This window comes from Microbacterium sp. LMI13-1-1.1, from assembly GCF_040815625.1.
In the GTDB taxonomy this organism is placed as follows: domain Bacteria; phylum Actinomycetota; class Actinomycetes; order Actinomycetales; family Microbacteriaceae; genus Microbacterium; species Microbacterium forte.
In genome coordinates, this window is sequence record NZ_JBFPNL010000008.1 from 57672 (window position 1) to 112046 (window position 54375).

The window sequence follows — 54375 nt, forward strand, 5'->3', positions numbered from 1 at the left end:
TGCCGGTCGCGACGGCGCCGGCGATCGAGATGTGGGGCAGCGAGGCGAGGTTGGCGAGCGCGAGTCCCTCGGCGTCGAGCAGCGGAGCGAGGTCGCCGTATCGCAGCCCGCCGGAGACGCGCACCGCGTCACGCGCCTCGTTCACCTCGAACACGACGGGCAGCCGATCGAGGGCGATGAGCAGGCCGTCGGTGTCGGCGATGTCGTTGAAGCAGTGCCTCGATCCGAGGATGCGCGCGGCTCCGCCCCGGGCGAGCAGATGCCGCAGCTCGTCGATCGAGCCCGGGTGCTCGACGGCGGAAGCACGGTAGGTGAGGTTGCCTGCCCAGTTGCGTTCGATGGTCATCGGGCCATAGTAGCCAGCGAGTCCGGACATTCCGCGGCGCGGCGGGCTCGCGGGCGAGCCGGTGGATAGGCTGACCGGATGACAGCGATGCCGCCGCCGCGCGCGACGATGAAGGACGTCGCCGCACTCGCGGGCGTCTCACCCAAGACGGTCTCGAACGTCGTCACCGGCACCGTCGCCGTGCGCGAGGAGACCAAGCTCAGGGTCGAGGCCGCGATGACGCAGCTCGACTTCGTGCCGAACCTCAACGCCCGAGGACTCCGCAAGGGCCGCTCGGGCATCATCGCCGTCGCCCTACCCGACCTCGCGACCGCGTTCTCGGCCGAGCTCATGCACCGCATCGTCGACGCCGCGCATGATCGCGGCCTCGCCGTGCAGATCGAGGAGACCGCGACCGACCCCGAACGTGAGAGGGAGCTCGTCTCCCGGGCTCGCGCGCACCTGGTCGACGGACTGATCCTGAACCCCATCCGTCTCGAGGACAGCGTGCTGAAGTACGCCGACCGGCTGCCCCCTCTCGTCGTGCTCGGCGAGGTGGAGCAGAACAGGGCCGACCATGTGCGCATCGACAGCCGCCGAGCCGCGGCCGATGTGACCAGGCACGTGCTGTCTCGCGGAGCGACGCGCATCGCCGTGATCGGCGCCGACGACGATCCGTCGGTCGCGACCGCGACGGGCCGTCTGCGACTCGAGGGCGTGCACGACGCGCTTCGCGAGGCCGGCATCCCCCGTGACACCGCCTTGGAGATCAATCCGATGCCGTGGTCGATGACGGGCGGGGCGGATGGCGTGCAGACGCTGTTCCGACGGGGAGTGGCGTTCGACGCGATCATCGCCTTCACCGACTCGCTCGCGCTCGGCGCGCTCCACGCACTGCACGACCACGGCGTGAACGTGCCGGACGACGTGATCGTGACGGGCTTCGACGACGTCGAGTTCTCGCGCTATACGTCTCCGTCTCTCACGACGCTCGCCTTCGACCGCCGCGCCTTCGCCGATGCGGCGCTCACCCTGCTCGAATCGCGCATGGACGACCGCTCCGCCCCGCCGCGGGCGCTCACCCTGTCGCATCACCTGCTCGAGCGTGACAGCACACGGGGCCGCCCGCGCGGCCACCGCCCCTGACACGCACCCGCGGAGCGTTCTCCGCCCGTCGGCCCCGCGGCTCACGCGGGTTGCGGACTTCACTCTTGCGCGGCCGATTACATCGATGTAATGATGAGACCCGACCCCGCCCGCTGTCACGAAGGAGTGACGATGACGCCCCCGCTCGATCTGTCTCGGCGGCAGTTCCTGACTGCCGCCTCCGTCACGGCCGCCGCGGCGCTGCTCGCCGGCTGCGCCCCTGGCACCGTCCCCGGTTCGAACACCACGACCCTGCAGTTCTGGCATCTGCTCTCCGGAGGCGACGGCGTGACCATGTCGCAGCTGCTCGACGCCGCCAACGCGGCGCAGAGCGACTACCGCATCCGCCCCACCGTGCTCGCGTGGGGCACCCCGTACTACACGAAGCTCGCCATGGCGGGTGCCGGCGGCCGGGCCCCCGACGTCGCGATCATGCACGCGACGCGCACGGTCGGCTGGGCACCGGGTGGCCTGCTCGACACCTGGGACCTCGACCGGCTCGCAGACCTCGGAGTCGACGCCTCGACGTTCCCGAAGCCGATCTGGGAGAAAGGCTTCGTCGGCGAGAACATGTACAGCGTCGCGCTCGACGCGCATCCGTTCGTCGCGATGTTCAACACCGACATCTGCGACGCGGCCGGCGTGCTCGACAGCGACGGCCGACTGCAGGAGACCTCCTCTCCTGAGGAGTTCCTCGATCAGCTGCGCGCCATCGGGGGCCAGGCCGAGGGTCACGCGCTCTCGTACGGCTACCTCGGCGACGGCGCCCAGATGTGGCGTCTCTTCTACACGTTCTATTCGCAGCACGGCAGTGCGATGGAACTGCCGGCCGGCGGCAAGGCCGTGATCGACAAGGACGCCGCTGTCGCGTCTCTGACCCTCATGCGCACCCTGCTCGACGGCGAGATCGCCCTCGCGCAGGCCGACTACGGCAGCGCGGTGGCCGAGTTCGCCACCGGCAAGAGCGGGATGCTGTTCACCGGCGTGTGGGAGCTGCGCACGATGCAGGCGGCCGAACTGCCCCTGGATGCCACCATGATCCCCACGCTGTTCGGCACGCCGGCGGTCTACGCCGACTCGCACTCGTTCGTGCTGCCGCATCAGACCAACGCCGATCCCGCGAAGCGCGACCTGACCTACCGGTTCGTCGCCGACATGCTGAAGGGGTCGTTCGGGTGGGCCGAGGCAGGGCACATCCCTGCTTTCCTCCCGGTCACCGAATCGCCCGAGTACGCCGACCTCATTCCCCAGGCCAACTACGCCGAGGCCGCGCAGCACGTCGTCTACGACCCCACCGCGTGGTTCACCGGCTCGGGGTCGAGCTTCCAGGGCGAGTTCGGCGCCGCCGTGCAGGGGGTGCTGCTCTCGGGCGACGACCCCGCGGCGGCCATCGACCGGTTCGAGGCCCGGGTGAACACACTCCTCCGACAGCCCAACCCGGCCGACCCCGAGGGGACGTTCGCATCATGACCACCGCGACGGACTCCACGCGCACGATCGTCACCGGCTCGAAGTCGGCCCTGCCCGCTCGACGCGCCGGCTCCTCCCGCAACCGCGAGCAGCTCATCAGCTGGGCGTTCCTCGCTCCCTTCCTCCTCGCGTTCGTGCTGTTCCTCGCGTGGCCGATCGTGCACGGCATCATCCTCAGCTTCACCGACCAGTCGCTCACCGGGGCAGGCGGATCCTTCATCGGCTTCGCGAACTATGCCGAGGCGCTCGCCGACCCCAAGATGTGGCAGTCGATGGGCAACACGGTGTGGTTCACGCTGCTGTCGACCGTGCCGCTCGTCGTGATCGCGCTGCTCATGGCCGCTCTCGTCGACCGCGGCCTTCCCGGTCAGTGGCTGTGGCGGCTGTCGTTCTTCATGCCGTATCTGCTCGCCTCGACCGTGATCTCGCAGATCTGGGTCTGGATCTTCAACCCGCAGATCGGCGCGGCGAACAACATCCTCGAGTTCTTCGGCCTCGAGCCGCTCGCCTGGCTGCAGAACCCCGACACCAACATGCTGTCGATCGTCATCGCCACCATCTGGTGGACGGTCGGATTCAACTTCCTTCTCTATCTCGCCGCGATGCAGAACATCCCGCCACAGCAGTACGAGGCCGCATCGCTCGACGGCGCGGGCCCGTGGCGGCAGTTCTGGTCGATCACGCTCCCCCAGCTGGGACCGGCGACCGTGCTGATCCTTATCCTGCAGATCCTGGCATCGCTGAAGCTGTTCGATCAGGCGTACCAGATGCTCGGCGGCGTCGCGAGCGACACCACCCGCTCGATCGTGCAGTACATCTACGAAGCCGGCTTCGTCAGCTACCGATTCGGCTACTCGGCCGCGATCTCCTACGTGTTCTTCGCTCTCATCGTCATCATCGGCGTCGCGCAGGCTCTGATCATGCGCCGCCGGAAGGAGTCGCAGCTGTGATGTCCACCGCCACACTCACCGAGACCATCACCACCGCCAAGCCGGCGCGAGCCCGCCGCTCGCACCTGCCAGGTCAGAAGCCGTTCGGTGCGCTGCGCATCAGCGCCCTCGTCGTCCTGATCATCCTCGCGATCGGCTGGCTGCTGCCGTTCCTCTGGGCGGTCGCGACCGCCTTCAAGACCGAGACGGATGCCGCCAGCGGCGACCCGTCGTGGATCGGCGCCTCGGGCCCGACCGTCGAGGCCTTCGCGGCGATCCTGTCGCAGGGCAACGTCTACACCTGGGCGTTCAACAGCCTGTGGACGTCGGTCGCAGTGACCCTGATCACCCTGACGATCTCGGCACTCGCCGCCTACGCGTTCTCCCGGCTCGACTTCACGGGCCGCAAGTGGCTGTTCGTGGTCATCATCGCCTCCATCGTCGTGCCGCCGCAGGTGCTGATCATCCCGCTGTTCTACGAGATGCTCGCGTTCAACATGATCGACACCTACTGGGGTCTGATCCTGCCGCAGGTCGTCGCCCCGGCGATGGTGTTCATCCTCAAGCGCTTCTTCGACGCGATCCCGATCGAGCTCGAAGACGCGGCCCGCGTCGACGGCGCCAGCCGTCTGCGCATCTTCTGGTCGATCGTGCTGCCGCTCTCGCGGCCGATCCTGGCCTCCGTCGCGATCTTCGTCTTCATCGGCGCGTGGAACAACTTCCTCTGGCCGTTCCTCGTCATCAACGACACCACTTTGATGACGCTGCCGGTCGGCCTGCAGACGGTCATCAGCGCCTACGGCGTGCAGTACGCGCAGGTCATGGCGCAGGCCGTGCTCGCCGCACTGCCGCTGATCATCGTGTTCATCATCTTCCAGAAGCAGATCGTCAAGGGAGTCGCGACCAGCGGCTTCGGCGGTCAGTAGTCCCCACCGATCCTCATCGTCGGTCGTTCAGCGAGGAGCTCAGCGACCAGACGAAACGCCCCACCCCGGCCCACTCACAAGGAGAGCAATGTCTCAAGCCCGCATCACCATCGATCGCGACTTCACCATCGCCGACGTCCCCCGAAGGCTCTTCGGGTCGTTCGTCGAGCACATGGGGCGCTGCGTGTACACCGGCATCTACGAGCCGGGGCACCCGCAGGCAGACGAGCGCGGCTTCCGTCAGGACGTGCTCGCCCTGGTGAAGGAGATGGGTCCGACCGTCGTCCGCTACCCCGGGGGCAACTTCGTCTCCGGCTACCGCTGGGAAGACGGAGTGGGCCCGGTCGAAGACCGCCCCGTGCGCATCGACGGCGCATGGCACACCATCGAGACCAATGCGTTCGGGCTGCACGAGTTCATGGACTGGGCGAAGGAGGCCGACGTCGAGGTCATGGAGGCCATCAACCTCGGCACCCGCGGCGTCGAAGAGGCACGGTCGCTCGTCGAGTACGCGAACCACCCGAGCGGCACCTACTGGTCGGACCTGCGTCGCAAGAACGGCGCTGAGAAGCCGTTCGACATCAAGCTGTGGTGCCTGGGCAACGAGCTCGACGGACCGTGGCAGATCGGCGGCAAGACCGCGACCGAGTACGGCCGCCTCGCGCAGGAGTCGGCCAAGGCCATGAAGCTGGTCGACCCGACGATCGAGCTCGTCGCGGTCGGCTCGTCTGCGCGGTCGATGCCGACGTTCGGCACGTGGGAGCACACGGTGCTCACGCACGCCTACGACGAGGTCGACTTCGTCTCGATGCATGCCTATTACCAGGAGCACGACGGCGACGCCGAGTCGTTCCTCGCCGAGTCGGTCGACATGGATGCGTTCATCGACGGCGTCATCGCGACGATCGACGCCGTGAAGGCCGCGGGCAAGCACACCAAGCAGGTCGACATCTCGTTCGACGAGTGGAACGTGTGGGACCAGGTGAAGTACAACGACGTCGAGGCCGGCGAGGTCGCGAAGTCGGGCTGGCGGGAGCACCCGCGTCTGATCGAGGACACGTACAACGTGACGGATGCCGTCGTCGTGGGCACGCTGCTCAACAGCCTGCTGCGCCACGGCGACCGCGTGAAGATCGCCAACCAGGCGCAGCTCGTCAACGTGATCGCGCCGATCCGCTCGGAGGAGAACGGTCCGGCCTGGCGTCAGACGAGCTTCTGGCCGTTCGAGCGCATGGCTCGCCTCGCGAAGGGTCGCATCCTGCGCCTCGCGGTGTCGGCACCGCAGATCGAGACGAAGCGCTACGGCGGCGTCGACGCGGTCGATGCCGCGGCGACGTGGGATGAGGAGACCGGACGCGTCGTCGTCTTCGTCGCGAACCGCTCGCTCGACGAGGAGAGCGACCTGACGGTCGAGCTGCGCGGTCTCACGGGGCTCCGCGTCGTGAACGCCGAGACGCTGACGATCCCCGAGGGCGGCGACCGCCGCACCGCGAACCTCGAGACCACGCAGGATGCCGTGCACATGGTGCCGCTCGCAGCCGCAGAGGTCGTCGACGGCGCGGTGCGCGCGACGCTCCCGCCGCTGTCGTGGTCGGTGATCGAACTCGCCTGAGGCTCGCCTCGACAGCAGAAGGCCCGGCATCGCATTCCGATGCCGGGCCTTCCGCTGTGCTCACGGCATCCGCTCGTCGGCGCACGCGGCACCCCGCGGACTGCGGCGCTGTGGAGACGGCGGCGTCCCGGAGATGCGAAGAAGCCCGGCATCTTTCGATACCGGGCTTCTCAGCGAGGGGTTCACGGCCGAAGCCGGTCACACCCTCAGGAGGTGATCAGCGTGTCAGCTCTCGATGAGCTGGCGACGACGGAAGACCAGCAGCAGTCCACCCGACAGCAGCGCGAGCGCGATGGCTGCGGCGGAGAGCGGGACGAGCAGGTCGGCACCGGTCACGGCGAGTCCGCCGTCACCGGGTGCCGCAGCGCCACCACCACCGGCGACCGGGGCGGCGAGAACAGCGAACGACAGGTCGGTCGGATCCGACGAGACGCCGTCGATGGCCTGCGTGGCCGAGACCGTGTACGACCCCGACTCGAGAGCCGCGCCGAAGTCGACGCTCCATGCGCCGTCCTCGACCGTGGCCGTGAACGTGCCGCTCGCGGCGGCGAAGGCGCCCGCGAGGGCCGCCGTGTTCGCCGACGCCGGCTCAGCGCCGTTGAGCTTCACCGTGACGGTCGCGCCGTCGATGCCCGTGCCGGCGAGCCCGGAAGGACCGTCGTTGTGGGCGAACTCCGCGCCGTTCGTGACCGAGGTCACGGCCGGCGAGACGGGGACGACCGAGAACGTCGAGGTGGCTTCAGGCGAGACCTCTTCGTCGCGGGTCTGCGTCACGACGATGCTGTAGTCAAGGCCGTACTCGAAGGAGAGCCCGTCGACGGTCCAGGAACCGTCTCCGGCGACCTCGGTCGTGCCGAGCACGTCATCGGTCTTCGCGTCGGTCACCGTGATGGTGGTCGTCGGCAGGCCGGTGCCGCTGACCTCGGTGACGGTCTCGTTGACCCTCGAGTCGTTAGCCGGCGAGGTGATGACCGGTGCGACGAGCGGAGCCGGCACGACGGTCACGTCGATCGTCGTGCTCTCCGAGGTGCTGAGGCCGTTGCGCGCGGTGACCGTGATGGTCTGTGCACCGAGTTCGACGGGTCCGACGAACGAGAAGGCGCCGTCCGTGACGGCGACCGTCTGGTCTGCACCGAAGCCGGTGACCGTGACCTCGGTCGCTCCGGGAGCGGTTCCGGTGACGGTCGTTCCGGGCTGCACATCTGCGCCATCGGTCGGGCTGGTGATGACCGGCGCGTCGATGTCGAGTGCGACCTCGTAGCCGCCGGTCTTGGGAAGTGCCGCGGTGAGCGATGCCGCCCAGGTCCACTGCTCGACGCCAGGCTCAGCCTCGATACCACCGGAGATCAGTCCGACCGCGGTGTTGCCCTGGATGACGGCGCCACCGGAGTCGCCGGGGCCGGCGATGGTGTTGCTCGAGAAGCCCTGCACCCAGCGGTCCTCGATCTGCAACCAACCGTCCACGATGTCGTTGCCGTCGATCGCGCCGGTCGTGAAACCGGTCGTGCGGCCGCTCTTCGAGACGGCGCCAGGAACTACGGCACCGACTGCCTTGATGGAGACTCCGCTGTCTGCGAGCGAGTCGTAGGCTGTGGTGGCCGTGGTCCAATCCGTGACGAACGGGAGCGGGTTCGTGCCGGCCACGACGTCGATCACCGAGATGTCGGTCGCGTTCGTGTCGCCGTCGGATCCCGGAGTGTTGTCCGTGCCGCCGAACTGAGCGAACGCGAAGACACCGAGGGGCTCGAGGGGCGTAGGCAGTTCGTCGTCTCCGCCGGCCGCGGGCTGCTCGCTCGGAACGCTCCAGAAGGTTCCGACCATCGGGTTGTTGTCGCCGTCGAGCGCGCAGTGCCCTGCACTCAGCAGCGCCGGGTCACCCTGCGGGCTCCAGGCGGCGAAGCCGACGGAGCAGTTGTAGAGGAAGTCGTCCTGATCCAGGCTCAGGTAGCCCTGTCCACCGACGATGTCGCCGTCGGCGAATGCCTTCGGGGTTCCAGCGACCGTCACGACAGTCTCTGTCGGAATGTCGGCCTCAGCCGCGAACGCCTTGACAGCTGCGTCATCGGTCGCGCCATCCTCAGAGATGACGGTGATCTCGTCACCGTCCGCGCCTGTACCGCGGGCCACGAACTCGACACCATGGTCGGCTGCGGCCTCTGCGGTCTTCACGACGTCTGCCGGAGGAGCATCCGGAGTCTCGACGGCGGGTGCCTCGGTCTCGACTGTCTCCTCGGCCTCGACCGGCGCATTCGTCTCCGACGTCGCGGTCGAAGAGGGAGTCGGGGTCGGCTCTGCGCCATCCTCGGCGTAAGCCGGTCCCGCAACGAGCAGGCCCGAGAGGGCGATCGTCGTCGCGGCGGTCAACGCGAGTGCGCGCCGCCCTGTCACTCTGTGCTTCATGTGATGTATGTCCTTGCTGGTCACGGATCGTCAGTCAGTTTCATATCCGGCAGTGTGCGATGCACACAGAACCGTTCGCCTCCCGGTGGAGGCGTGAACTGCGACGCTGGCCCCCCGACAAGCAGGATCCTGTCCGTCGGAACGAACAGGGATCTCTAGAACAGTACCCAGTAAATCCACAGAATGGGGAAATTGTTTACCGGAATTTCACCCCTTGACCTGGACGTCCTTTGTGCGATATGCGCGCACGCGCTCCGTCCTCCGACCCGGCGAACCCCTCCGCCCCCGGCCGGATCGAGAATGCGATCGCATTCGCAGGCGGCACCGTTAGCATGGCCAGCATGAGCACCCACCGCAGAGCACGAAACCTCGTCGGCCTCGCGATTCTGGGAGCCTTCGCGCTGATGGGCGCGGCCTGCGCGACGGGGGCACCGGGTGGCGCACCCACCTCGAACAGCGACGACGACGCCGTCATCGAGAAGCTCGTCGGGCTCTGGGGCGAGGATGCGAAGGGCCAGCCGCACCTCGAGTTCGCCGCCGACGGCACGGTGCACGGCAGCGATGGATGCAACGGCATCACGACGACCTACTCGGTGAACGGCGACCGCGTCGATCTCGCCCGGTTCGCATCGACTCTCAAGGCCTGCCCCGGGGTGGACGACTGGATGCGCGGAATCCGCGCGGTCGAGATCGACGGAGACGTCCTGGTGATCAAGGATGCGTCCGGCACCGAGCTCGGAAACCTCGCCCGCGCGAGCTGATCACCACCGCCGCGGCGAGCACGGCATCCGACGAGCACCCGACCCGGGTGTGCTGACCCGGGCCGGTGCCCTGCTCAGTCCTCGATGTGACGCTCGTCGACGCCGTCATAGAGCGACAGCGGGCGGATCAGCGCGTTCGCTCCGGCCTGCTCGATCACGTGCGCCGTCCACCCGGTCACGCGCGCCGCGACGAACAGCGGCGTGAACGTGAGGGTGTCGAAGCCGATGAGGTTGTAGGCAGGGCCGGACGGATAGTCGAGGTTCGGGTAGATGCCCTTGCGCGCGACGAACTCCGACTCGAGCGCGTCGTACAGCTCGGCCACCTCGGGGCGGTCGTAGTGCTCGACGAGAGTGTCGAGAGCGGCCTTCATGGTGGGCACACGCGAGTCGCCGCTCTTGTAGACGCGATGACCGAAGCCCATGATCTTGCGCTTCTCGGCCAGGGCGTCGTCGAGCCAGGGCACGACGTTCGATGCCTCGCCGATCTCGTCGAAGATGTGCAGCACGGCTTCGTTGGCACCGCCGTGCAGCGGGCCCTTGAGCGCGCCGATCGCTCCGACCACGGCTGAGTAGAGGTCACTGAGGGTCGAGGTGATCACGCGGGCTGTGAACGTCGAGGCGTTGAACGAGTGCTCGGCATACAGGATCATCGAGCGGTTGAACGCATCGACGACCACCGGATCGGGCTCCTCACCGAACGTCATCCAGAGGAAGTTCGCCGAATAGTCGAGGTCGTCGCGGGGCTCGATGAGCTGCTCCCCTCGGCGGCGACGCTGACCGTAGGCGACGATCGCCGGCAGCGCCGCGAACAGACGGATGCTGCGCTCGAGGTTCTGCTCGGGGCTGCCGCCGGCATCCAGCACCGATCCGCCCGCGTTCGGGTCAGAGGCGCCGATCAGGCTGACCGCCGTGCGCACCTCGTCCATCGGGTGGGCCTCGACGGGCACCAGGTCGATCGCCGTCTTCACGTTGTCTGCCAGCGCGCGGTGCTCACGCTCCGTCGCGCGGAAAGCCGCCAGCTGTGCGGCATCCGGCAGCTCTCCGTGCCAGAGCAGGTACGCGACCGCCTCGAAGGGCTTTGTCGCCGCCAGTTCCTGCACGGGGTAGCCGCGGTAGAGCAGACTGTTGGTCTCGGGGTTGACCTTCGAGATCGCGGTCGTGTCGACGACGACCCCGGCGAGGCCCTTCTTGATGTCCGGCTCGGTCATGCTCACTCCTTCGTGACGGTGAAACCTGCGACGCCCGAGTCGAACTGCTTGTAGGACTCGTAGTCGATCAGGTCGTAGAGATCGGCACGGTGCTGCATCTCACCGAGCTTCGAGGTGAGGTGCCCCTCCTCGTTCAGCGTATCGAGCGCACGGCCCGCCGCGCCCATCGCGATGCGCAGCAGCGACACGGGCCAGATGACCATGTTGACGCCGACGTCGCGCAGCTGGTCGACCGAGAACAGGTCGCTCTTGCCGAACTCGGTCATGTTGGCCAGGATCGGCACGTCCAGTGCGTTCGCCATCGCCTCGAACTCGGCGAGCGTGCGCATCGCCTCGGGGAACACGGCATCGGCCCCCGCGTCGACCAGCGCCTTGGCGCGATCGATCGCGGATTCGAGCCCCTCGACCGCGCGGATGTCGGTCCGCGCCATGATCAGGAAGTTCGGGTCGCGACGGGCGTCGGCCGCCGCTCGGATGCGACGGATCGCCGTGCTCTCGTCGACCACGCTCTTGCCGTCGAGATGTCCGCAGCGCTTCGGGTTGATCTGGTCTTCGATGTGGGTGCCGGCAAGGCCCGCATCCTCGAGCTCCTGGATCGTGCGGGCGACGTTCATCGGCTCGCCGAAACCGGTGTCGGCGTCGACGATCGCCGGGATGTCGGTCATGCGCGCGATCTGCTTCGCCCGGCCGGCGACCTCGGTCAGCGTGGTGAGGCCGATGTCGGGAACCCCGAGGTCGGCCGAGAGCACCGCGCCCGAGATGTAGACCCCGTCGAATCCCTTCTGCTCGATCAGGCGGGCGCTCAGCGGGTTGAAGGCACCGGGGAACCGCAGCAGCTCACCGCTCGCGAGACGTTCGCGGAACAGGCGGCGCTTCTCGGCCGGGGTCACGTGCGAGTACAGCATCAGTTCTCCTCAAGCGTGTCGCGCATCGATACCGCGTTTCGTCTCGCTCGGCTTCGCCGTGCTCGCTCAACGACCGGGGGTCCCGCTCCCTCGGTCGTTGAGCGAGGCCCGCGAAGCGGACCGAGACGAAACGCGGTGAGATTCATCAGAACAGGCCCTTCGGAGCATCCGCCGCGTCGAGCAGGCCGGGCTTGGCGATGATCGACAGTTCGCCGACCTCGGCGGCCGTGAGTTCGGGCAGGCGCTGCACGAGCTCGAGGAACCGCTCGATCTCGGCCGGCTCGAGCACGGGCTCGGCCAGCAGTCGGAACTTCGCGATGTAGTTGGCGCGGGCGAACGGACGGGCGCCGAGCGGATGCGCGTCGGCGACGGCGATCTCGTCGACCACGGTCGTGCCGTCGGTCAGGCGGAACTCCACGCGACCGCCGAACGCCTTCACGTCGGGGTCCTCAGAGTGGTAGCGGCGCGTCCACTCGGCATCCTCCGCCGTGGTGATCTTGTGCCACAGAGCGACGGTGTCTTCGCGACCGGCCCGCTCGGGCGTGTACGAGTCGACGTGGTGCCAACCGCCGTCCTGCAGGGCGACAGCGAAGATGTACGGGATCGAGTGGTCGAGGGTCTCGCGCGATGCCGTCGGGTCGTACTTCTGCGGGTCGTTCGCGCCAGAGCCGATCACGTAGTGCGTGTGGTGGCTGGTGTGCAGCACGATCGCCTCGATGTTCGCGGGGTCGCGCAGGGCCGGGTTCTCGGTGCCGAGCTTGCGGGCGAGGTCGATCCACGCCTGCGCCTGGTACTCGGCCGAGTGCTCCTTCGTGTACGAGTCGAGGATCGCGCGCTTCGCCTCGCCCGCGGCGGGCAGCGGCACCTCGTAGGCGGCATCCTTGCCGTCGAGCATCCAGGCGATCACGCCGTCTTCGCCCTCATAGATCGGGGCGGGGCTGGTCTGCCCCCGCATCGCCCGGTCGACCGCCTCGACGGCGAGCTTGCCTGCGAAGGCCGGGGCGTGCGCCTTCCACGTCGAGATCTCGCCCTTGCGGCTCTGTCGCGTGGCGGTCGTGGTGTGCAGGCCCTGGCCGACGGCCTGATAGATCGTCTCGACGTCGAGCCCGAGCAGAGTGCCGATGCCGGCCGCGGCCGACGGGCCGAGGTGGGCGACGTGGTCGATCTTGTGCTTGTGCAGGCAGATCGCGCGCACGAGGTCCATCTGGATCTCGTAGCCGGTCGCGATGCCGCGCAGCAGCGCGCGGCCGTCAGCCTGCACGTGCTGGGCGACGGCGAGGATCGGCGGGATGTTGTCGCCCGGGTGCGAGTACTCGGCCGCGAGGAACGTGTCGTGGTAGTCGAGCTCGCGCACGGCGACGCCGTTGGCCCAGGCCGCCCACTCGGGGCTGGTGCGGTGGTCGAGAGCGGCGCCGAAGACCGTGGCGCCGATGCCACCGGTCGAGACGGGGTGGCTGAACGCCTGGGCGCGGGCCGCGTTGATGGGGCCGCGGGTGAGCGACGCCGCGGCGACCGACGCGTTGTCGATGATGCGGTTGATGATCATGTCGGCGACGTCCTGCTCGACCTCGACCGGGTCGGCGGCGACCTCGGCGATCTTCCAGGCGAGCTGGTCTTCTCGAGCGAGGTTCTCGTCGCTGCGGTGCACACGGACGTGGTGGGTGACGGTCATTTCACACCTTCTGGGTTGGCTGTCAGGGAGTCGAGGATGCCGGTGAGCGCGTTGTGGAGATGCACGTGAGTGGCGTGCGCGGCGAGGTCGCCGTCTCGCGCACCGAGCGCTGCGGCGATCGTGCGATGCTCGGCCGCGGAGGCCGCGAGGCGGTCGGGCTTGTCGCGGGCCATGCGCCGCACCCGCACGAGGTGGGTGCGCACGGTGCGCAGCGCCGAGGCGATGTAGTCGTTGTCGACGGCCTGGTCGAGAGCGGCATCGAAGCGAGCGATGAGGGCGTAGTACGCGTCGCGGCCTTCGACGGCGGCGAGATCGACGTGCGCGAATTCGTCGGCGAGCGCGGCGAACAGCGAAGCGTCCCCTCGCTGGGCGGCGAGTCTGGCGGAGGTCTCCTCGAGCGCGCGGCGGATCTCGAAGAGGGCGCGGATGTCGTCGGCATCCAGGTCTGCGACCACGGTGACACGCGGCGACTGCTGCACGACCAGGCCGTCGGCCGCGAGGCGGCGCAGGGCCTCGCGCATCGGCGTGCGGCTGATGCCGAGGCGAGCGGCCTGCTCGACCTCGCCCAGCACGAACCCGGCGGGGAGGGCGCCCGACTGGATCTCCTCCAGCAGTGCCGCGTGGGCTCGGTCGCTCGCGGTAGTGCGATCGGCGACAGAGCTCATGCCCTCAGTGTATACATAGATGCGGTATCTGCGAACCGAGTTACCGAATCAGGGGTTAGACGTATACATTGAGTGTCGCGGTGGCCGGAGCCGCGCGGCCCCGCCGTGCGCGCAGCCCGATCGGCGGATGGTCGAAAGAGCATCCCACGCCCGGTGGGTGGTCAAAGAAGCATCCGAAGAGCCGCCCAGAGGTGCGAATTCGACCGCGCACCGGCACCCCCGCGTGTGACTACCGCTGCGGCAGCGCGACGGCATCCGGAACCGGTTCGACGAACTCCGCAGGGCGCGGCTCGCCGAGCTTCACGACCACCACTCCGACGAGCACGAGCGCTCCGCCGAGAGCCTGCAGCAGGTCGGGCAGCTGTCCGAGCAGCAGCCAGCCGAACAGCAGTGCGGCGACGACTTCGGAGAGTGCGACGAAGGATGCGAGGCGCGAGCCCAGCATCCGGGTCGAAGCGATGCCGAGCACGTAGGCGAGGGCAGTGGCGATGAGGCCGATCGCCAGCACCGGCACGAACCACGGCACGGTGCCGAAGCGGTAGGTGATGTCATCGGTCGTCCAGGCGGTGGGCAGGATGCCGACGAGGCCGGCGATCGTGAGAGCGACGGCGCCGAGCAGCAGCCCTCCTCCGGCGAGCGCTATCGGCGGCAGGCCGGTGTCGGCCTTGGCCGAGAGCAGGAAGTACGTCGCGGCGCCGACCATCGCGGCGAGCGCCCAGAGGATGCCGGCGACGTTGACCTCGGCACCGGTGATGATGTCGAGCATCAGCACGAGACCGACGAAGGCGATGGCCGCGCCGATCACACTGCGGCGACTCGGCCGTTCACCCCGCCGGACCCACAGCCAGAGGATGACGGCGATCGGGGCCGTGTACTCGATGAGCAGCGCGAGGCCGACGTCCATCACGGCCACCGCCTGGAAATAGCAGAGCTGCGTGGCGGTGACGGCGAGGAGTCCGTAGGCGGCGACCATGCCCGCGTTCTTCCTGAGCACTCCCCACCGACCCCGGAGCGAGATGATCGTCGGCACGAGCAGCACGAGAGCAGCGACCCAGACCCGCGCGGTCACTGCCGCACCGGGGGTCCATCCCGCGTCGATGAGTCCTCGAGCCCAGGCGCCGGACATCCCGAACGCGAAGGCCGCGCCGATCGCCAGGGGCAGACCGAATCGCACACCCGGCGCAACGATGTCATTTGCAACCTTGCTCATGACAGGTGACGCTACTCTCGCAGGATGTAAGGTGTCAACATGAACTTCACCGATGACACGGAGGAGGCTCTGCGCTCGGCCGTCTGGCTGGTGAACTCGGCAGAGGACCCGGAGACCCTCGAGACGCTCGCCGACTACGACGCCTTCCTCGCCGACTTCCCCTACTCCGGCCGGCTCGACCGGGACGAGGCCGAGCTGGCCTCGCTGCGAGACCTGCGCCCGCGCCTGCGCGCCATGCTGCTCGCGCCCCGCGACGAGATGGCCGAGCACGTCAATGCCGCTCTCGCCGAGGCGCATCTGGCGCCGAGACTGGTGCGCCACGACGGGGTCGACTGGCATCTGCACGCCGTCGCCGACGAACGCCCGCTCGCCGAGCGCGTGCTGATCGAGACCGCCATGGCGCTGATCGACGTCATCCGCGCCGATGAGGGCTCACGCATCTCCATCTGCGCCGACGACACCTGCGAGGCACTCGCCCTCGACCTCTCGCGCAACCGCTCCAAGCGCTTCTGCTCGACGACCTGCACGAACCGCAACGCCGTGGCCGCCTATCGCGCGCGGCGCTCACGCGCCTGAGCCCTGCACCGTGGCCCGACCGGGCCTGAGCCGACGCGCCCTCGGCGTCGTCCGCAGCCCCGCCTGAGATCAGGAGAACCGCGCCGGATCAGGAGGATCTCCGCGGTATGCTCCTGATCTCGGCACACTCTCCTGATCTCGGCACACTCTCCTGATCTCGGCCGGGTAGCCTCGGTGACCGATGAGCATCTCCCCCTCCCCCTACGACATCTGGTTCGCCGACGCCGAGTTCGACGCGAGCTACGGCCACACGCTGAGCGCGCTCCGCGCGATCGCTCCGGTCGCCGCACCCGACGGGTTCGCCGAGCGGTGGCAGGGCTGGCGACACCAGGCGAAGACGGTGGATGCCGCACCCACCGTGCTGTCCGCCGAGACCGTTCACGGCCGACGTGTGTCGGTCATCGAGCATGCGGGAGTCGACGGCACCCGCCTGCGCGCCTGGCTCGTCGAACCCCTCGCCGCCCCGGCGCGGGTCGGGGTCGTGCACAGCCATGGTTACGGCGGACGGGATGCGGTCGACCTCGCTCGCATACCCGACGATGCGGCCGCGATCTTCCCCGTCGCCCGAGGGCTGCCCACGCTGAACACGGGCGTCGGCGCCCCCGCACCCCAGGCCGAGCATGTGCTGGCCGGGATCGAGAGCCCGGACTCGTACGTGCTCGGCCTCTGCGCCCGAGACCTCTGGCTCGCTGCGGATGCGCTCACCACCCTCGTCGGCGCCGTGCCCCTCTATTACGTCGGCGAGAGCTTCGGCGGCGGCATCGGCGCCCTCGCCCTGCCGTGGGACGACCGCTACGTTGGGGCGACCCTCATCGTGCCGAGCTTCGGACAGTACGACGAGCGCCTCGCCGTACATTGCGTCGGCAGCGGGGAGACCGTGCGCGACCACGTCGCCGCGCATCCGGAGGCCCGCGAAGTGCTGCGCCTGTTCGACGCCTCGACGGCCCTCGGCTTCGCCCGCATCCCGGTGCGCGTCGAGGCGGCGCTGTGGGACCCGTACGTGCCGCCGCCCGGACAGTTCGGCGTCGCGAACGCGGCTCGGATGCTCGAACTCGCCGTCCTCCCCGCGGGCCACGCCGAATATCCGGGGGGCGAGGAGGTGGCGGCCGCGGCGATCCGCGACGGCAGGTCCCACCTCGCACGCGCGCTGCGCGCAGCATCCTGAGATCAGGAGAATGCGTCGAGATCAGGATGATTGTCGCCCTTCTCTCCTGATTCGGGTCGATCCTCCTGATCTCGCGTCCCGCCGGCAACGGCCCCGCCACCCGCGCCCACACCCGCGCCCACGCCCGCGCGCTTACCCCGCTCATCCGAGCACTGGACGCCACTTGTCATAACAGGTACACTCGACTTGTCATTACAGGTTGCGCAGCGCCGCAGCACCCGTACGAGGAGCATCGATGCCCCAGTTCCACACCCCTCCGATCTCGCCGATGGCGATCGCGTTCGACGCCGAGAAGCTCACGCTCTCGCCCGAGGGGCCCACGCTCACGCGCCGGATGTCCGACCTCGAGGGCCTGTTCCTCGACGCGGATGCCTGGGCCGCCGCATCCGCCGGCGACGATCCCGTCGTCTACACGGTGACCAGCTCGCCCGTGCCGGAGGCCGACCGGGAGCTGCCGCAGTCGATCACGACGATCATGCCGGGAGACACCTCGGGTGAGCTCTGGATGACCAAGGGGCACCAGCATCCGAACCACCAGGGCGAGATCTACCTCGCGCTGAAGGGCCGCGGCGGTCTGCTCATGTTCGACGGCGAGCGCACCGAGTGGCTCGACATGCTCCCGGGCACCATCGGCTACATCCCGCCCGGATGGGCGCACCGGTCGGTGAACACGGGCGACGAGCCCTATGCGTTCCTCGCGGTGTATCCGGGCGGCGCCGGCCACGACTACGGCTGGGTGCTCGAGCACGGCATGGGCTCCCGGGCGTATCGCTCGGGCGAGGGAGTCGACCTGCGCCCCTATTCCGCGTCCCCCTCCGCGGAATAGGCTCGGCCATGCTGATCGCGCACGACCTCGGCACCACCGGCAACAAGGCGTCCCTCCACCACGACGACGGGCGCCTCGTGACCTCGGTCACGGTTCCCTACCCCGCACACTTCGCCGCCGGCGGCATCGCCGAGCAGGATCCGGCGGACTGGTGGGATGCCGTCGCCTCGGCGACCCGGCAGCTGCTCGCCCGCGCGGGAGTCGCCCCCGAGACCGTCGTCGGCCTCGTCGTCAGCGGCCAGATGATGGGCACCGTGCTGCTCGACGCCCACGGCGAGCCGGTGCGCCCCGCGATCATCTGGGCCGATACGCGCTCGGGTGCGCAGACCCGCGCGCTCGAAGAACGGCTCGGCGCCGCAGACGCGTATCGCGCGCTCGGCCACCGTCTGAACCCGACGTACTCGATCGAGAAGATCATGTGGGTGCGGGACAACGAGCCGGATGTCTGGGCTCGGGTGCGCCACTTCTGCGTGGCCAAGGACTACATCGTCTACCGGCTCACCGGACGCCTCGCGACCGAGCGCTCCGACGCCTCGGGCACGAACGCCTACGACCAGCTGCGCGGCACGTGGTCGGTCGAGGTTCTCGCCGCGGCCGGACTGGACGCCGCGCTCTTCCCCGAGATCCTCGAGTCGACGACCGTCGCCGGAACGCTCACGACCGCATCTGCGGATGCCCTCGGGCTGTCGCCATCGGTCCGCGTGGTCATGGGAGGCGGCGACGGGCCGCTCGCCGCTGTGGGCTCGGGCATCGTCGCCCCCGAAGACGGCGCCTACGTGTGCCTGGGCACGTCGTCGTGGATCTCGTTCGCCAGCCTCACCCCGCTGCACGACCCGCAGATGCGCACCATGACCTTCGACAACGTCGTGCCCGGTTCGTTCGTGCCCACCGCCACCATGCAGGCCGGCGGGGCATCGGTGCAGTGGATCGCCGAGGCGCTCTCGCCCGACCCCGCCCACCCCGACACCGCGCGCCTCACCGCAGAGGCCGGCGGCGACCTCGACACGGAAGACCTGTACTTCCTGCCCTATCTCCTCGGCGAGCGCTCTCCCCTGTGGGATCCGCACGCCCGGGGCGCCTTCGTCGGCATCGGTCGGCACCACACCCGCGCGCACCTCACGCGAGCCGTGCTCGAAGGCGTGGCCTACAACCTGCTCACCTGCATCCAGGCCTTCCGCGAATCCGGAGCCGCGATCGACCGCATCGACGCGGTCGGCGGCGGGGCGCAGAGCGACGCCTGGCTCGGCATCCTCGCCGACGTCTGGGGCGTGCCGATCCGCCGCCGCACGATCGTCGAAGAGGCCAACAGCCTCGGCGCCGCGGTCACCGGTGCGGTCGGGCTCGGGCTCGCGGACTTCTCGGCGGCCAGGGCGCTCAGCGAGGTCACGGCGGAGTTCGCACCGGATGCCGGTCGGCACGCCGCGCACGCGCAGCGGCATGCCCGCTTCGTCGACGCCTACGCGGCCCTCGAGCCGTGGTTCGCCGCCGCGCCGCCGGCCGAGGAGCGCTGATGGGCGTCATCCTCGCCACGAGTCGGTCGTTCTCGGACGGCGATCTCGACCTCGTGGGGCGGGCCACAGCCGCGGGTCACGAGGTCGTCCGCGGACCCGCGCACCACGGTCTCGCCGAGCTCGCGCCCCTGCTCGCGGCAGCCGAGGGGTGGATCGCCGGCACGGGGCCGGTGACCGACGAGCACCTCGCGGCCGCTCCGAACCTCAGGGTCGTCGCCCGCTACGGCGTCGGCACCGAGGCCGTCGATCTCGATGCGGCGCTGCGGCGCGGCATCCCCGTGACCAACACCCCGGGCGCGAACGCGGATGCTGTCGCCGACCACGCCGTCGGCCTCATGCTCGCGGCACTGCGGTTCATCCCCGACGGCGATCGCCGGGTGCGCGCGGGCGACTGGAGCGTGCGACGAGGGCGGGAGCTCGGTGCCGCGACAGTCGGCATCGTCGGCTTCGGACGCATCGGTCAGGGCGTCGCCCGTCGCCTGGGCGGCTTCGGCTCGAGGGTTCTTGCGACCGACCCCTTCCTGCCGGCCGACGTCATCGTCGAGCGCGGCGCCGAGCCGATCGATCTGGACGAGCTGTTCCGCTCGGCCGACCTGATCACCCTGCACGCCCCCGGTGGACAGACGCTGGTCGACGCGGCGCGGCTCGACAGCATCCGACCGGGCCTGATCCTGGTGAACACCGCGCGCCCCGACCTCGTCGACGAGGCGGCCATCGCGGACGCCCTGCGCGACGGCCGTCTCGGTGCATACGCCGCCGACACCCTGAACGGCGACACCGCGGCGAGTGCGAGCCCGCTGCTCGCCGACGACCTCGCAGATCGGGTGACCGTCACCCCGCACCTCGGCGCGCAGACGACCCAGGCCGTCGACAACATGGGCTCGATGTCGCTCGACGACGTGCTCGCCGTGCTCGCAGGGCGCTCCCCCGCCCACCCCGTCTCTCCCCGACTCTGAAGGACCAGGCCATGACCATCACCGAGACTCCCGCCACCACGACCGGCGGCTACATGGGCTTCGTCGGCGTGAGCACCGGCTCGTCGTCGATCATGAAGGTGTTCCCGAAGTGGGCCGAGGTGCTGGGACTCCCCACCGAGAACCTCATCGGGCACGACCTGCCGATGGATGCCACCCCTGAGCAGTACGTCGCGATGGTCGAGCAGATCCGCGACGACCCCCACCACCGCGGCGCCCTCGTCACCACCCACAAGATGAACGTCTTCGCGGCCGCATCCGACCTCTTCGACGAGCTCGACCCGTTCGCCGTCTCGTGCTCCGAGATCTCGAGCATCTCGAAGCGGGGCGATCGTCTGATCGGCCGCGCCAAGGACCCTCTCACGGTCGACCTCGCGCTGAACGACTTCCTCCCGACCGACCACTTCGCCCGCACGGGTGCCGAGGTCGTGATCCTCGGCGCCGGCGGCTCCGGCACGGCCCTGAGCTGGGCGCTGGCCGAGCGCGCGGACGCTCCGGCGAAGATCACCGTCACCGCCCGCGACGACGACAAGCTCGACCACCTGCGCGAGGTGCACCGCCAGCACGGCACCCCCGAGGGCCTGATCACCTACGTGCGCACCGACACGGTGCAGGATGCCGCGGCGATCGTCGCGGCCGCCCCGGCTGGGTCGCTGATCGTGAACGCCACGGGCCTCGGCAAGGACCGCCCCGGGTCGCCGCTGCCCGACGATGTCGTGTTTCCGACCGACGCGTGGGTGTGGGAGTTCAACTACCGCGGGTCGCTGGAGTTCCTGCATCAGGCGCGCGCGCAGCAGACCGAGCGCGCACTGCACGTGATCGACGGCTGGCGCTACTTCATCCACGGCTGGTCGCAGGTCGTCGCCGACGTGTTCGAGATCGACCTCACCCCCGAGATCGTCGAGCGGCTCGCCGAGGCTGCCGAGTCGGTGCGCTGATGCCGGGCATCCGGACAGTGCTCGGCGACGTCGACCCGGCGCAGCTCGGGGCGACGAACTATCACGAGCATCTGTTCCAGATCTCGCCGCTGCTCGTCGGCGACGAGCTCGACGACGAAGACCTGTCGGGTCGCGAGGCCGCGCTGCTGAAGGCCAGCGGATTCACGGCGATGGTCGATGCCACTCCGTTCGGCCTCGGGCGCGACCCCGAGGCCGTAGCGCGCATCAGTGCAGGCACCGGGATGCATGTCGTCGCGACGACGGGGCGCCACCGCGAGGCGCATTACGGTGCGGATCATCCGCTGCAGGTATGGGGCGTCGAGCGCCTCGCCGAGCTCTTCGTCTCCGAGGTGACTCGCGGCATGGTCGTCGACGATGCACTGGTGTTCGAGACGCCCGACGTCCCCCGTGCGGCAGCACCCGATGGCGCCGTGGTGCGCGCCGGGATGCTCAAAGCGGGCGTCGACTACTGGAGCATCAGCCCCTTCGAGCGCACGACGCTGCTCGCGGTCGCCGACGCGCATCGAACGACCGGGGCACCGGTCATGGTGCACCTGGAGTTCTGCACCGCCGCCCACGAGGTGCTCGATCTTCTCGAGGCCGAGGGCGTGGCATCCGATCGTGTCGTGCTCGCGCATGCCGACCGAGACCCGGATGCCGGCCTGCACGCCTCGCTCGCCGAGCGCGGCGCCTATCTGGGATACGACGGCTTCGCCCGCCCGCGCACGAGGTCGGATGCCGAGCTGCTCGCCCTGACCGAGCGGGTCGTCGAGTTCGGCGCCGTCGACCGGGTGCTTCTCGGCGGCGACGTCGCCCGTCGAACCCGGTACATCTCGTACGGCGGAATGCCGGGACTCGCCTACCTCGGCGAGCGCTGCCTCCCGCGGTTGCGGTCGGCGGTGGGCGAGGATGCAGTCGAGAGGATGCTGGTCGCCAACCCCGCGCGTCTGCTCACCCTGTCTGCCTGATCCCCCATCTCCGAGGAGCACTTCCATGGCCGAGCCCACGATCCTGCACGCGATCTTCACCGCGCGCCCCGAGCAGGGCGACAACGTCGCCGCACTGCTGCGCGACTTCGCCGAGATCGTGCGCGCGGAAGAGGGCAACGTCGTGTTCGATGCGACCCGACTGGTCGACGACCCCGACCGCTTCTTCGTCTACGAGGTCTACCGCGACGAGGCCGCCTTCCAGGCGCACCTCGCCGCTCCCGCCGGAGTGCCGTTCAACGAGGCCCTGCAGCAGCTCATCGTCGAGCCCTCGTCGATCCTCACCTTCCTGCGCCGCATCTGACCCCCGCACACGCAGAGAAGCCCCCCGCCCGAAGGCGAGGGGCTTCTCTGTGATCTCAGCGGGTCACTCGTAGAGGACCGCTGCGATGTCCTCGTCCTCGAGGTTGGTGCTGTCGTACCAGTACGAACCCGTGTCGTAGAACTCGTCGACCGAGTCGCCGTTGGCCGCGTCGTAGGCCGCCTGCACGACCTGCTCGCCGATGCCGATCGGGTCCTGCGTGATGGCGCCGGCCATCGTGCCGTCCTTGATCGCGTTGATCTGGGCTGCTCCCGAGTCGAAGCCGACGATCGTGATCTTGCCCTTCTCGAGACCCAGCTCGTTCACGGCGTTGACGACGCCGATGGCCGAGCCCTCGTTGGTGCCGTAGATGCCCTTGAGGTCGGGGTGCGCCGCGATCAGCGTCTTCGCGATGTCGGCCGACTTCAGGTGGTCGCCGTCGCCGTACTGGATGTCGACGATCTCGATGTCGGGGTAGTCCGCCTCGATCTTCTCGACGAAGCCGTCACGACGCTCGACACCGGTCGAGTTGATCTGCGAGTGGCCGACGATCGCGACCTCGCCCGATCCGCCGATCAGGTCGGCCATGTGCTCGGCGGCCAGCGCGCCGGCGACCTTGCTGTCGGTGGCCGAGAGGCTGAGGCCCACGTCGCCGTCGCACGGGGCGTCGAAGTAGACCACGGGGATGTCCTTCGACTTCGCCTGCTCGAGCGGGGCGACGCACGCCTCGGGGTCGAGGGCTGCGTAGGCGATGGCATCCGGGTTCTTGTCGATCGCGGCGGTCAGCATCTCGAGCTGCTGTGCGATCTCGGTCTCGGCCGCGGGGCCTTCGAACGTGATGCGGACACCGAGCTCTTCGGCCTTCTGCTCCGCGCCCTTCTTGACGGCCTGCCAGAACTGGTGCTGGAAGCCCTTCGAGACCATGGCGATGTACATCTCGCCGTCGCCACTGCCTCCGTCGCCGCCGCTGCCTTCTTCGATGACGTCACCGCCGCCGGCACAGCCCGCGAAGACGAGGGCGGATGCGGCCACGAGTGCCGCGAATGCGGTCTTCTTGCCGAATTTCATGGAAACTCCATTGTTCTCTGTGTGGTGGTGGGGGGGATAGGTCTTGGTCAGGTGTGCTGGCGGTTGCGCAGCGAGTCGAGGAACACGGCCAGCAGCACGACGACGCCGACGACGATGTTCTGCCACTCCGTCTGGATCGACATGATGCGCAGACCGTTGACGAGCACGCTCATGATCAGCGCGCCGATCACGGTGCCCAGGATCGACCCGCGCCCGCCGAGCAGCGAGGTGCCGCCGATGATGACGGCCGCGATGGCCTGCAGCTCGTACCCGGTGCCGATCTGCGGCTGTGCCGAGTCGAGACGGGCGGCGATCACGATGCCCGCGATGCCCGTGAAGGCTCCCGCGAACATGTAGATGAAGATCGTCCAGCGTCGCGTGTTGACGCCCGAGAGGCGCGTGGCCTCCTCGTTCGAGCCGATCGCGAAGGTGTACCGGCCCAGGAGCGTCTTCGACAGCACCAGCCAGGCGACGATCGCGAGCGCAGCGGTGATCAGCACGGCGTTCGGGATGCCGGGGATGATCACGCCGAGCGCGATCTTCTTGAAGTCCGGTGCCGAGGTCGAGAAGTAGATCGGCGCAACGTTGGAGATGACGAGGGCGAGGCCTCCGGCGATCATCATCATCGCGAGGGTCGCGATGAACGGGGGCAGCCGCAGGAACGTGATGTTGATGCCGTTCACGAGGCCCATCAGCACACCGGTCGCGATGCCGCCGATCACGCCGAGCCAGACCGGCAGGCCGAGATTGGTGACGATGACACCGGTCATCACGGCGCACAGGGCCATGCCGGTTCCGATCGACAGGTCGATGCCGCCGGTGATGATGACGAACGTCGTGCCGAGGGCGAGGATGCCGATGACCGCGGTCGACAGCAGCACGGTCGCGATGTTGCTGAAGGTGAAGAAGTTCGGGCTGGCGATCGAGAAGAAGATCACGAGCACGATCAGGGTGCCGAATGCGAGGGACTGCTGCACCTGACGCTTCAGGAAGCCGACCACGTCGCGCTTGTCGGTGTTCTCATCGAGAGCCGTCTGGATGATCGTCGTCGTCGACGACCCGTTCTGCGGAGCGCTCATCAGTCTTCCTCTCCGTGGGCTGCGAGTTGCATGATCTTCTCCTGGCTGGCGTCCTCGTTGCGGAGCGTGCCGGTGATGCGCCCGTTCGCGAAGACCGCGATGCGGTTCGCGACGCGGAGGATCTCCGGCAGCTCCGACGAGATGACGATGATGGACTTTCCCTGATCAGCGAGCTGCTGCATCAGGCGGTAGATCTCTTCCTTGGCGCCGACGTCGATTCCTCGCGTCGGCTCGTCGAAGATGAGGATGTCGCAGTCGCGCATCAGCCACCGGGCGATGACGACCTTCTGCTGGTTGCCTCCCGACAGCAGCTTGACGACCTGGTTGACCGAGGGCGTCTTGACGCGCAGCTGCTGGACGTAGTCCTTGGTGCGGTTCTTCGCCTTGCCGTCGCCCATCCAGCCGATCGCGTTGGCATACGACCCGAGTGAGGCGAGCACGGTGTTGAAGGTGACGTCCTGCTCGAGCATCAGCCCGAGCAGCTTGCGGTCCTCCGAGAGGTAGCCGACGCCGTGCTTGACGGCATCCGCCGGCTGAGCGATGCGCACCGGTCGTCCGCCGATCGACACGGTGCCCCCGTCGCGGTGGTCGGCTCCGATGATGGCCCGGGCCGTCTCGGTGCGACCGGCCCCCATGAGACCGGCGAAGCCGAGGATCTCGCCCCGGTGCAGTTGGAACGACACGTCTGTGAGCAGGCTCTTGGTCGAGAGCCCCTGCACATCGAGCACGATCGGATCGTTGGCGTGCTCGCGGGCCTGCGGTCTGGTTCCCTCGTCGATCACGCGGCCGACCATCATCTCGATGATCTTGGGGACGCTCACCTCGGATTTATCCAGTGATCCGATGTATGTGCCGTCACGCAGCACGGTGACCCGGTCGGCGAGGCGCCGCAGCTCGTCCATGCGGTGCGAGATGTAGACGATGCCGGTGCCTGACGCCCGCAGCTGCTCGATCAGCACGAACAGGGTCTCGGTCTCGGAGTCGGTGAGTGCCGACGTGGGCTCGTCCATGATGAGCACCTTGGCGTTGAACGAGAGCGCTTTGGCGATCTCGACCATCTGCTGCTCGGCCACCGTGAGCTCGCCCACGAGCTGCCGCGGGTTCAGTCTGATGTCGAGACGCTGCAGCAGTGCAGCGGTCTGCGCGTTGAGCTTGCGCTCCGACAGGAAGGGACCGGTCGTGGGCTCGCGCCCCACGTAGATGTTCTGCGCCACGGTGAGGTCGGGCATCAGGTTGAGTTCCTGATGGATGATCGTGATGCCGAGCTGCTGCGCCTGCAGGGGGCTGGTGAGCTCGACCTCCCGGCCCTCGAAGGTGATCGTGCCCTCGTCCTTGGTGTAGATCCCCGAGAGGATCTTCATCAGAGTCGACTTGCCCGCGCCGTTCTCGCCCACGAGCACCAGCACTTCGCCGGCCCGCACCTCGAGGTGCACGTCCTTGAGAGCCTGCACACCGGGGAATCCCTTGCTGATCCCCTCGACTCTGAGAATGGGGTCACTCATGTGCTCACCTGCTTCCTTGAAGGTCGTTATGCGATATTCCAGTCGGGCCTGGAAACATCGGATCAATTCTGCGTCCTGCGCCCCACCCTGCGCAAGTTGTATCTAAATGTAACTAAGACGTGTTCAGATGGGAAGACCTGTAATAACAAGTTGACAACGGGTCTGGATCTCGAACGGACTGCGCTGGGTCAGTGCAGCCTGATCGAGTCGACCGCGACGAGCTTGTCGCGGATGTAGGCGTTGGCGTGCGCACCGAGCTCGACGTTGTCGGTCCACAGGTTGCGCCAGATGCCGAGCATCCGGCTGAGGTCGGGGGCGACCACCGCCGAGGAGAACGACTCGAACACGATCGGGCCGTCATAGCCGATGCGCCCCAGCGCCTTGAAGAAGTTGTCGAAGTCGACCGTTCCGGTGCCGAGATAGCCGCGGTGGCTCTCGCCGATGTGCACGTAGCGGAGGGCGGGTGCGGCATCGAGGACCGGCGCGAACATATCCGACTCCTCGATGTTCATGTGGTACGTGTCGAGGTGGATGCCGAGGTTCGGCCGATCGACCTCCGCGAGGTAGGCGAGTGCCTGCCGCGCGGTGTTCAGCACGTTGGTCTCATAGCGGTTCACGACCTCGAGCGAGACCGAGATCCCTCGCTCGGCCGCGTGATCCGCGACGCGGGCGATGGTGCGACGGCTGCTCTCGAGCCCTTCGGTCGTCACCGGGTCCATGTACTTCTGCATCGCGCTGTAGATCACTCCGCAGAAGTGCCGGCCGCCCAGCTCGGCCAGCACATCGACGGCCTTCATCAGCAGCGCCTCCCCCGCGGCGACGACTGCCGGATCAGAACTGGTCACATCCGTCGCCCCCGAGAGACCGAGCGAGGCGCTGACGGCGAGGTCGTGCTCTTCGAGCGCCTCCTTCGCGGCGGCGACATCGAACGTGAACGGATCCATGAGCGGGAACTCGATCAGGTCGAAGCCTGCCGCCTTCGTCTGCTCCACCGAGAGTCGGATGCCGTCGGTATCGAAGTGTCCGGTCCAGACGAGCCCGTGGCATCCGATGTTCATGAGACCTCTCGGAGACGGGTGTGGGGCACCATCGCCTCTGGGATTTGGCACGTGCCAAGTCCGCGTTCAGGTCACGGTACGCGGGGTCGTACGAGGCTGTCAAGAACTTTCTTGGCACGTGCCAACTGCTCGGCTACTGTGGACTCGTCGGTGCCGCGCCGGTGCGCAGTGGCCCCCGCGCACGAGCGCACCGGCGCAGCCGACAAGGAGCTCCATGCCCGCCAGCGTCAAAGATGTCGCCGCCCTCGCCGGGGTCTCCTCCTCGACCGTCTCGAACTACCTCAACCACCCTCACGTGCTGGGCGAATCGAGCGCCGCGAAGGTCCGGGCCGCGATCGAACAGCTCGGCTACGTGCCGAACGAATCCGCACGACAGCTGCGCGCGGGGTCGAGCAAAGCGCTCGCGCTGATCCTCCTCGATGCCTGGCTGCCGTACTTCCACGAGCTCTCGCGCGGTGTCGAGGACGTCGCCCGCGAGGGCGGCTGGTCGCTGTTCTTCAGCAACAGCAACCGCGACGCCGACACCGAGCGTCGCAACATCGACATGTTCGAAGCGCATCGGGTGCAGGGCATCGTGATCTATCCGCTCGAAGACGTGGTGCCCCGGCTCGAGCAGCTCGCCGACCGCGGCATCCGCTCGGTGGTGGTCGGGCCCATCCCCGACTCCCCGACCGTCGGCTCCGTCCTCTTCGACGACCGCGGCGGCGGCCGCCTCGCGGGTGAGCACCTGCTGGCGATCGGACGCCGCCGCATCCTGTTCCTCGGGGCGCCGAGCGTCAGTCAGTCGAACGACCGGCTGCAGGGGCTGCGCGACGCCGTCACCGGCTCGGACGCCACGGTCGAGGTGTTCGACGTGCCGCATCTCACGACGGAAGACGGCCTCGAGGTCGCCGAACGCATCCTCGCGCTCCCTGCAGACGACAGGCCCGACGCGATCTTCGCGGCGAACGACATGGTGGCGATCGGCGTGATGACTCAACTGCTGCGTCACGGCATCCGCGTGCCCGACGAGATCGCGCTCGTCGGCTTCGACGACGTCGCGCAGGCGCATCAGAGCGTCGTGCCGCTGACGAGCGTGCGGCAGCCCGGGTACGAGATCGGACGGGCGGCGGGTGCGGCGCTGATCCGACAGCTCGCCGATCCGGCGGCTGCACTCCCCGCCCCGACGCCGTTCGCCGCCGAGCTCGTCGTCCGCGAGTCGACCGTCGGTCGCTGAGTCCGGTCGCCGTACTCAGGCGGGGATCAGCCCTTCCGCCGCGAGCTCATCCCACAGCGCCGCCGGGATCTCGAGCGCCGCATACTCGGCATTCTGACGAAGCTGCGCCGGCCGACTGCCCCCGACGACCACCGACCGCACGACGTCGGACTGCAGCGGAAACTGGATCGCCGCGGCGGGCAGCGGCACGGCGTGGTCGGCGCACACGCGGGCGATGCGCAGCAGCCGCTCCCACAGCTCGTCGGGCAGCTGACCGTACTCGTAGCGACCGTCACGGCGCGGCTCGCTCGACGCCAGCAGGCCGGAGTTGAACACCGATGCCGCCACGATGCCGGTGCCGGTCTCACGACAGGCGGGCAGCACCTCGGCAGCGGCGGGCTGCTCGAGCAGCGTGTAGCGACCGGCGACCATGATCAGGTCGAGGTCGGCCGAGCGCACCGATGCGGCGAGCGCGTCCGACACCATCGAGCCGATCCCGATCGCCGACACCTGCCCGTCAGAGCGCAGCTGCTCGAGCGCCGGAAGCGCCTCGGCGAGTGCGAGGTCGAGGTCATGCCGCTCGGGGTCGTGCAGGTAGACCAGATCGATCTGCTCGATGCCCAGTCGCTCGCGCGACTCGTCGAGACCGGCGCGGATCCCGTCGTCCGAGAAGTCCCACACGCGCTGCAGGTCGGCGGGCACGTGGAAGTCGTTCGCGGTGTCGAGCCCGCCGTCGTGGTCGGGATTCGGTCGCAGCAGCCGGCCGACCTTCGTCGACAGCACGTACTCCTCACGCGGCTTGGTCTGCAGGAATGCGCCCAGGCGTCGCTCCGAGAGTCCGAGCCCGTAGTGCGGAGCCGTGTCGAAGTAGCGGATGCCGCTGTCCCACGCCGCCTCCAGGATCGCCCACGACTCGTCGTCGCTCAGCGGGCGGAACAGGTTGCCGACGTTCGCCGCCCCGTACCCGAGAGCGGGGACCGCCAGAGCCTCAGACGCCGACATGCTGTCCCTTCCACGTGTAGGCGGCGATGCTCTCGGCCTTCATCTCCATGCCGGAGCCCGGCACAGTCGGCGCCATATACGAGCCGCCCTGGATGTCGGTCGGGATCACGAAGTGCTCGTGCAGGTGATCGACGAACTCGATCATGCGGCCTTCGCGCGTGCCCGTGACGGCGACGAAGTCGAACATCGACAGGTGCTGCACGGCCTCGCACAGGCCGACCCCGCCGGCATGCGGACAGACGGGCACCCCGAACTTCGCCGCGAGCAGCAGGTTGGCGATGTTCTCGTTCACGCCCGCGACGCGCACGGCGTCGATCTGCATGACCGCGATCGCCTCGGCCTGCAGCAGCTGCTTGAAGATGACGCGGTTCTGCGCGTGCTCACCGGTCGCGACGCGGATGGGCGCGACTCCCCTGGCGATCTCGGCGTGACCGAGCACATCGTCGGGGCTGGTCGGCTCCTCGATCCAGGCGGGGTGGAACTCGGCGAGCGCGTTGACCCATTCGATCGCTTCCGACACCTCCCAGCGCTGGTTCGCATCGATCGCGATCGGGAAGTCGGGTCCGCAGACCTCGCGCGCCTTGCGGAAGCGGCGGATGTCGTCGTCGAGGTCGGCGCCGACCTTGAGCTTGATCTGGGTGAAGCCGTCGGCCATCGCCTCGCGGGCGAGCCGCTCGAGCTTCTCGTCGGAGTAGCCGAGCCAGCCGGGGCTCGTCGTGTATCCCGGATACCCGGTGGCCAGCAGCTCTCGTTCGCGCTCGATGCGGCCCGGCTCTGCGGCACGCAGGATCTCGAGCGCGTCCTCGCGCGTGAGCGCATTGGTGAGGTAGCGGAAGTCGACGAGGTCGACCAGCTCCTCCGGCGTCATCCGTGCGAGGAGCTGCCAGAGCGGCAGACCCGCGCGCTTCGCCTTGATGTCCCAGAGCGCGTTGATGACCGCGCCGATCGCCATGTGCATGACGCCCTTCTCGGGCCCCAGCCACCGCAGCTGCGAGTCGCCGATGATGTCGCGGAACGTCGTGCCCATGTCGTCGAGCAGCGGCTCGATCTCGCGCCCGACGAGGTGCCCGGCGAGCGCGTCGATCGCGGCGACCTGCACGTCGTTGCCTCGCCCGATGGTGAAGACGAAGGCGTGGCCGTCGATGCCGTCCTCGGCGTCGGTGCGCACGATCACGTACGCGGCCGAGTAGTCGGGATCGGGATTCATGGCATCCGATCCGTCCAGACTCAGCGACGTGGGGAAGCGGATGTCGGTCGTGTCGAGGGCGACGATGCGGCTCACGGGGTCCTCTCGTGCACGGGGTGGGGATTCGTGCAGATCTCTTGGAGTGTAAACATCCGATGTCTATACTGTCAACGAGACGGGCCTCCATGGCGCGCCCCGCAACACAGAATCCTCAGTGATCAGGAGAGACATGAAGTTCGCACGGCTAGGCACTCCCGGCGCCGAGATCCCCGTCCTCGTCGACGGTGAGCGCTACCTCGATCTGAGGTCGGTGACATCCGATGTCAATGGCGACTTCCTCGCCGGTGACTTCCGCGCGCGGATCGACGCCGCCCTCGCCGCCGACGAGCTCCCCGTGCTCGAGGATGCCGCAGCGATGCGCATCGGAGCGCCGATCGCGCGCCCGAGCGCCGTCATCTGCATCGGCCAGAACTACGCGGCCCACGCCCGCGAGTCGGGCTCCGAGCCGCCGACCGTGCCGATCATGTTCCTGAAGACGCCGAACACGGTCGTAGGTCCGAACGATGCGGTCACGATCCCCCGCGGCAGCGAGAAGACCGACTGGGAGGTCGAGCTCGGCATCGTCATCGGTGCTCGCGCCGCCTACCTGGATTCACCCGACGATGCCGACGCGCACATCGCGGGCTACGTCACGGCGAACGACGTGTCCGAGCGGGCCTTCCAGATGGAGGTCTCCGGAGGGCAGTGGTCGAAGGGCAAGATCGCCCCGGGCTTCAACCCGACCGGCCCGTGGCTGGTCACCCCCGACGAGGTCGACGTCGACAACCTGCGGCTGCGCAGCTGGGTCAACGGCGACGCGCGGCAGGACTCGAACACCGACGACATGATCTTCGACGTGCGCGTGATCGTGCACCACCTGTCGCAGTACGTCACGCTCGAGCCCGGCGACCTGATCCTCACGGGCACCCCGCAGGGCGTCGCGTTCGGCGGCAAGTTCCCGTACCTGAGGGCGGGCGACGTCGTCGAGATCGAGATCGAAGGGCTCGGGCACCAGCGCCAGGAGTTCGTGGCATGGGAGGCACAGAAGTGAGCAACAGACTCGACGGACTGGTCGCGATCGTCACCGGCGGCGCATCAGGAATCGGCGCGGCGGTCGCTGCCCGACTGCACGCCGACGGCGCCCAGATCGCGGTGCTCGATCGCGACACCTCAGGAGCGGATGCCGCGTTCGCCGCGTTCACGGCCGATGTGTCAGACCGCGCATCGGTGGATGCGGCCGTGGCCGCCGTCGCCGAGAGGTTCGGGCGCATCGACATCGTCGTCAACAACGCCGGGGTCGGCGCACAGGGCGACATCAGCGCGAACGACGACGACGAGTGGGCGCGAGTGCTCTCGATCAACGTCACCGGCATCGCCCGCGTCACCTCGGCAGCGCTGCCCTGGCTCAAGAGGTCGCCGAGCGCGGCCGTGTGCAACACGGCATCCATCGCCTCGACCACCGGCCTGCCGCAGCGCGCTCTGTACAGCGCGTCGAAGGGCGCCGTCTCGGCCCTGACGCGCGCCATGGCAGCCGACCACCTGCGCGACGGCATCCGCGTCAACGCCGTGAACCCCGGCACCGCCGACACCCCCTGGGTCGGGCGCCTCCTCGACTCGGCCTCCGACCCGGCCGCCGAGCGTGCCGCGCTCGAGGCCCGCCAGCCGCACGGTCGTCTGGTCTCGCCCGACGAGGTCGCGGCGGCTGTGGCCTACCTCGTGAGCCCCGCCGCGGGTTCGACCACCGGCACGTTCATCGAGGTCGACGGCGGCATGGCGCAGCTGCGCCTCCGCCCCGTCGGCAGCTGAGTCGGCCGCTACGCGCGGTCGCCCCGCAGCCATCCCAGGAAACCGCGACGAGGCCGCTCCTCCCGAGCGTCCTCGCGCGGGGGCCTGGCGCCGACGCGATAGAACTCCTCGGCGTTGCGCCACATGATCGCGTCGACGTCGTGTCCGCGGCGCTCGGCCCAGCCGCTCACGGCATCCGCCCACCGACTGCGCGCCGTGGGCTGGTACATCGGGGTTCCGTCTTCGTTGGCGTACGGGTCGTCTGCTTCAGCGGGGCCGATGACCGAGACCGGCCAGTCACTGCCCCACATCAGTCGCTCGGCGCCGAACGCGTCGGCTGCGGCGTCGAGGAACGGATGCATCTGCTCAGCCGACCAGTCGCCCCCGGCCTCGGCCGGAAGCCCCGACAGCTTGCACCACACGTTCGGATGCCGTGCGAGGTCGTCGAGATCCCGCACCCATTCCATCGTCGGCGCGACCGGAGCATCCGCGGTGCCGACCTGCGGCTTGCCCAGGTGATCGAGCACGATCCGCAGCTCGGGCACCGCCCCCGCGAGACGGGCGACCTCGGGAAGCTGGGATGCACGGATGCAGGCGTCGAAGGCCCACCCCTGCGCTGCGACCTCGCGGGCGCCGGTCACGAAGGCGGCCGACACCGCCAGCCCGTCTGGCTCGCCCTGCAGGTTGTGACGCACGCCGACCACGAGCGGCTCGGCCGCAAGGCCTTCAAGGTGGGCGGTCGTGTCGGTGCCGCGATCGAGACGAGCGCCGGCGACGATTCCGACCACTCCGATGCGGGCGGCCAGACTCGCCACCCAGCGCACCTCGTCGAGGAAGTCGTCTTCGATCGTCTCGGCCTGCACGAAAACCGCTCTTTCGGAGGTCGCGTTCCCTATTCGCGCGTGCTCGATCTCGGTCTCACCGAACAGCCAGGCGAGCGGGCCTTCGAGCCAGGTGTAGTGCAGAAGCTCGGGATCCCAGAGGTGCAGGTGCGAATCGAGTACGCGCATGCCTCCATCCTGCCGCAGACATCCGATGAATGGTTAGGATGACGCCATGGCAGTGACTGACGACGCGATCGAGAAGATCAAGGCGATGATCGTCTCGGGCGAGCTCGCCCCCGGCGATCGGCTTCCTCCCGAGAAAGAGCTGTCCGAACGCCTCGGCCTGTCGCGCAACTCGATGCGCGAGGCGGTGAAGGCGCTCGAGGTGATCCGGGTGCTCGACGTGCGACGGGGCGACGGCACCTATGTCACCAGTCTCGAACCCCACCTGCTGCTCGAGGCGATCTCGTTCGTGGTCGACATGCACGACGACGACTCGATGCTCGAGATCTTCGCCGTGCGACGGATGCTGGAGTCGCAGGCAACCGGCCTCGCGGCCACCCTCGGCACCGACGAGGCGATCGCCGATCTCGAGCGCGAGGTCGAATCCATCGATTCGACGGTGAGCATCGAAGAGCTCGTCGAGCACGACATCCGCTTCCATCGCGAGATCGTCGGCATGGCGGGCAATGCCTATCTCGCCAGCCTCATCGAGCACCTGAGCAGCCAGACCGTGCGCGCCCGCGTGTGGCGGGGGCTCACCGAGGGCGGAGCCGTCGAGCGCACGCTGTCGGAGCATCGGGCGATCGCCGACGCCATCGCCCGCCGCGATTCGGGCCTCGCGACCTCGCTCGCCACCGCGCACATCGCCGGCGTCGAGCGGTGGCTGCGTCAGGCGGCAACCGCCTGAGAGCGATCGGCGCGCCTCAGGCCCCGAGCCGCACCATCGCCGCGTCGAACTCCGCCGCCGAGCTGTCGCTGACCCCGTGGAACAGCATCTGCTCGATCACGTCCGGTGCCGCGGTGAAGTACGGCACCCCCGCGAGACGCAGGCCGGTGATGTCATCGGGCGACCGCAGGCTCGCGGCGAGCACGTTCGAATCGCTGCCCGCGCACATCTCCTGCATGCGGGCGATCACGGCGTCGCCGTCGATGCCGGCATCCCGCATCCGTCCGAGGTAGGGAGCGATGTACTGCGCGCCGATCGAGGCGCACACCAGCGCCTGGGCGACCGAGTACACAGCGGTGACGAGCACGGTCGCGCCGTCGCGCACCAGAGCGGATGCCGCGGCGAAACCGTCGCGCGTCGCGGGCACCTTCACGACCACCCGGTCGCCGAGCGCCCTGATGCCCTCGGCGTTGCGGAGCAAGGATGAAGTGTCGCCGCCCCACGTCTGGAAGAAGATCTCGCGTGCACCCTCGCCTGCCCAGCGGGCGTAGAGCTCGGGGATCTCGGCTGCGGTGCGACCGCCGCGCTCGAGGATCGTCGGGTTGGTGGTGACGCCGTGCACGACGCCCGCGGCGAGGAGCGACGAGACGCGGTCGACGTCCGCGCTGTCGACATAGAGACGGGGGGCCAGCGCGGTCATCGGGTCTCCTTGTGCACAACCTGTCGTTACAGGTTCGGATTCGGCTAATGTAATGACAGCCGCGGAGGATGTCAAAGCACCCCGCATCGACGACGATCAGGAGTGCCATGACAGCCGCCACCTCGCCCGATCGCACCGGCGTCGTCATCGTCGGCAGTGTGACCGCAGACGTGACGACCTTCTCGACCCGGCTCCCGGCCCGCGGCGAGACCATCCTGGGTGACGAGTTCACCCTGATGCTCGGCGGCAAGGGCGCCAACCAGGCCGTCGCGGCCGGTCGATCCGGAGCACGCACGAGCTTCGTCGGATGCGTCGGCGACGACCTCTTCCACGACCTCGTCGTCACTGGCCTGAGCGACGCCGGCGTCGATCTCGCCCACCTGCGCACCGTGCCCGGACCGACCGGCATCGCCCACATCCGCGTCGACGCCTCGGCGCAGAACGACATCGTCATGGTGCCGCTCGCGAACGCCGCCCTGAGCACCGAGCAGATCGATGCGGCGCTCACCGCCCTCGCGCCCACCACCTCGGTGCTGCTCACTCAGCTCGAGACCCCGTCGGCCCTCACCGCGCACATCACGTCGCGCGGACGCGAGCACGGCATGACCGTCATCCTCGACCCGGCACCCGCCGCTCCGCTCGACGACGCGGTGTGGGCGAACATCGACATCGTGACCCCGAACGAGACCGAGGCCTCGGTGCTCAGCGGCATCGAGGTGACGGATGCCGCGTCCGCCGCTCTCGCGGGCCGCTGGTTCCTCGACCGCGGGGTCGGCGCGGCCGTGATCACGCTCGCAGGGCAGGGCTCGTGCGTCGTGACGGCAGCCGGAGCATCCGTCATCCCCCCGTTCCCGGTCGAGGCCGTCGACACCACAGCCGCGGGCGACGCCTACGCCGGATATCTCGGTGCGGCGCTCGCGAACGGCCTGGAGCTGACGGATGCCGTGCGCATCGCCACGGCCGCCGGCGCGCTCGCCGTCACGAAGCAGGGCGCCTCGCCGAGCCTGCCGCTGCGCGCCGAGGTCGAGGCATTCCTGGCCGCACGAGACGCCCACTGACATCCCCCGAGGAGACATCATGCGCAAGACAGCGACGACCATCAACCCCGCCCTCTCGCGCGTGATCAGCGAGACCGGGCACACCGACCTGCTGGTGGTGACCGATGCGGGGCTGCCGATTCCGCCGGGGTCCGAGCGCATCGACCTCGCCTACCGCCCCGGGGCCCCGGCGTTCTTCGACGTGCTCGACACCGTTCTCGCCGAGCTCGTCGTCGAGGGCGCGACCGTCTCTGCGGAGGTGGCCGAGAAGAGCCCCGAGGTGCTCGCCGCGCTGCGCGAGCGCTTCGCCGATCAGGATTTCGAGATCGAGCTGATCCCGCACGTCGAGTTCAAGAAGCTCACGCACTCGGCGCGCGCGTTCGTGCGCTCGGGAGAGTTCACCCCGTACGCGAATGTGATCCTGCACGCAGGGGTGGCGTACTGACATGAACGACACGATCGACCGCCACTCCGCGGCGCCCATGTACGACCAGCTGCGCCAGCTGATCATCGAGGGCATCTCGAGAGACGGCCTGCAGCCGGGCGACCCCCTGCCCGGCGAGCACCGCCTGTGCGAGCGCTATGGCATCTCCCGCACGGTCGTGCGTCAGGCGCTCGCCCAGCTCGAACACGAGGGGCTCGTCGAGCGGGTCAAGGGAAAGGGCACTTTCGTGTCCCGCCCGCGCACCAGCGAGAGCCTCGTGCACACGCTGGTCGGTCTGTACGACGACGTCGAGCGCCGCGGCGGCCACGTGCACAGCGATGTGCTGCGGCACGAGCAGACCCTGGCCGACGACGAGATCGCGGCGGCCCTCGAGGTCGAGGTCGGCGCTCCCGTCGTGGTGCTCGACCGCCTCCGTCACGTCGACGGCGAACCGTGGTCGCTCTCCACGACCTGGATGCCGGATGCCGTCGGCGGCGTCACCCTCGGCGTCGACCTGTCGGAGCGATCCCTGTATCGGCTGCTCGCCGATCACGACATCGTGGCCACCAGCGGCGTCCGCTCGGCCGAGGCCACCGTCGCCACCCACGAGCAGGCGCAGTATCTCGGCGTGAGCGCCGGCTCGGCCCTGCTGCGGCTGCGCAGCGTGAGTCGTTCCGCCGACGGCATCCCGATCGAGTACTTCGTGGCCCACCACCGCGGTGACCGCTCGCGCTTCGAATTCCAGCTGCAGCAGGAGCAGTCGCACGCGTCGCTGCTGCACGTCGACGACGACGGCGGCACCTCGCGCGCCGGCACTGTTCGCTGACCGGCACTGTTCGCTGACCGGCACTGATCGGTAGCAGAGTGCGCTGAGGCGGCTAGCCTGGCAGCGGAGCATGCGTCGCACCGGGCGACGCGAGCAGGGGGGCAGACACGATGGTCGACGACGCGCATCCACCGACTTCGGAACCCGAACCGGTCATCCCGCCGCCTCCGGCTGCGGCTCCCGGTGATCTCTCTTCGTCGGTCCCCCTGGCGCCGCCGCTGAGTGGGCCACCCGCACCTCCCGGGTCGCCGCCGCCTGCACCCGGCGGGCCCGTCGCGCCGCCGCTGCCCCCGTATGCGTCGGGCCGGCAGCCGGGGCAGCACCCGCAGCAGCCGCCAGGGCAGTATCACCAACAGGGCGGGCACTACCCGCCTCAGCAGCCCGCCTCGTATCCGGCCCCGTACCCGGCAGGCCAGCAGGTTCCCGCTCCCTCTGGCGCGTATCCGTACCCCTCCGCACCGCCGAGTACTCCCTCGCGCTCGGGCAGGACCCTCGGCATCGTGATCGCGGCGGTCGCGGCATTCGTGCTGATCATCGCCGTCGGAGTCGGCGTGGCCGTGAGCCTGCTGATGAGTTCGCGCGAGCCGGTCGCCGCACCGATGCCCTCCGCGACGGCCGCGGCTCCCAGCGAGCCCTCCGACGACCCCTCCACCGAGGAGTCGCCGTCCGACGACCCGGGTGACGCCGACGCATCCGCGATCGCCGACGTCCTCCAGGCGAAGATCGACGAATACAAGCGGCTGCGCGACAGCGGTGCGCTGTGGCAGAGCATCCCCGACACCGAGTTCAACCGCACCGCCGTCTCGGCCTTCCTGTACTTCCTCACCGACATGAAGGTCGCGACGATCTGGGGCGTCGATGAGGCGCAGGCGCAGGAGTACGAGGAGCGGATGACGATGCTCGAAGAGCGCCTGCTCGCTGAACAGCCGCTCGGCGACGACATCCAGATCACGCTCGAAGACGAGGTCTTCACGTACGACGGCGAGACGGGCGAGGGCGGCTACACGGCCAGGTAGCGGGGCGTTACGCTCGAAGGATGAGCGACTGGACCAGCACCGCGATCGCCCTGCTGGAAGCCGACGCGAACCGCAGTGCCGACACGCACCTGCACCTGTTCCCGCTGCCGCCCGAGTGGGGCATCGATCTGTACCTGAAGGACGAGTCGGTGCACCCCACAGGGTCGCTCAAGCACCGTCTCGCGCGCTCGCTGCTCCTGTACGGACTCGTCAACGGCCGCATCACGGAGCACTCGACCCTCGTGGAGTCGTCGAGCGGATCCACCGCCGTCTCGGAGGCGTACTTCGCGAGGATGCTGGGGCTGCCGTTCGTCACGGTCGTGCCGCGGTCGACGAGCCAGGAGAAGATCGACCTCATCGAGTTCTACGGCGGACGCTGCCACTTCGTCGACCGCGCAGAGGACATGTCTCCCGAGGCCCAGCGTCTCGCGTCCGAATGCCACGGGCACTATCTCGACCAGTTCACTTTCGCCGAGCGCGCGACCGACTGGCGCGGCAACAACAACATCGCCGAGAGCGTGTTCAGCCAGCTGTCGCAGGAACGGCATCCGATCCCCCGCTGGATCGTCGTGGGTGCGGGCACCGGCGGCACCAGCGCGACCTTCGGGCGATACGTCAAGTACCGCCGCCACGAGACGCAGATCGCCGTCGTCGACCCCGAGGGCTCGGCCTTCTACGACGGGTGGGCGGGAACCGTCGATCCGCCTCCCGGGCGCCCCAGCCGCATCGAGGGCATCGGTCGGCCGCGCGTCGAGGCCTCGTTCGTGCCGACGGTGATCGACGAGATGATCCGCGTGCCCGATGCGGGGTCGATCGCCGCGATCCGGATGCTGCGCGAGCGCACCCTGCACCTCGCCGGAGGCTCGACCGGCACCAACCTGTACGGGGCGTTCCAGCTGATCGCGCGCATGCGCGCGGCGGGCGAGACCGGCAGCATCGTCACGCTGATCTGCGACAGCGGCATCCGCTACGCCGGCACGTACTTCAACGACGAGTGGGTCGCGCAGCAGGGCTGGGACCTCGCCCCGCACCGCGAGCGCCTCGATCGCTTCCTCGACACCGGCGACTGGGTCGACTGACCGGGGTTCGGCTCACCGGGGTTCGACTGACCTGCCGTTCACAACTCAGCATGGACACGCCGGATCGGCCACCTGGCCACGGTCTTCGGGTGCTTTCCGAGCGATGATGCTGAATTGCGAACGGCTACGCTGGCCGCATGACTACTCTCATCCTCACTGTCGCGGGTGCTGATCGCCCAGGACTCGTCGCTGCCGTCGCCGATGTCGTCGAGGCCCACGGCGGCAACTGGGAGAACAGCTCGCTGGCCGAGCTCGCCGGAACATTCGCCGGCGTGATCGAGGTATCGGTCGCAACGGAGCGCACGGACGAACTGCAGGATGCCCTGCGCGGCCTGCAGGGTCAGGGCCTGCTGACCCTCGCGGTTCTCACCGGCTCCCCGGCGGACACGGACGCCGAGGACCAGATGCTCGAGATCCGGGTGCTCGGCAACGACCGTTCGGGCATCGTCCGCGAGGTGTCGAACGTGCTGAGCGCGCACGACCTGAGCATCGAAGAGCTGGCGACCGAGACCCGGGATGCCGCGATGGCCGGCGGCCGCCTGTTCGAGGCGTCCGTGATCGCACGGGTACCCGCGTCGGTCGACCTCGACGCCCTGCGCCGTGACCTCGAACGCATCGCCACCGAGATCCAGGTCGACATCACCCTCGCCTGACACGTCACCCATGGCCGACGGAATCAGCATCGCGATCACGGACCGCCTCACAGCGGATGACCTTCACCGGATCGAGGCGCTTCTCCCTCAGCTCTCGGCGACCGCTCGATTCGACTCGGAACGGGTGCTCTCGTTGCTCCAGGCGCAGAACACCGACCTGTTCGTCGCGCGCGAGTCAGGCCGCATCGTGGGAATGGCCACCCTCGTGACGGCCCCGCTCATCACCGGATGGCACGGCAGCATCGAAGACGTCGTGGTCGATCAGAGCACCCGTGGACGAGGCATCGCACGCCTGCTGCTCGGAGCGATCATCGAGGAGTCGCAACAGCGGGGGCTGCCGACACTCGACCTGACGTCCCGACCGTCTCGCGAATCGGCGTTGCGCCTCTACGAGTCCGTCGGCTTCGTCCGTCGCAACACGAATGTGCTGCGCTTCGCACCGCAGGGAGACTGAATCGAGGCGAGCCTCGCGAGCCCGCCGAACTCAGTCCGGCTCGACGGCCGACCCCTCGGCGACGATGTCGGTCTCGGTGTACCGCCGCACCCAGTACTCGGTCTGCGCGACGTGTGCGGATGCCGCAGCCGAGGCCGCGACGGGATCCGCCGCCGCGAGTCCGCGGAGTATCGCGCGGTGCCCGGCGTCCGAGTGCAGCTTCAGCTCGGCCGCGTCACCGGCATCCGGAATCCGATACGCCCGCGATCGTGAGCGCAGCACGTCGATGAGACTCGTGAGGGCGTCATTGCCGGCGACCTCGGAGATCGTCATGTGGAAGGCGTGGTCGAGGCGCGAGTGGTCCTCGAAGTCGTCGCTGGCCTCGATCTCATCGAGCACGCCGCTGAGCTCCTCGAGGGTTGCGGCATCGATGCGGGCCGCGGCGAGCGCGGCGGCATGCGGTTCGAGCACGCGACGCAGCTCGGTCAGCTCGAGCACTCCGGCCATGGGCAGCAGCCCGACCGTGAGGGACAGACTGCCGATCAGGTCGGCGGCGCGCAGTTCGCTGACGTAGCTGCCGGAGCCGTGGCGGGTCTCGAGCACTCCGAGTGCGGCCAGCATGCGGATGGCTTCGCGCAGAGATCCTCGCGAGACACCGAGCGTCTCGCACAGTTCGCCCTCGCTCGGCAGACGGTCGCCGGGGCGCAGGGCCCCGTCGGCGATCAGCGCACGCAGCCCGTGCAGAGCCGTATCCAAAGCGCTCATCGTGATCCTCTCTGACACCGGCCACTCCCCTGCGAGTCTGTCGGACGCGCGCTCTTCATCAAATTCGTATGACAACTATGTTTCATCTTCACCTTTCCATAGCCATATCGGAACCTCTGTGGCAAAGTTGTGCAACAACTCCCCCACTGCACCGACGAGGACCGATGCCTGCACCACTCTTCCCCGCACCGCTCACGCTGAACTCCGGCATCCGAGCCCGTGATGCGTGGCCGCTCGATCCCGACGTGATCCATCTGAACCACGGCTCTTTCGGCGCAGTCCCCACCGCCGTCGTCGAACAGCAGGATGCGCTGCGCCGCCGCGCCGACCTGAGCCCGGTCGAGTGGTTCCCCCGCATCGCCGAGCGCGTGCAGCAGGCCCGCGAGCGCACCGCACCGTTCGTGGGCGCCTACGCCGAAGACAGCGTCTTCGTCCCCAACGCCTCGGCCGCGGCCACCGTCGTCTACAACGCCCTGCACCTCGAGCGCGGCGACGAGATCCTCGTGACCGACCAGGGCTACGGCGCGATCACGATGGGGGCGCAGCGTCTGGCCCGTCGCTTCGGAGCATCCGTCCGCGCCGTCGAGCTGCCGCTGCTCGCCTCCGACGACGAGGTCGTGCAGCGCTTCGCCGACGCGCTCACCCCGAGCACTCGCCTGATCGTGGTCGACCAGATCACCTCCCCCACGGCCCGGATGCTGCCGACGCGCCGCATCGCCGAGCTCGCCGCCGAGCGCGGCATCCGCACGCTCGTCGACGGCGCCCACGCCCCCGGTCTCGTCGCGGATGCCGCGGCTGTCGCCGGCGGCGACTGGTGGTTCGGCAACCTGCACAAGTGGCCCTGCGCCCCGCGCGGTTCGGCGCTGCTCGTCACGACCGCACCCGACCGAGACGACCTCTGGCCGCTCATCGACTCGTGGGCCGCGAACGAGCCCTACCCCGAGCGCTTCGACACCCAGGGCACGATCGACGCGACGACCTACCTGGCCACCCCCGCGTCGATCGAGTTCATCGAGCGCGAGTTCGGCTGGCACAACGCACGCCAGGCGATGGCGCAGATGGCGGATGCCGGTGCCGAGATCATCGCCGAAGGCCTGCGCCCCTACGGCGACGAAGACCCCCTCACCCCGCTGCCCTCGCCCGTGCCGTCGATGCGGCTCGTGCGTCTGCCGCTCGGACTCGGATCCACACGGGAAGAGGCCGACGCCCTGCGCATGGATCTGCTCGACGAGACCGGCGTCGAGACCGCGTTCACCAGCTTCCGCGGCGTCGGCTACTTCCGCCTGTCGGCGCACCTCTACACCGAGGCGTCGGACTTCGAGGCCTTCGTCGAGCGCTGCATCCCGCAGATCCTCCGCCGAGCCGGCATCCGCACCCCCGACTCGATCATCGTCTCCTGACCCGACCACCCGATCCGCACCCACCCGCTCCACCCACCACCCGATCCACACCCACCCGACCCACCACCATCACCAACTGAGAGGCACCTCGTGAGGAAGAACAGAATCTTGACGACCGCCGCGGGAATCGGCACCGTCGCCGCACTCGCGCTCACCGGCTGTTCCGCAAGCGGCGGCGAATCCGCCGACGGCACCGTCACCCTGCAGATGGTCGAGAGCCTGACCAACCCTGCACGCACCGACCTGCTCCGCGGGCTCCTCGACGATTTCGAGAAGGCGAACCCCGACATCAAGGTCAAGCTCGTCTCGCCGCCCACCGAGCAGGCGGATGCGAAGATCCAGCAGATGCTGCAGTCCGGAAAGGGCGTCGACGTCCTCGAGGTCCGCGACATCACGGTCGGCCCGTTCGCCAACAACGGCTGGCTGCACGACATCTCGGGCGACCTCGAGAAGTGGGACGGCTGGGACGCCCTGACCGACAACGCCCAGGCTGCGTCGGTGGCCACCGACGGCAAGAGCTACTTCGTGCCCTACGGCTTCTACGGCCTGTCGCTCTTCTACCGCACCGACCTGGTCGAGGAGGCCGGCTTCGACGGTCCTCCGCACAGCTGGAAGGACCTGCTCGAGCAGGCCAGCGCCATCCAGGACCCGTCGAACAACATCTACGGCTACGCGTTCCGCGGGGGTGCGAACGCGAACAGCAACGTGGTCGCGGCGATCGAGGCCTACACGATCGACGGCCTCGACGTCGATGATGCGTTCCTCATGGAGGACGGATCGACGATCTTCGCCGCCCCCGAGGCGCAGGAGGCCGTCGATGACTACTTCGACCTGTTCAAGGAGGCCTCCCCGCCCTCGGCCGTCTCGTGGGGCTACCCCGAGATGGTCGCAGGCTTCACCAACGGCACCACGGCGTTCCTGCTGCAGGACCCCGAGGTCATCGCCACGGTGCAGGACTCGTCGCTGACCGAAGACCAGTGGGACACCGCTCCGCTGCTCGTCGGCCCGTCGGGCAAGGCCGCGCAGCCGCTGGCCGTCGCCGGCTGGGGCGTCGCCGAGAACAGCGAGCACCAGGATGCCGCAGTCAAGCTCGTCGAGTTCCTCTCGTCGGCCGAGCCCGCGACCGAGTTCGCCCAGGCCAACAGCCTCGTGCCGATCATCTCGGATGCCGCGGACGACGAGTTCTACTCGACCGGCCCGTGGACCAGCTACGTCACCATGACGGAGGATCCCGAGACGTACGTGAACGTGCGTCAGCCGCGAGGCGTCAGCTGGTGGACCGAGTGGATCCAGAAGTCCGACCAGGATGTGCAGAACGTGCTGCTCGGCAACATGTCGACCAGCGAGCTGCTCGAGTCGTGGGATGCCTTCTGGACCGAGAAGTACGCAGCGGAAAAGGGCTGATCCGTGACTCGGACCGCTCTCGAAGGGGGCTCCGTCGGCACCGCCGGCGGGGCCTCCCCGGCATCCCGCCGGCGCCGCCCGTTCCGTGGCCGCCACGCGCTGACGCTGCTGGCCTTCATGGCCCCGGCGATCGTGTTCGTGTGCTGGTTCACCTACTGGCCCATGCTGCAGGGCGCACGCATGGCCTTCCACGACTGGAACCTGTGGGATCTCACGTCTACCCCCTGGGTGGGCTTCGACAACTTCGTCACCGTCTTCCAGGACCCGGCGTTCCCCGTCGTCGCGTGGAACTCGGTGCTCTGGGTGGTCGGCTCGCTCGTGCCGCAGCTCGTGATCGGGTTCCTGATCGCGCTCGCGCTGCGCAAGCGGTTCCGCTTCCGCGGGCTCTACCAGGCCCTCGTGTTCTTCCCGTGGGCGGTGTCGGGATTCCTGATCGGGATGCTCTTCCGCTGGATGTTCAACGCGGAGTTCGGCGTCGTGAACGACCTGCTCATGAAGGTCGGTCTGATCGACGCCCCGCTCCCCTGGCTGGCCGATCCGAAGCTCGCGATGTTCGCGGTCATCGTGGCCAACATCTGGTACGGCGTGACGTTCTTCGCGATCATGATCCTCGCCGCGCTCCAGTCGGTGCCTGACGAGATGCTCGAGGCCGCGAGCCTCGACGGCGCCGGCAAGGTCCGGCAGCTGTTCTCGATCATCATCCCGTACATCTCGATGACGCTGTTGCTCACGATCCTGCTGCGCATCATCTGGATCTTCAACTTCCCCGACATCATCTACGCGATGACGAACGGCGGGCCGGCGAACCAGACGCACATCGTCACGACGTGGATGATCAACTACACCCAGCAGGGCAACTACGGCATCGCGAGTGCGATCGGACTCATCGTGGTCGCGTTCCTGTTCGTGTTCTGCGCGTTCTACCTGATGGCGATGCGGAAGGTGCAGCGATGACCATCACCGGCACAACAGTCACCGAGACCCGTCGTCTCACCGTTCCCGACATCGCGAAGGCACCCCGCCCGAAGCGCAAGGTGTCGGTCGGCGGCGTCGTGCGTGTGGTCGGGCTTCTGCTCTGGCTCGTCATCACGCTGTTCCCGCTGTACTGGATCGCGCTGACGTCGTTCAAGTCGCCGGGCACGATCAACTCGTTCCCGATCGAGTACTGGCCGTCAGAGCCCTCGTTCGACAACTACGTCAGCCTGTTCCAGCAGAGCTCGTTCGGGGTGTTCCTCGCCAACTCCGCGATCGTGGCGACGATCGCGGGCGCGGTGGCGACGCTGATCGCGCTGCTGAGCGCCTACGTGATCGCCCGCTTCGAGTTCCGCGGCAAGGGAACAGTGCTGGTCGCGTTCCTGCTGACGCAGATGATCCCGGCGTTCATCGCGCTCGGCCCGCTGTACTCGATGATGACCGACCTCGGCCTGGTCGACACCAAGCCCGGTCTGATCCTCGTGTACATCGCGGTCTGCATCCCGTTCTCCACCGTGATGCTGCGCGGGTTCTTCGAGAACGTCCCCGACGCCCTCGAAGAGGCGGCGATGATCGACGGATGCTCGCGTTTCGGCGCTCTGTTCCGGGTGCTCGTGCCGGTGATGACCCCTGGCATCATCGCCGCGTTCATCTTCAACTTCGTCAACTGCTGGAACGAGCTGTTCCTGTCGGTCGTGCTCATGAACACCGATGAGAACCGCACGGTGCCGTCGGCGCTGAACGGCTTCATCTCGACGTTCAACATCGACTGGGGTTCGATGTCGGCGGCCGCCGTGCTGACGATCCTGCCGACGATGGTGATGTTCGCTCTCGCGAGTCGCTGGATCGTGCAGGGACTGACAGCCGGAGCCGTCAAGGAGTAATCGCTCCCGCGCATGACGAAGGCCGCCGTTCATTCCGAACGGCGGCCTTCGTCATGCGGTCATCAGACCAGGCGCGCCTTCGGCGACACCGAGTAGGTGGCCTCGGCGTCGCGGTTGACCGTGTCGCCCAGTGCGGCATCGATGGCCGCGAGGGTGTCGGCGTCGAGCGTCACACCCGAGGCCTTGACCGTCTCGGCGAGCTGCTCGGGGCGCGAGGCTCCGACGAGAGCGGCGGCGACGTTCGGGTTCTGCAGCACCCACGCGATCGCGAGCTGCGGCATCGACAGGCCCGCCTCTTCGGCGATCGGCTTGAGCTTCTGCACCGCGGTGAGGATGTCGTCCTGCAGGAAGCTCTTGATGAACTCCGAGCCGCTGTGCGGGTCGGTCGCGCGCGAGCCCTCGGGCACCGGCTGGCCCGGAAGGTACTTGCCCGACAGCACGCCCTGCGCCATCGGCGACCAGACGATCTGCGAGATGCCGAGCTCTTCGGAGGCCGGCACGACCTTGCCCTCGATCACGCGGTGCAGCATCGAGTACTGCGGCTGGTTCGAGATCAGCTGCACGCCGAGCTGCTTCGCGAGCGCGTGGCCCTCCTGCAGCTGCTCCGCCGTCCACTCCGAGACGCCGATGTAGAGCGCCTTGCCCTGACGGACGACGTCGGCGAACGCCTGGAACGTCTCCTCCAACGGGGTCTCGTAGTCGAAGCGGTGCGCCTGGTAGAGGTCGACGTAGTCGGTGCCGAGGCGCGTCAGCGAGCCGTTGATCGACTCGAGGATGTGCTTGCGGCTCAGTCCGGTGTCGTTCGGGCCCTTGGGACCTGTGGGGAAGTAGACCTTCGTGAAGATCTCGAGTCCTTCGCGGCGCTGCCCTTCGAGCGCCTTGCCGAGCACGACCTCCGCCGCCGTGTTGGCATACGTGTCTGCCGTGTCGAACGTGGTGATGCCGGCGTCGAGCGCCGCGTGCACCGTCTTGACGGCGGCGTCGTCTTCGACCTGAGAAGCGTGCGTGACCCAGTTGCCATAGGTGATCTCAGAGACCTTGAGACCGCTGTTGCCGAGATAGCGATAGTTGACCATGCAACAACGCTACCGGCCCCCGCAGACACCGGGCCCGGATCTCCGTGACCGGTCGGGTATCCTTCTGTGACCGCACGCGATCGCACACGTGCGACACGTCCGCTTCGGGGGGAGCACCATGACGATCTCGATCGACTCAGACCGGGTGGATGCCGTGCTGGCGAGTCTGCGGTCAACCGGGGCGACTCTGTCGATGCCCGCTCCCGCGGCTCGCGCCTCGACATCTTCCGTCGCTGCGGCCTTCGACCGGGCGCTCGCGTCCGTCGACCTCGCAGCACACTCAGCAATGAATGCGACCTCGAGGGCAGTCATCGCACTCTCCGACAGCGTCGCCGGCGCCGCCGAAGATCTTGCGAACCTCGACGAGGCGGCTGCCGACGTGCTCCGTCGACTGGACGCCGAATCCCCCACGCCCCTCATCACGATGCCCCGGGGCATGATGTGATGGGCCCGTGGGAGAAGGCCCTCTCCGACCTTGCGACAAGTGCGGCGTACACCGGCCACGGCAGCTACCCCAGCGCCGCGCGGCGATGGGAGGAGGCGACTGCGGCCTTCAATTCCACCGCGGCATCCACCGGCTTCGAGGGACACGTCGCCGACGCGGCAGCCGTGGCACTTCGAAGTGCCGCCTCAAGGGCGACCACATTGGCACGAGCCGCCGACTCGGTGCCCGCCCTGCTCCACGAGGCCGATGCGATCCGAGGCCGCGCTCAGAACGCCCTATCGTCGCTTCCTTCATCGGTCGTCCCTCCCCTTCTCCTCTCACCGGCCGTCTCCTTGGGGCTGGGCCCGGATATCGCCCGTGCCTTCACCGCCCGCCGCGAGTGGGTGGCGAAGGCATCGGTCACCCAGGCCACCTCGCAGTTCGCCGCGATCACCCCGGCTCTTCTGCAGATCGGCATGGTCTTCGATCCTGATGTGACGGCATTCGAGCTCGGCACAGGGACGACCACCGCCGATGGCCGCTACCGCATCGGACCACCGGATCAGCCGGAATACGCCTGGGATGAAGACTTCGTCTACGGCTCGGAGGACGCGACCTTCGAGGACTTCCTCGCATCGGAGGAATGGAAGACGAAGCTGCTCGGGGCGCGGATGTTGAGGCCGGATCTCGCCGACGCGACAGCGGCCTACGGACACTACTGGGACAACAACGGCGAGCCATGGGCCTTCGACTACGAGAAGGCCTACCGCGAGGACGAGGGCGTGCGCGCCGATATCGACGACCAGATCCTGCTCGCTCAGCGGGCGGCCGACGAACTCGCCGGATCCGGCGGCTCATCGTTCTCGTTCACGGGCGAGCCGAGCCTGACCGGACGGTATCCGACCACCGAGAACTGGCAGAAAGCGATCGGCGCACATCAGCAGTGGGCGAGCGGCGACGTCGTCGTGAAGGACGGCGTAGCGACCATGGTTGTCACTGTGCATGGCGATGACCGGTACAACTTCAATCGCGGACAATCCGACATCGCGTCCGCAGCGCCCGATGACGAGAACGGACGCTTCACCGAGATCGGGTGGGCGAAGCCGTTCGACAGCACCGGGTCCGTGACTCGCACTGTGACCTGGACGCTCGGCGACCCGGGCTCGGTCTCCGTTTCCGACGCTCCAGCCGAAGGCCGGTAGAACCCCATGCGCCGACTCTCCTCCCTCCTCATTCTTGCCTTGATGACCACCGCGGTCACCGCGTGCACTCCTGCCACCCCCCAGCCGACGGAGACGACGATGACCAATGGAACCGCAGAGAAGCACGGCGACGGCGTTCTGCGTACAGACCTCGCTCCCATCGCAAAGCGCTACCCGCAGCTCAGCGCGGCGGAATCCGTTGAGTGGATGGGCGGCACAACCGGGTCGAGTGACATCGGCCCCACCACATACTGGGTGGACGTCGTCGCGACGCTCCCCGAATCTGAGATCGAGGCGCTGCGCAGCGCCGGCGGTCTCGAGCAGATCGACCCTCCCGTCCTGGTGCCGGGCATGGCGTCCAAGGTGCCCGCGGGACCCTTCGAAGGCTCCCCCGAGTTGGACGCCCTGTTCTCGGCCGCAGGCTACAGCGCCTCGGTCGCGATCGATGCCGCGACTCGAACGGTGGTGCTGACCGGGCTCTTCGAGTAGTCGGCGATTCACCACGATCGCAGCCATCAGGTCTCGCACCCTAGGAGCGGTCGCTGAGAGCATCCCGATACTCCCGCCACGCCACGCCGAGTCGCCGCACCCCCTCGGTGAGCACGTCGTCGGGCGCAGTGAACGGGATGCGGATGTGATCGTCAGGCAGAACGGATGCCGCGAACGCCGCGCTTCCGGCGATCGACACCCCGTGCACGGCCGCGATCCGGGAGAAGGCGCCGGCCGACCCCACCGGCAGGGCGGCCCAGAGGGAGAGCCCACCGCGAGGCTCGATCCAGCGCCAGTCGGGCAGGTGCTCGGCCAGCAGCGACCGCACGAGCGTCAGACGCTCACCGTGGATGCGGCTGGTCGCGGTCCGCAGGTCGACAGCCTTCCCGAGCAGGTCGAGTGCGAGGAGCTGACCGGGCACACTCGTCGACTGGTCGGCGAGCTGGCGCGCCGCGCGCAGTCTGCGCACGAGAACGGGGTCGGCCCGCAGCCAGCCGATCCTCAGTCCCGCCCACGCCCACTTCGACACCGACTCGACGACGATGATCGGCGCATCGGCGCGTTCCGCCGCCAGCGTCGGCGGCACGACGCCGTCGAACGAGATGCCCGCGACCACCCTGTCTTCGATGACGGGAACTCCGTACTGCGCGGCCAGTTCGGCGACGCGATGTCTTGCGGCCGCAGGGAGTCTGGTGCCCGTGGGGTTCTGGTGGTGGGGGTTGAGGGCGATCGCGACCGGGCGCAATCGGGCGATCGCGACCTCGAGCGCATCGACGTCGAGCCCGTCATGCCCCATCGGGATGCCGTGCACCACGCCTCCGCGAAGGCCGACCGAGTCGGTGACCCCCGGCCAGGTCACCTCCTCGGCGAGCACCACGTCGCCGGGGCTGACCAGCGCATTGATCACGAGGCTGATCGCCTGCTGCGCGCCGTGGGTGACCAGGATCTGCTCGCGCGTCGTCGGCGTCCCCTCCGCGCAGTACATCTCGGCGATCAGCTCGCGCAGCGCAGGCAGCCCGGCGGGGTCGGTCTCGGGGAGCAGGGCGAGTTCGAGCCGCGGTCGGTGCTCGCGGATCAGCTGGACGGCGAGATCGGAGAGCTGCGGCACGGTGCGCAGCAGATCGATCGTGTTCGGCGACGCCGAGAAGAGCGCCTCTCCGCGCCCTGGCCGCTGCGCGGATGCGATCGCCGGCGTCGCGACTCCGGCGACCCTCGTGCCGCTGCCCTGACGCCGGTCGACGAGCCCGCGTTCGGCGAGGTCGGCGTAAGCCGCGACGACCGTGCCCCGAGAGACCGCGCTCGCTGCGGCGAACCCGCGCTCCGCCGGAAGCCGGTCACCCGCCCGCAGCTCGCCGCCCGAGATGAGAGCGGCCACGCCGTCGGACAGCCGCGCCGCCAGAGTGCCCTCGCCCTGAGTCCATCGACCGAGTCGAGCAGCCAGGACCTCCGCCGACACGTCGCCCGATCGCACGAGAGGAGCGACTCCACCGGCCGATCGCTGGGCCACTGGCCGGTCATTGGCTCTGTCGATGATGCTCATGGCATCCGATTCTGGACCAATGACCACACCAATCACCATGGAACCTCAGGATCTTGAGCCAATATCCCCCGAATGGACCATTCGCGATCTCGTCGAATGGCTCTCAGAGGATTCTCGCCAGCATGACCCGGCGCTCCGCCGGCCGCTGATGCTCATCGAGACGGCGCTGACCGGTGCCACCTGGAAGGGAGAGCCGTCGACGGTCGCGCTGATCCGCTCGCTCGCCGCGGCTGTGCACACGCAGGGCGCTCTCCGGGTCGGTGACGTCATCTCGACTCCGGCGATGGCCGCACGCCCTGTCGAACAGGTCCGGCTCCGCGAACTCGCCACCCGGCTGCGTGTGCACGCGGCCTGAACCGGTCGGCGGCCACCGCCGCACTCGTGCCGGTCGAGCGCGTGCGGAACCGGCACGAACCGCAACCGGAACGCACGTCACACGAACTCAGGCGCGCGACTCGACCAGCTGCTCCTGCTCCTCGAGCGTCTGGGCCTGCGCACGCTTCTCCGCGAGCTCGCGCTCCTCGGCCTGCGCCCGCTCCTGCTCCGCCTGCTCGGCTTCCTTGCGCTCGGCCCGCGTCTGCGGCTCGGCGGGCGACGCATCCGCCTGGATCCCCTGCGACTGCACGGTCACGATCGCCGCTCTGTCGCGGAATCCCTCGGCCGTCACCTTGTCGAGTGCGACCTGCCTGCGGATCGCGGCGGCCTTCTCGTAGAGCGACGGGTCGCCGTACGACGTGAGCACCTTCACGAGCACCGGCAGCAGCTCGATCATGAAGAACAACGCGGCGATCAGGATGTGCGCCCACAGGATCGTCGGCTCCTTCTCGCTCAGGCGGTTGAGGCCGCTGATCTGGCTCAGCAGACCGATCGCTCCCGCATTGCCGGATGCCACGGATTCGGCCCGCGCGTTGTACGCGTTCAGCGCGGCGTCGTAGGTGTCGCGCGCGGCGGGCAGCTGCGACTGCGCCTCTTCGCGGTTCTGCGTCTCCGACGTGCTGGTGTTCTCCTTGGCGGCGGTGCCGGCGGCGGCGAGTTCCTCGTTGGCGGTGCGCAGCTGCGCGGCGAGCGCGTCGTAGGTCTGCTGCGCCTCGGCCAGCTGGGCCTCGGCGGCATCCGAGCTGGCGCCCTCGCCGTTCACACCGGTGCAGCCGGGAACCGTGCCCGCGCCCTCACCCGTGAGCTCGCACTGGTACAGGATGCGGGCCTGATCGATCACGGCCTGCTGGGCGGTCATCTTGGCGGTGAGGTCGTCGACCGTCGCCTGAGCGGCGGATTCCGTCGCAGACGACGAGTCGGTGCCGGCGACGATGCCGGTGGCGGCCTGGTTCTCGAGCTCGGCGACGCGGTCGGATGCCGCATCCAGCGCCTTCTTCTCGGGGCCCGTCTCCAGTGCCTCCTGGTCGGACTGCGCCTGCGTGATGTTCGTGGCGGCGACCTCGCGGGCGATGTCGTTGTGGAAGATCTGCAGCACGAGCGGCTCGGCGACGACGAAGCCGATGATCGCGGCCATGATCACTCGCGGGATCGCGAGTCCGATGAGCTTCCAGACGTTGCGCGTCGACGTCATGGTCGACGTCAGGAACCGGTCGAGGTTGAAGATGATGAGCGCCCAGACGACCGCCAGCGGCACGGCCAGCCAGATCGCGGCCTGCACTCCCGTGGTGAGCGCGAACAGCATCGAGATCGCCGAGACCAGCGCGGTGCCGGCGAGCACGAAGAACATCTGCACGAAACGAGGCGTCTCGCCCGGAACGCGGTCGAGGATCTCGCCTTCGGCCCCGCCGAGGATCGCGAGCTTCCGCAGTCGCGAACCCGGCACGCGCGGTGTGCGCTCACGTGGCTGACGGCGGTGCTTCGGCTCGCGCGCGGGCTCGGGAGATGCTGCGGCATCCCGCTCGCCCTCTGTCGCCGGCGCAGAGTCGACCGCGTCCGGCACCTGCAGATCGGCGCCGGTGGGCTCGTACTCGCGAAGGAAGTCGAGGTCGTCCGTGTCAGCGTTCGGGTCGCTGTCGAGGATGATCCGGCCCTGCGAATCGAACCGTCCGGGGCGGTGAGCAGAATATTGCATCCGGACAATCTACGAAACATCGCCTGTGGATAACGTGCACGAACCCTGTGCTTCCGCCGCTCCGCCCGCAGAACCGGTCAGTTCCGCAGCATGCGGGCGAGCGAATCCGCGCTCGCGGCGAGCGCGTCGTCGAGCGAGAAGTGCCCTGCGGCGCACAGGGTTCCGAGACCGTGCACGAGCCCCCAGACGCCGGTGACGCCGCTCTTGCTGTCGAGCCCTGCGGCGACGGATGCGGTCGACAGCAGCTCTTCGAGCTCGGCGATCAGCGGGGCCATCGTCTCGCTCGGCTCGCCGGGGATGCAGACGGTCGGGTCGTAGATCACGTCGAAGCCGTGCGGATGCTCGACGGCGAAGCGGATGTACGCAGCACCGCCGTCGATCGCGGCGGATGCCGGGTCGGATGCCGCCTCGATCGCCACGCGCACCGCGGCGACGAGGTCGGCCATGCTCCGCTCGGCGAGCACCTTGAGCAGCCCACGCCGGTCGGAGAAGTGGTGGTACGGGGCGTTGTGGCTCACATCGGCGGCGCGGGCGACCTCGCGCAGGCTGATCTCCCCCGCCGGCTTCTCGGCGAGCAACTGCATCGCCGCCGCCTCGAGGGCGTGGGCGAGGTCGCCGTGGTGGTACCCGGATCGAGAACTTGACACAAGCAACATTGTTGCCTATCTTGACAGTGTCCACCAAGCTTGACACTGTCAACATAGGAGTCCCCATGCCTTCCGCCCTGATCATCGACGGCCATCCCGATGCCCGCTCACTCACCGCCGAGCTCGCCCGGCGTTACGCCGCAGAGCACGGAGATGCGCGCATCCTCGCGCTGCGCGATCTCGAGTTCGATCCGTCGCTGCGCTTCGGCTACCGCCAGCGCATGGAGCTCGAGCCCGACCTCATCGACGCCAAGCGCGCCCTCGCCGAGGCCGCGACGGTCGTCGTGTTCACGCCGCTCTGGTGGGGGTCGGTGCCGGCCCTGCTCAAGGGTTTCTTCGATCGGGCACTGCTCCCTCAGCAGGAGTACCGCTACTCGAAGCTCGGCCTTCCCGAGGGGCTGCTGCCCGCACGCAACGGACGGCTGTTCCTGCTCGCCGACACTCCGTGGTTCCTCACACCCTTCACGGGTCTGCCCGCGCAGACGCACGTCGCCCGTGGCACGCTGCGGTTCTGCGGGGTCCGCTCGGTGCGCACGACCAGGATGCTGGGCGTCAAAGATGCGAGCCCCGACCGCATCGCATCGTGGCTGACCCGGGCGGAGTCACTGGGCCTCCGAGACGGCATCCGTGACAGCTCGCGCACCCCGTCGGGGCCCGCAGAGCGTCAGGGATCTCAGGCCATCGCGGCGGAAGCCGCTTCGTCCTCGGTCGTCGCGACGAGCTGACCGCAGGCACCGTCGATCTCCTTGCCGCGGGTGTCGCGGAGGGTCGTCGGGATGCCGGCGTCGTTGAGCCTGCGCACGAACTCGTTCTGGGCCTCACGGGTCGACGAGGTCCAGATCGACCCGGGAGTCGGGTTCAGCGGGATCGGGTTGACGTGCACCCATCCGCGGCCGCGCTCGTTGAGCTTGTCGGCGAGCAGGTCGGCGCGCCAGGCGTGGTCGTTCATGTCCTTGATCAGCGCGTACTCGATCGAGACGCGACGGCCGGTCTTCTCGTAGTAGTACCGAGCGGCATCGAGCGCCTCGTCGACCTTCCAGCGCGAGTTCACGGGGATCAGCTCGTCGCGCAGGTGATCGTCCGGCGCATGCAGCGACAGCGCGAAGGTCACCGGTATGCCCTCGTCAGCGAGCTTCTTGATCGCCGGCACGAGTCCGACCGTCGACACGGTGATGCCACGAGCGCTCATGCCGAGGCCGTCGG

The 54375-nt window shown here is 68.6% G+C and carries 55 protein-coding genes (2 of these 55 running past the window's edge); 34 read left to right on the plus strand and 21 right to left on the minus strand.

Annotation, left to right across the window (positions count from 1 at the left end; genetic code table 11):
• Nucleotides 1–346, minus strand: partial view of a D-arabinono-1,4-lactone oxidase gene (locus MRBLMI13_RS17630; RefSeq protein WP_367824281.1) — the 5' end (the start) only. 914 nt of this gene lie to the left of the window's left edge; the window shows 346 of its 1260 coding nt (coding positions 1–346); the start codon lies at nt 344–346; its stop codon lies off the left edge, out of view.
• A gap of 78 nt (nt 347–424) precedes the next feature.
• Here MRBLMI13_RS17630 and MRBLMI13_RS17635 point away from each other — a divergent pair, with 78 nt between their 5' ends.
• The 5 genes from MRBLMI13_RS17635 to MRBLMI13_RS17655 all read left to right on the plus strand — a co-directional run bounded on the left by MRBLMI13_RS17635 (nt 425) and on the right by MRBLMI13_RS17655 (nt 6408).
• Nucleotides 425–1471 carry a LacI family DNA-binding transcriptional regulator gene (locus MRBLMI13_RS17635; RefSeq protein WP_367824283.1) on the plus strand — a complete coding sequence of 349 codons (1047 nt, stop codon included), beginning with the start codon at nt 425–427 and terminating at the stop codon, nt 1469–1471.
• Nucleotides 1472–1603: 132 nt separating this feature from the next.
• Nucleotides 1604–2941 carry an extracellular solute-binding protein gene (locus MRBLMI13_RS17640; RefSeq protein WP_079113632.1) on the plus strand — a complete coding sequence of 446 codons (1338 nt, stop codon included), beginning with the start codon at nt 1604–1606 and terminating at the stop codon, nt 2939–2941.
• Nucleotides 2938–3891, plus strand: coding sequence for a carbohydrate ABC transporter permease (locus tag MRBLMI13_RS17645; protein WP_042541399.1), 954 nt, complete (start codon nt 2938–2940; stop codon nt 3889–3891). The genes MRBLMI13_RS17640 and MRBLMI13_RS17645 overlap by 4 nt, the downstream gene beginning before the upstream one ends.
• Nucleotides 3891–4796, plus strand: a complete 906-nt coding sequence (locus MRBLMI13_RS17650; protein WP_042541398.1) for a carbohydrate ABC transporter permease — start codon at nt 3891–3893, stop codon at nt 4794–4796. The genes MRBLMI13_RS17645 and MRBLMI13_RS17650 overlap by 1 nt, the downstream gene beginning before the upstream one ends.
• 88 nt (nt 4797–4884) lie before the next feature.
• Nucleotides 4885–6408: an alpha-N-arabinofuranosidase gene (locus MRBLMI13_RS17655; RefSeq protein ID WP_367824286.1), complete on the plus strand. Its 1524-nt coding sequence runs from the start codon at nt 4885–4887 to the stop codon at nt 6406–6408.
• Between the two features lie 225 nt (nt 6409–6633).
• Here the strand turns inward: MRBLMI13_RS17655 and MRBLMI13_RS17660 are convergent, their stop codons facing one another.
• Nucleotides 6634–8808: a hypothetical protein gene (locus MRBLMI13_RS17660; RefSeq protein WP_367824288.1), complete on the minus strand. Its 2175-nt coding sequence runs from the start codon at nt 8806–8808 to the stop codon at nt 6634–6636.
• A gap of 341 nt (nt 8809–9149) precedes the next feature.
• Between MRBLMI13_RS17660 and MRBLMI13_RS17665 the strand changes: the two genes are divergently transcribed.
• Nucleotides 9150–9569, plus strand: coding sequence for an META domain-containing protein (locus tag MRBLMI13_RS17665; protein WP_367824290.1), 420 nt, complete (start codon nt 9150–9152; stop codon nt 9567–9569).
• Between the two features lie 74 nt (nt 9570–9643).
• Here the strand turns inward: MRBLMI13_RS17665 and MRBLMI13_RS17670 are convergent, their stop codons facing one another.
• The 5 genes from MRBLMI13_RS17670 to MRBLMI13_RS17690 form a co-directional block, all read right to left on the minus strand.
• The gene (locus tag MRBLMI13_RS17670; protein ID WP_367824292.1) at nt 9644–10777 is read right to left on the minus strand and encodes a bifunctional 2-methylcitrate synthase/citrate synthase; all 1134 of its coding nucleotides are present in this window, start codon (nt 10775–10777) and stop codon (nt 9644–9646) included.
• 2 nt (nt 10778–10779) lie between these two features.
• Nucleotides 10780–11682, minus strand: coding sequence for a methylisocitrate lyase (prpB, locus tag MRBLMI13_RS17675; protein WP_367824294.1), 903 nt, complete (start codon nt 11680–11682; stop codon nt 10780–10782).
• 145 nt (nt 11683–11827) lie between these two features.
• A complete protein-coding gene (locus MRBLMI13_RS17680) occupies nt 11828–13354 on the minus strand; it encodes an MmgE/PrpD family protein (RefSeq protein WP_367824296.1) in 1527 nt (508 codons plus the stop codon).
• Complete coding sequence (locus MRBLMI13_RS17685) at nt 13351–14019, minus strand: GntR family transcriptional regulator (protein ID WP_079113639.1); 669 nt, start codon at nt 14017–14019, stop codon at nt 13351–13353. Before MRBLMI13_RS17685 ends, MRBLMI13_RS17680 begins: the two co-directional genes overlap by 4 nt.
• A 229-nt stretch (nt 14020–14248) precedes the next feature.
• Entirely contained in the window at nt 14249–15229 is a 981-nt protein-coding gene (locus MRBLMI13_RS17690; protein WP_367824298.1) for an EamA family transporter, read from the minus strand.
• Between the two features lie 39 nt (nt 15230–15268).
• On the opposite strand from MRBLMI13_RS17690, the gene MRBLMI13_RS17695 reads away from it, so the two are divergent.
• The 8 genes from MRBLMI13_RS17695 (at nt 15269) to MRBLMI13_RS17730 (ending at nt 22509) form a co-directional block, all read left to right on the plus strand.
• A complete protein-coding gene (locus MRBLMI13_RS17695) occupies nt 15269–15805 on the plus strand; it encodes a CGNR zinc finger domain-containing protein (RefSeq protein ID WP_367824300.1) in 537 nt (178 codons plus the stop codon).
• 181 nt (nt 15806–15986) lie between these two features.
• Nucleotides 15987–16970 (plus strand): acetylxylan esterase, encoded by a 984-nt coding sequence (locus MRBLMI13_RS17700; protein WP_367824302.1) that lies wholly within the window; start codon nt 15987–15989, stop codon nt 16968–16970.
• A gap of 235 nt (nt 16971–17205) precedes the next feature.
• Entirely contained in the window at nt 17206–17796 is a 591-nt protein-coding gene (locus tag MRBLMI13_RS17705) for a glucose-6-phosphate isomerase family protein (protein ID WP_367824304.1), read from the plus strand.
• 8 nt (nt 17797–17804) lie between these two features.
• Complete coding sequence (xylB, locus tag MRBLMI13_RS17710; RefSeq protein WP_367824306.1) at nt 17805–19307, plus strand: xylulokinase; 1503 nt, start codon at nt 17805–17807, stop codon at nt 19305–19307.
• Nucleotides 19307–20263 carry an NAD(P)-dependent oxidoreductase gene (locus tag MRBLMI13_RS17715; RefSeq protein ID WP_367824308.1) on the plus strand — a complete coding sequence of 319 codons (957 nt, stop codon included), beginning with the start codon at nt 19307–19309 and terminating at the stop codon, nt 20261–20263. Before xylB ends, MRBLMI13_RS17715 begins: the two co-directional genes overlap by 1 nt.
• Before the next feature lie 11 nt (nt 20264–20274).
• Complete coding sequence (locus MRBLMI13_RS17720; protein ID WP_367824310.1) at nt 20275–21219, plus strand: shikimate dehydrogenase family protein; 945 nt, start codon at nt 20275–20277, stop codon at nt 21217–21219.
• Complete coding sequence (locus MRBLMI13_RS17725) at nt 21219–22187, plus strand: phosphotriesterase family protein (RefSeq protein ID WP_367824312.1); 969 nt, start codon at nt 21219–21221, stop codon at nt 22185–22187. Before MRBLMI13_RS17720 ends, MRBLMI13_RS17725 begins: the two co-directional genes overlap by 1 nt.
• 25 nt (nt 22188–22212) lie before the next feature.
• Complete coding sequence (locus tag MRBLMI13_RS17730) at nt 22213–22509, plus strand: putative quinol monooxygenase (RefSeq protein ID WP_367824314.1); 297 nt, start codon at nt 22213–22215, stop codon at nt 22507–22509.
• A gap of 63 nt (nt 22510–22572) precedes the next feature.
• On the opposite strand, the gene MRBLMI13_RS17735 is transcribed toward MRBLMI13_RS17730, so the two are convergent.
• From MRBLMI13_RS17735 to MRBLMI13_RS17750, 4 genes are all read right to left on the minus strand, one after another.
• Nucleotides 22573–23574: an ABC transporter substrate-binding protein gene (locus tag MRBLMI13_RS17735; RefSeq protein ID WP_042541376.1), complete on the minus strand. Its 1002-nt coding sequence runs from the start codon at nt 23572–23574 to the stop codon at nt 22573–22575.
• A gap of 47 nt (nt 23575–23621) precedes the next feature.
• Complete coding sequence (locus tag MRBLMI13_RS17740) at nt 23622–24653, minus strand: ABC transporter permease (protein WP_194285966.1); 1032 nt, start codon at nt 24651–24653, stop codon at nt 23622–23624.
• On the minus strand, nt 24653–26155 hold the full coding sequence (locus MRBLMI13_RS17745; protein WP_079113648.1) for a sugar ABC transporter ATP-binding protein: 1503 nt from the start codon (nt 26153–26155) through the stop codon (nt 24653–24655). Before MRBLMI13_RS17745 ends, MRBLMI13_RS17740 begins: the two co-directional genes overlap by 1 nt.
• A 188-nt stretch (nt 26156–26343) precedes the next feature.
• Entirely contained in the window at nt 26344–27213 is an 870-nt protein-coding gene (locus MRBLMI13_RS17750) for a sugar phosphate isomerase/epimerase family protein (RefSeq protein ID WP_367824317.1), read from the minus strand.
• A 214-nt stretch (nt 27214–27427) separates the two neighbouring features.
• Between MRBLMI13_RS17750 and MRBLMI13_RS17755 the strand changes: the two genes are divergently transcribed.
• The gene (locus MRBLMI13_RS17755) at nt 27428–28429 is read left to right on the plus strand and encodes a LacI family DNA-binding transcriptional regulator (protein WP_079113650.1); all 1002 of its coding nucleotides are present in this window, start codon (nt 27428–27430) and stop codon (nt 28427–28429) included.
• Between the two features lie 15 nt (nt 28430–28444).
• On the opposite strand, the gene MRBLMI13_RS17760 is transcribed toward MRBLMI13_RS17755, so the two are convergent.
• Complete coding sequence (locus tag MRBLMI13_RS17760) at nt 28445–29410, minus strand: aldo/keto reductase (RefSeq protein ID WP_367824320.1); 966 nt, start codon at nt 29408–29410, stop codon at nt 28445–28447.
• On the minus strand, nt 29397–30692 hold the full coding sequence (locus MRBLMI13_RS17765) for an L-fuconate dehydratase (RefSeq protein ID WP_056374434.1): 1296 nt from the start codon (nt 30690–30692) through the stop codon (nt 29397–29399). The genes MRBLMI13_RS17760 and MRBLMI13_RS17765 overlap by 14 nt, the downstream gene beginning before the upstream one ends.
• Nucleotides 30693–30825: 133 nt before the next feature.
• Between MRBLMI13_RS17765 and MRBLMI13_RS17770 the strand changes: the two genes are divergently transcribed.
• A complete protein-coding gene (locus MRBLMI13_RS17770) occupies nt 30826–31686 on the plus strand; it encodes a fumarylacetoacetate hydrolase family protein (RefSeq protein ID WP_367824322.1) in 861 nt (286 codons plus the stop codon).
• Nucleotides 31668–32441: an SDR family NAD(P)-dependent oxidoreductase gene (locus MRBLMI13_RS17775; protein WP_367824324.1), complete on the plus strand. Its 774-nt coding sequence runs from the start codon at nt 31668–31670 to the stop codon at nt 32439–32441. Before MRBLMI13_RS17770 ends, MRBLMI13_RS17775 begins: the two co-directional genes overlap by 19 nt.
• An 8-nt stretch (nt 32442–32449) precedes the next feature.
• On the opposite strand, the gene MRBLMI13_RS17780 is transcribed toward MRBLMI13_RS17775, so the two are convergent.
• A complete protein-coding gene (locus MRBLMI13_RS17780) occupies nt 32450–33430 on the minus strand; it encodes an amidohydrolase family protein (protein ID WP_367824326.1) in 981 nt (326 codons plus the stop codon).
• Nucleotides 33431–33476: 46 nt separating this feature from the next.
• On the opposite strand from MRBLMI13_RS17780, the gene MRBLMI13_RS17785 reads away from it, so the two are divergent.
• Complete coding sequence (locus MRBLMI13_RS17785) at nt 33477–34154, plus strand: FadR/GntR family transcriptional regulator (protein WP_042541364.1); 678 nt, start codon at nt 33477–33479, stop codon at nt 34152–34154.
• Nucleotides 34155–34170: 16 nt separating this feature from the next.
• Here MRBLMI13_RS17785 and MRBLMI13_RS17790 read toward each other — a convergent pair whose 3' ends face one another.
• Nucleotides 34171–34833, minus strand: coding sequence for a transaldolase family protein (locus MRBLMI13_RS17790; RefSeq protein WP_194285967.1), 663 nt, complete (start codon nt 34831–34833; stop codon nt 34171–34173).
• A gap of 107 nt (nt 34834–34940) precedes the next feature.
• Here MRBLMI13_RS17790 and MRBLMI13_RS17795 point away from each other — a divergent pair, with 107 nt between their 5' ends.
• The 7 genes from MRBLMI13_RS17795 to MRBLMI13_RS17825 all read left to right on the plus strand — a co-directional run bounded on the left by MRBLMI13_RS17795 (nt 34941) and on the right by MRBLMI13_RS17825 (nt 40322).
• Nucleotides 34941–35891: a ribokinase gene (locus tag MRBLMI13_RS17795; RefSeq protein ID WP_079113655.1), complete on the plus strand. Its 951-nt coding sequence runs from the start codon at nt 34941–34943 to the stop codon at nt 35889–35891.
• Nucleotides 35892–35910: 19 nt separating this feature from the next.
• Nucleotides 35911–36315, plus strand: a complete 405-nt coding sequence (gene rbsD, locus MRBLMI13_RS17800; protein WP_042541360.1) for a D-ribose pyranase — start codon at nt 35911–35913, stop codon at nt 36313–36315.
• 1 nt (nt 36316) lies between these two features.
• Complete coding sequence (locus tag MRBLMI13_RS17805) at nt 36317–37120, plus strand: GntR family transcriptional regulator (protein ID WP_042541358.1); 804 nt, start codon at nt 36317–36319, stop codon at nt 37118–37120.
• A 500-nt stretch (nt 37121–37620) separates the two neighbouring features.
• Entirely contained in the window at nt 37621–38136 is a 516-nt protein-coding gene (locus tag MRBLMI13_RS17810; RefSeq protein WP_052492983.1) for a hypothetical protein, read from the plus strand.
• A gap of 20 nt (nt 38137–38156) precedes the next feature.
• Nucleotides 38157–39215: a PLP-dependent cysteine synthase family protein gene (locus MRBLMI13_RS17815; RefSeq protein ID WP_079113657.1), complete on the plus strand. Its 1059-nt coding sequence runs from the start codon at nt 38157–38159 to the stop codon at nt 39213–39215.
• A 137-nt stretch (nt 39216–39352) separates the two neighbouring features.
• On the plus strand, nt 39353–39868 hold the full coding sequence (locus MRBLMI13_RS17820) for a glycine cleavage system protein R (RefSeq protein WP_042541354.1): 516 nt from the start codon (nt 39353–39355) through the stop codon (nt 39866–39868).
• 10 nt (nt 39869–39878) lie between these two features.
• Nucleotides 39879–40322, plus strand: coding sequence for a GNAT family N-acetyltransferase (locus MRBLMI13_RS17825; protein ID WP_367824331.1), 444 nt, complete (start codon nt 39879–39881; stop codon nt 40320–40322).
• Between the two features lie 30 nt (nt 40323–40352).
• On the opposite strand, the gene MRBLMI13_RS17830 is transcribed toward MRBLMI13_RS17825, so the two are convergent.
• Entirely contained in the window at nt 40353–41066 is a 714-nt protein-coding gene (locus MRBLMI13_RS17830) for a FadR/GntR family transcriptional regulator (protein WP_042541350.1), read from the minus strand.
• 164 nt (nt 41067–41230) lie between these two features.
• On the opposite strand from MRBLMI13_RS17830, the gene MRBLMI13_RS17835 reads away from it, so the two are divergent.
• The 4 genes from MRBLMI13_RS17835 to MRBLMI13_RS17850 all read left to right on the plus strand — a co-directional run bounded on the left by MRBLMI13_RS17835 (nt 41231) and on the right by MRBLMI13_RS17850 (nt 45726).
• A complete protein-coding gene (locus tag MRBLMI13_RS17835; RefSeq protein ID WP_367824333.1) occupies nt 41231–42466 on the plus strand; it encodes an aminotransferase class V-fold PLP-dependent enzyme in 1236 nt (411 codons plus the stop codon).
• A 108-nt stretch (nt 42467–42574) separates the two neighbouring features.
• Nucleotides 42575–43870: an ABC transporter substrate-binding protein gene (locus MRBLMI13_RS17840; RefSeq protein ID WP_367824335.1), complete on the plus strand. Its 1296-nt coding sequence runs from the start codon at nt 42575–42577 to the stop codon at nt 43868–43870.
• A 3-nt stretch (nt 43871–43873) separates the two neighbouring features.
• On the plus strand, nt 43874–44824 hold the full coding sequence (locus tag MRBLMI13_RS17845; protein ID WP_042541346.1) for a carbohydrate ABC transporter permease: 951 nt from the start codon (nt 43874–43876) through the stop codon (nt 44822–44824).
• Nucleotides 44821–45726 carry a carbohydrate ABC transporter permease gene (locus MRBLMI13_RS17850; RefSeq protein WP_367824338.1) on the plus strand — a complete coding sequence of 302 codons (906 nt, stop codon included), beginning with the start codon at nt 44821–44823 and terminating at the stop codon, nt 45724–45726. The genes MRBLMI13_RS17845 and MRBLMI13_RS17850 overlap by 4 nt, the downstream gene beginning before the upstream one ends.
• Before the next feature lie 62 nt (nt 45727–45788).
• Here MRBLMI13_RS17850 and MRBLMI13_RS17855 read toward each other — a convergent pair whose 3' ends face one another.
• The gene (locus tag MRBLMI13_RS17855; RefSeq protein ID WP_042541345.1) at nt 45789–46802 is read right to left on the minus strand and encodes an aldo/keto reductase family protein; all 1014 of its coding nucleotides are present in this window, start codon (nt 46800–46802) and stop codon (nt 45789–45791) included.
• Nucleotides 46803–46920: 118 nt separating this feature from the next.
• On the opposite strand from MRBLMI13_RS17855, the gene MRBLMI13_RS17860 reads away from it, so the two are divergent.
• The 3 genes from MRBLMI13_RS17860 (at nt 46921) to MRBLMI13_RS17870 (ending at nt 48917) form a co-directional block, all read left to right on the plus strand.
• A complete protein-coding gene (locus MRBLMI13_RS17860; protein WP_367824340.1) occupies nt 46921–47247 on the plus strand; it encodes a hypothetical protein in 327 nt (108 codons plus the stop codon).
• The gene (locus tag MRBLMI13_RS17865; protein WP_367824342.1) at nt 47247–48428 is read left to right on the plus strand and encodes a hypothetical protein; all 1182 of its coding nucleotides are present in this window, start codon (nt 47247–47249) and stop codon (nt 48426–48428) included. Before MRBLMI13_RS17860 ends, MRBLMI13_RS17865 begins: the two co-directional genes overlap by 1 nt.
• A gap of 99 nt (nt 48429–48527) precedes the next feature.
• Complete coding sequence (locus MRBLMI13_RS17870) at nt 48528–48917, plus strand: hypothetical protein (protein ID WP_309691621.1); 390 nt, start codon at nt 48528–48530, stop codon at nt 48915–48917.
• Between the two features lie 40 nt (nt 48918–48957).
• Here the strand turns inward: MRBLMI13_RS17870 and MRBLMI13_RS17875 are convergent, their stop codons facing one another.
• Nucleotides 48958–50457: a PLP-dependent aminotransferase family protein gene (locus MRBLMI13_RS17875; protein ID WP_367824345.1), complete on the minus strand. Its 1500-nt coding sequence runs from the start codon at nt 50455–50457 to the stop codon at nt 48958–48960.
• A 19-nt stretch (nt 50458–50476) separates the two neighbouring features.
• Between MRBLMI13_RS17875 and MRBLMI13_RS17880 the strand changes: the two genes are divergently transcribed.
• A complete protein-coding gene (locus tag MRBLMI13_RS17880) occupies nt 50477–50812 on the plus strand; it encodes a hypothetical protein (protein WP_367824347.1) in 336 nt (111 codons plus the stop codon).
• An 87-nt stretch (nt 50813–50899) separates the two neighbouring features.
• Here MRBLMI13_RS17880 and MRBLMI13_RS17885 read toward each other — a convergent pair whose 3' ends face one another.
• Nucleotides 50900–52525: a DUF4407 domain-containing protein gene (locus tag MRBLMI13_RS17885; RefSeq protein WP_367824349.1), complete on the minus strand. Its 1626-nt coding sequence runs from the start codon at nt 52523–52525 to the stop codon at nt 50900–50902.
• 77 nt (nt 52526–52602) lie between these two features.
• On the minus strand, nt 52603–53172 hold the full coding sequence (locus MRBLMI13_RS17890) for a TetR/AcrR family transcriptional regulator (RefSeq protein ID WP_079113663.1): 570 nt from the start codon (nt 53170–53172) through the stop codon (nt 52603–52605).
• A gap of 65 nt (nt 53173–53237) precedes the next feature.
• On the opposite strand from MRBLMI13_RS17890, the gene MRBLMI13_RS17895 reads away from it, so the two are divergent.
• Entirely contained in the window at nt 53238–53897 is a 660-nt protein-coding gene (locus MRBLMI13_RS17895; protein ID WP_367824351.1) for an NAD(P)H-dependent oxidoreductase, read from the plus strand.
• On the opposite strand, the gene rlmN is transcribed toward MRBLMI13_RS17895, so the two are convergent.
• Nucleotides 53846–54375 carry the final stretch of a 23S rRNA (adenine(2503)-C(2))-methyltransferase RlmN gene (rlmN, locus tag MRBLMI13_RS17900; RefSeq protein WP_367824353.1) on the minus strand. 760 nt of this gene lie beyond the right edge of the window, so the window shows 530 of its 1290 coding nt (coding positions 761–1290); its start codon lies beyond the right edge, outside the window; the stop codon is at nt 53846–53848. The two genes, MRBLMI13_RS17895 and rlmN, sit on opposite strands and share 52 nt — an antisense overlap.

Excerpts from the sequence above, each read along its gene's own strand:
- MRBLMI13_RS17635 (WP_367824283.1), top strand. The coding sequence starts at position 425 with ATGACAGCGATGCCGCCGCCGCGCGCGACGATGAAGGACGTCGCCGCA.
- MRBLMI13_RS17640 (WP_079113632.1), top strand. The coding sequence starts at position 1,604 with ATGACGCCCCCGCTCGATCTGTCTCGGCGGCAGTTCCTGACTGCCGCC.
- MRBLMI13_RS17645 (WP_042541399.1), top strand. The coding sequence starts at position 2,938 with ATGACCACCGCGACGGACTCCACGCGCACGATCGTCACCGGCTCGAAG.
- MRBLMI13_RS17650 (WP_042541398.1), top strand. The coding sequence starts at position 3,891 with ATGTCCACCGCCACACTCACCGAGACCATCACCACCGCCAAGCCGGCG.
- MRBLMI13_RS17655 (WP_367824286.1), top strand. The coding sequence starts at position 4,885 with ATGTCTCAAGCCCGCATCACCATCGATCGCGACTTCACCATCGCCGAC.
- MRBLMI13_RS17660 (WP_367824288.1), bottom strand. The coding sequence starts at position 8,808 with ATGAAGCACAGAGTGACAGGGCGGCGCGCACTCGCGTTGACCGCCGCG.
- MRBLMI13_RS17665 (WP_367824290.1), top strand. The coding sequence starts at position 9,150 with ATGAGCACCCACCGCAGAGCACGAAACCTCGTCGGCCTCGCGATTCTG.
- MRBLMI13_RS17670 (WP_367824292.1), bottom strand. The coding sequence starts at position 10,777 with ATGACCGAGCCGGACATCAAGAAGGGCCTCGCCGGGGTCGTCGTCGAC.
- prpB (WP_367824294.1), bottom strand. The coding sequence starts at position 11,682 with ATGCTGTACTCGCACGTGACCCCGGCCGAGAAGCGCCGCCTGTTCCGC.
- MRBLMI13_RS17680 (WP_367824296.1), bottom strand. The coding sequence starts at position 13,354 with ATGACCGTCACCCACCACGTCCGTGTGCACCGCAGCGACGAGAACCTC.
- MRBLMI13_RS17685 (WP_079113639.1), bottom strand. The coding sequence starts at position 14,019 with ATGAGCTCTGTCGCCGATCGCACTACCGCGAGCGACCGAGCCCACGCG.
- MRBLMI13_RS17690 (WP_367824298.1), bottom strand. The coding sequence starts at position 15,229 with ATGAGCAAGGTTGCAAATGACATCGTTGCGCCGGGTGTGCGATTCGGT.
- MRBLMI13_RS17695 (WP_367824300.1), top strand. The coding sequence starts at position 15,269 with ATGAACTTCACCGATGACACGGAGGAGGCTCTGCGCTCGGCCGTCTGG.
- MRBLMI13_RS17700 (WP_367824302.1), top strand. The coding sequence starts at position 15,987 with ATGAGCATCTCCCCCTCCCCCTACGACATCTGGTTCGCCGACGCCGAG.
- MRBLMI13_RS17705 (WP_367824304.1), top strand. The coding sequence starts at position 17,206 with ATGCCCCAGTTCCACACCCCTCCGATCTCGCCGATGGCGATCGCGTTC.
- xylB (WP_367824306.1), top strand. The coding sequence starts at position 17,805 with ATGCTGATCGCGCACGACCTCGGCACCACCGGCAACAAGGCGTCCCTC.
- MRBLMI13_RS17715 (WP_367824308.1), top strand. The coding sequence starts at position 19,307 with ATGGGCGTCATCCTCGCCACGAGTCGGTCGTTCTCGGACGGCGATCTC.
- MRBLMI13_RS17720 (WP_367824310.1), top strand. The coding sequence starts at position 20,275 with ATGACCATCACCGAGACTCCCGCCACCACGACCGGCGGCTACATGGGC.
- MRBLMI13_RS17725 (WP_367824312.1), top strand. The coding sequence starts at position 21,219 with ATGCCGGGCATCCGGACAGTGCTCGGCGACGTCGACCCGGCGCAGCTC.
- MRBLMI13_RS17730 (WP_367824314.1), top strand. The coding sequence starts at position 22,213 with ATGGCCGAGCCCACGATCCTGCACGCGATCTTCACCGCGCGCCCCGAG.
- MRBLMI13_RS17735 (WP_042541376.1), bottom strand. The coding sequence starts at position 23,574 with ATGAAATTCGGCAAGAAGACCGCATTCGCGGCACTCGTGGCCGCATCC.
- MRBLMI13_RS17740 (WP_194285966.1), bottom strand. The coding sequence starts at position 24,653 with ATGAGCGCTCCGCAGAACGGGTCGTCGACGACGACGATCATCCAGACG.
- MRBLMI13_RS17745 (WP_079113648.1), bottom strand. The coding sequence starts at position 26,155 with ATGAGTGACCCCATTCTCAGAGTCGAGGGGATCAGCAAGGGATTCCCC.
- MRBLMI13_RS17750 (WP_367824317.1), bottom strand. The coding sequence starts at position 27,213 with ATGAACATCGGATGCCACGGGCTCGTCTGGACCGGACACTTCGATACC.
- MRBLMI13_RS17755 (WP_079113650.1), top strand. The coding sequence starts at position 27,428 with ATGCCCGCCAGCGTCAAAGATGTCGCCGCCCTCGCCGGGGTCTCCTCC.
- MRBLMI13_RS17760 (WP_367824320.1), bottom strand. The coding sequence starts at position 29,410 with ATGTCGGCGTCTGAGGCTCTGGCGGTCCCCGCTCTCGGGTACGGGGCG.
- MRBLMI13_RS17770 (WP_367824322.1), top strand. The coding sequence starts at position 30,826 with ATGAAGTTCGCACGGCTAGGCACTCCCGGCGCCGAGATCCCCGTCCTC.
- MRBLMI13_RS17775 (WP_367824324.1), top strand. The coding sequence starts at position 31,668 with ATGGGAGGCACAGAAGTGAGCAACAGACTCGACGGACTGGTCGCGATC.
- MRBLMI13_RS17780 (WP_367824326.1), bottom strand. The coding sequence starts at position 33,430 with ATGCGCGTACTCGATTCGCACCTGCACCTCTGGGATCCCGAGCTTCTG.
- MRBLMI13_RS17785 (WP_042541364.1), top strand. The coding sequence starts at position 33,477 with ATGGCAGTGACTGACGACGCGATCGAGAAGATCAAGGCGATGATCGTC.
- MRBLMI13_RS17790 (WP_194285967.1), bottom strand. The coding sequence starts at position 34,833 with ATGACCGCGCTGGCCCCCCGTCTCTATGTCGACAGCGCGGACGTCGAC.
- MRBLMI13_RS17795 (WP_079113655.1), top strand. The coding sequence starts at position 34,941 with ATGACAGCCGCCACCTCGCCCGATCGCACCGGCGTCGTCATCGTCGGC.
- rbsD (WP_042541360.1), top strand. The coding sequence starts at position 35,911 with ATGCGCAAGACAGCGACGACCATCAACCCCGCCCTCTCGCGCGTGATC.
- MRBLMI13_RS17805 (WP_042541358.1), top strand. The coding sequence starts at position 36,317 with ATGAACGACACGATCGACCGCCACTCCGCGGCGCCCATGTACGACCAG.
- MRBLMI13_RS17815 (WP_079113657.1), top strand. The coding sequence starts at position 38,157 with ATGAGCGACTGGACCAGCACCGCGATCGCCCTGCTGGAAGCCGACGCG.
- MRBLMI13_RS17820 (WP_042541354.1), top strand. The coding sequence starts at position 39,353 with ATGACTACTCTCATCCTCACTGTCGCGGGTGCTGATCGCCCAGGACTC.
- MRBLMI13_RS17825 (WP_367824331.1), top strand. The coding sequence starts at position 39,879 with ATGGCCGACGGAATCAGCATCGCGATCACGGACCGCCTCACAGCGGAT.
- MRBLMI13_RS17830 (WP_042541350.1), bottom strand. The coding sequence starts at position 41,066 with ATGAGCGCTTTGGATACGGCTCTGCACGGGCTGCGTGCGCTGATCGCC.
- MRBLMI13_RS17835 (WP_367824333.1), top strand. The coding sequence starts at position 41,231 with ATGCCTGCACCACTCTTCCCCGCACCGCTCACGCTGAACTCCGGCATC.
- MRBLMI13_RS17850 (WP_367824338.1), top strand. The coding sequence starts at position 44,821 with ATGACCATCACCGGCACAACAGTCACCGAGACCCGTCGTCTCACCGTT.
- MRBLMI13_RS17855 (WP_042541345.1), bottom strand. The coding sequence starts at position 46,802 with ATGGTCAACTATCGCTATCTCGGCAACAGCGGTCTCAAGGTCTCTGAG.
- MRBLMI13_RS17860 (WP_367824340.1), top strand. The coding sequence starts at position 46,921 with ATGACGATCTCGATCGACTCAGACCGGGTGGATGCCGTGCTGGCGAGT.
- MRBLMI13_RS17865 (WP_367824342.1), top strand. The coding sequence starts at position 47,247 with ATGGGCCCGTGGGAGAAGGCCCTCTCCGACCTTGCGACAAGTGCGGCG.
- MRBLMI13_RS17870 (WP_309691621.1), top strand. The coding sequence starts at position 48,528 with ATGACCAATGGAACCGCAGAGAAGCACGGCGACGGCGTTCTGCGTACA.
- MRBLMI13_RS17875 (WP_367824345.1), bottom strand. The coding sequence starts at position 50,457 with ATGAGCATCATCGACAGAGCCAATGACCGGCCAGTGGCCCAGCGATCG.
- MRBLMI13_RS17880 (WP_367824347.1), top strand. The coding sequence starts at position 50,477 with ATGACCACACCAATCACCATGGAACCTCAGGATCTTGAGCCAATATCC.
- MRBLMI13_RS17885 (WP_367824349.1), bottom strand. The coding sequence starts at position 52,525 with ATGCAATATTCTGCTCACCGCCCCGGACGGTTCGATTCGCAGGGCCGG.
- MRBLMI13_RS17895 (WP_367824351.1), top strand. The coding sequence starts at position 53,238 with ATGCCTTCCGCCCTGATCATCGACGGCCATCCCGATGCCCGCTCACTC.